51 protein-coding genes and 1 tRNA gene (2 of these 52 cut by a window edge) are annotated in these 57,671 nt (G+C 42.7%); 29 read left to right on the top strand and 23 right to left on the bottom strand.

Translation table 11 applies throughout. From position 1 onward, the window contains the following. The 6 genes from hemG to dbpA form a co-directional block, all read right to left on the bottom strand. Positions 1–408, bottom strand: partial view of a menaquinone-dependent protoporphyrinogen IX dehydrogenase gene (gene hemG, locus V6259_RS10955; RefSeq protein WP_341584539.1) — the 5' portion only. Its footprint begins 135 nt before the window's first position; only the first 408 of its 543 coding nucleotides appear in the window; it begins with the start codon at positions 406–408; its stop codon lies beyond the left edge, outside the window. 140 nt (positions 409–548) lie between these two features. Next, positions 549–1,850, bottom strand: a complete 1,302-nt coding sequence (guaD, locus tag V6259_RS10950) for a guanine deaminase (protein WP_341584538.1) — start codon at positions 1,848–1,850, stop codon at positions 549–551. Between the two features lie 10 nt (positions 1,851–1,860). Further along, positions 1,861–4,257, bottom strand: coding sequence for a xanthine dehydrogenase molybdopterin binding subunit (gene xdhB / locus V6259_RS10945; protein WP_341584537.1), 2,397 nt, complete (start codon positions 4,255–4,257; stop codon positions 1,861–1,863). Further along, positions 4,250–5,692 (bottom strand): xanthine dehydrogenase small subunit, encoded by a 1,443-nt coding sequence (gene xdhA / locus V6259_RS10940; protein WP_341584536.1) that lies wholly within the window; start codon positions 5,690–5,692, stop codon positions 4,250–4,252. Before xdhA ends, xdhB begins: the two co-directional genes overlap by 8 nt. A gap of 422 nt (positions 5,693–6,114) precedes the next feature. Beyond that, on the bottom strand, positions 6,115–6,483 hold the full coding sequence (locus tag V6259_RS10935) for a hypothetical protein (protein ID WP_341584535.1): 369 nt from the start codon (positions 6,481–6,483) through the stop codon (positions 6,115–6,117). 65 nt (positions 6,484–6,548) lie between these two features. Then, positions 6,549–7,931, bottom strand: coding sequence for an ATP-dependent RNA helicase DbpA (gene dbpA / locus V6259_RS10930; protein ID WP_341584534.1), 1,383 nt, complete (start codon positions 7,929–7,931; stop codon positions 6,549–6,551). 191 nt (positions 7,932–8,122) lie between these two features. On the opposite strand from dbpA, the gene V6259_RS10925 reads away from it, so the two are divergent. After that, a complete protein-coding gene (locus V6259_RS10925; protein ID WP_341584533.1) occupies positions 8,123–10,498 on the top strand; it encodes a bifunctional diguanylate cyclase/phosphodiesterase in 2,376 nt (791 codons plus the stop codon). Between the two features lie 24 nt (positions 10,499–10,522). Here the strand turns inward: V6259_RS10925 and V6259_RS10920 are convergent, their stop codons facing one another. From V6259_RS10920 to V6259_RS10895, 6 genes are all read right to left on the bottom strand, one after another. After that, positions 10,523–11,458, bottom strand: a complete 936-nt coding sequence (locus V6259_RS10920) for a LysR family transcriptional regulator (protein WP_133010498.1) — start codon at positions 11,456–11,458, stop codon at positions 10,523–10,525. Positions 11,459–11,495: 37 nt separating this feature from the next. Beyond that, a complete protein-coding gene (locus V6259_RS10915) occupies positions 11,496–12,506 on the bottom strand; it encodes an ABC transporter ATP-binding protein (RefSeq protein WP_341584532.1) in 1,011 nt (336 codons plus the stop codon). Beyond that, positions 12,507–13,508, bottom strand: coding sequence for an ABC transporter ATP-binding protein (locus V6259_RS10910; protein ID WP_341584531.1), 1,002 nt, complete (start codon positions 13,506–13,508; stop codon positions 12,507–12,509). Position 13,509: 1 nt separating this feature from the next. Further along, complete coding sequence (locus V6259_RS10905; RefSeq protein WP_133010501.1) at positions 13,510–14,448, bottom strand: ABC transporter permease; 939 nt, start codon at positions 14,446–14,448, stop codon at positions 13,510–13,512. After that, complete coding sequence (locus tag V6259_RS10900) at positions 14,445–15,425, bottom strand: ABC transporter permease (RefSeq protein ID WP_341584530.1); 981 nt, start codon at positions 15,423–15,425, stop codon at positions 14,445–14,447. The genes V6259_RS10905 and V6259_RS10900 overlap by 4 nt, the downstream gene beginning before the upstream one ends. Positions 15,426–15,518: 93 nt before the next feature. Continuing rightward, positions 15,519–16,982: an ABC transporter substrate-binding protein gene (locus V6259_RS10895; RefSeq protein ID WP_338068558.1), complete on the bottom strand. Its 1,464-nt coding sequence runs from the start codon at positions 16,980–16,982 to the stop codon at positions 15,519–15,521. A gap of 369 nt (positions 16,983–17,351) precedes the next feature. Between V6259_RS10895 and V6259_RS10890 the strand changes: the two genes are divergently transcribed. From V6259_RS10890 to V6259_RS10865, 6 genes are all read left to right on the top strand, one after another. Then, complete coding sequence (locus V6259_RS10890; RefSeq protein ID WP_341584529.1) at positions 17,352–17,939, top strand: acyl carrier protein phosphodiesterase; 588 nt, start codon at positions 17,352–17,354, stop codon at positions 17,937–17,939. 270 nt (positions 17,940–18,209) lie between these two features. After that, a complete protein-coding gene (gene ylqF / locus V6259_RS10885) occupies positions 18,210–19,205 on the top strand; it encodes a ribosome biogenesis GTPase YlqF (RefSeq protein WP_133010504.1) in 996 nt (331 codons plus the stop codon). Positions 19,206–19,216: 11 nt separating this feature from the next. Then, a complete protein-coding gene (locus tag V6259_RS10880) occupies positions 19,217–19,597 on the top strand; it encodes a YacL family protein (RefSeq protein ID WP_133010505.1) in 381 nt (126 codons plus the stop codon). Positions 19,598–19,665: 68 nt separating this feature from the next. Next, positions 19,666–20,268 carry a hypothetical protein gene (locus V6259_RS10875; RefSeq protein ID WP_133010506.1) on the top strand — a complete coding sequence of 201 codons (603 nt, stop codon included), beginning with the start codon at positions 19,666–19,668 and terminating at the stop codon, positions 20,266–20,268. Between the two features lie 172 nt (positions 20,269–20,440). Next, positions 20,441–22,798: a fatty acid cis/trans isomerase gene (locus V6259_RS10870; protein ID WP_341584528.1), complete on the top strand. Its 2,358-nt coding sequence runs from the start codon at positions 20,441–20,443 to the stop codon at positions 22,796–22,798. 127 nt (positions 22,799–22,925) lie between these two features. After that, positions 22,926–23,924: an LLM class flavin-dependent oxidoreductase gene (locus tag V6259_RS10865; protein WP_341584527.1), complete on the top strand. Its 999-nt coding sequence runs from the start codon at positions 22,926–22,928 to the stop codon at positions 23,922–23,924. 134 nt (positions 23,925–24,058) lie between these two features. Here V6259_RS10865 and V6259_RS10860 read toward each other — a convergent pair whose 3' ends face one another. Further along, the gene (locus V6259_RS10860; RefSeq protein ID WP_341584526.1) at positions 24,059–24,985 is read right to left on the bottom strand and encodes an LpxL/LpxP family acyltransferase; all 927 of its coding nucleotides are present in this window, start codon (positions 24,983–24,985) and stop codon (positions 24,059–24,061) included. Continuing rightward, a complete protein-coding gene (locus V6259_RS10855; RefSeq protein ID WP_133010510.1) occupies positions 24,978–25,688 on the bottom strand; it encodes a 3-deoxy-D-manno-octulosonic acid kinase in 711 nt (236 codons plus the stop codon). The genes V6259_RS10860 and V6259_RS10855 overlap by 8 nt, the downstream gene beginning before the upstream one ends. Before the next feature lie 107 nt (positions 25,689–25,795). Between V6259_RS10855 and V6259_RS10850 the strand changes: the two genes are divergently transcribed. Beyond that, on the top strand, positions 25,796–26,824 hold the full coding sequence (locus tag V6259_RS10850; RefSeq protein ID WP_341584525.1) for a glycosyltransferase family 9 protein: 1,029 nt from the start codon (positions 25,796–25,798) through the stop codon (positions 26,822–26,824). Positions 26,825–26,834: 10 nt separating this feature from the next. On the opposite strand, the gene V6259_RS10845 is transcribed toward V6259_RS10850, so the two are convergent. Next, positions 26,835–27,791 carry a methylenetetrahydrofolate reductase gene (locus V6259_RS10845; protein WP_341584524.1) on the bottom strand — a complete coding sequence of 319 codons (957 nt, stop codon included), beginning with the start codon at positions 27,789–27,791 and terminating at the stop codon, positions 26,835–26,837. A 179-nt stretch (positions 27,792–27,970) separates the two neighbouring features. Here V6259_RS10845 and V6259_RS10840 point away from each other — a divergent pair, with 179 nt between their 5' ends. From V6259_RS10840 to ppnP, 4 genes are all read left to right on the top strand, one after another. Further along, positions 27,971–28,510 (top strand): DUF1285 domain-containing protein, encoded by a 540-nt coding sequence (locus tag V6259_RS10840; RefSeq protein ID WP_341584523.1) that lies wholly within the window; start codon positions 27,971–27,973, stop codon positions 28,508–28,510. Between the two features lie 97 nt (positions 28,511–28,607). After that, complete coding sequence (locus V6259_RS10835; RefSeq protein ID WP_341584522.1) at positions 28,608–29,951, top strand: DEAD/DEAH box helicase; 1,344 nt, start codon at positions 28,608–28,610, stop codon at positions 29,949–29,951. 100 nt (positions 29,952–30,051) lie between these two features. Further along, on the top strand, positions 30,052–30,960 hold the full coding sequence (gene gcvA / locus V6259_RS10830) for a transcriptional regulator GcvA (RefSeq protein WP_341584571.1): 909 nt from the start codon (positions 30,052–30,054) through the stop codon (positions 30,958–30,960). Positions 30,961–31,042: 82 nt separating this feature from the next. Beyond that, the gene (ppnP, locus tag V6259_RS10825; protein WP_133010516.1) at positions 31,043–31,333 is read left to right on the top strand and encodes a pyrimidine/purine nucleoside phosphorylase; all 291 of its coding nucleotides are present in this window, start codon (positions 31,043–31,045) and stop codon (positions 31,331–31,333) included. A gap of 80 nt (positions 31,334–31,413) precedes the next feature. Here ppnP and V6259_RS10820 read toward each other — a convergent pair whose 3' ends face one another. Together V6259_RS10820 and gloB are read right to left on the bottom strand one after the other, a co-directional pair. Further along, positions 31,414–33,051, bottom strand: coding sequence for a LysM peptidoglycan-binding domain-containing protein (locus V6259_RS10820; RefSeq protein WP_341584521.1), 1,638 nt, complete (start codon positions 33,049–33,051; stop codon positions 31,414–31,416). A 55-nt stretch (positions 33,052–33,106) separates the two neighbouring features. Then, positions 33,107–33,880 carry a hydroxyacylglutathione hydrolase gene (gene gloB / locus V6259_RS10815; protein ID WP_341584520.1) on the bottom strand — a complete coding sequence of 258 codons (774 nt, stop codon included), beginning with the start codon at positions 33,878–33,880 and terminating at the stop codon, positions 33,107–33,109. Positions 33,881–33,976: 96 nt separating this feature from the next. Here gloB and V6259_RS10810 point away from each other — a divergent pair, with 96 nt between their 5' ends. The 3 genes from V6259_RS10810 to dnaQ are packed head-to-tail and all read left to right on the top strand — an operon-like array spanning position 33,977 to position 35,867. Further along, entirely contained in the window at positions 33,977–34,714 is a 738-nt protein-coding gene (locus V6259_RS10810) for a class I SAM-dependent methyltransferase (RefSeq protein WP_341584519.1), read from the top strand. Further along, the gene (gene rnhA / locus V6259_RS10805; protein ID WP_207923178.1) at positions 34,714–35,157 is read left to right on the top strand and encodes a ribonuclease HI; all 444 of its coding nucleotides are present in this window, start codon (positions 34,714–34,716) and stop codon (positions 35,155–35,157) included. The genes V6259_RS10810 and rnhA overlap by 1 nt, the downstream gene beginning before the upstream one ends. Continuing rightward, positions 35,154–35,867, top strand: coding sequence for a DNA polymerase III subunit epsilon (gene dnaQ / locus V6259_RS10800; protein ID WP_133010520.1), 714 nt, complete (start codon positions 35,154–35,156; stop codon positions 35,865–35,867). Before rnhA ends, dnaQ begins: the two co-directional genes overlap by 4 nt. Before the next feature lie 107 nt (positions 35,868–35,974). On the opposite strand, the gene nhaB is transcribed toward dnaQ, so the two are convergent. Further along, complete coding sequence (gene nhaB / locus V6259_RS10795) at positions 35,975–37,474, bottom strand: sodium/proton antiporter NhaB (protein ID WP_133010521.1); 1,500 nt, start codon at positions 37,472–37,474, stop codon at positions 35,975–35,977. Between the two features lie 175 nt (positions 37,475–37,649). Here nhaB and sohB point away from each other — a divergent pair, with 175 nt between their 5' ends. Continuing rightward, positions 37,650–38,684, top strand: coding sequence for a protease SohB (gene sohB, locus V6259_RS10790; RefSeq protein WP_133010522.1), 1,035 nt, complete (start codon positions 37,650–37,652; stop codon positions 38,682–38,684). Between the two features lie 147 nt (positions 38,685–38,831). On the opposite strand, the gene V6259_RS10785 is transcribed toward sohB, so the two are convergent. The 3 genes from V6259_RS10785 to folX are packed head-to-tail and all read right to left on the bottom strand — an operon-like array spanning position 38,832 to position 43,430. Next, positions 38,832–39,647: a CsiV family protein gene (locus tag V6259_RS10785; protein ID WP_341584518.1), complete on the bottom strand. Its 816-nt coding sequence runs from the start codon at positions 39,645–39,647 to the stop codon at positions 38,832–38,834. After that, entirely contained in the window at positions 39,644–43,054 is a 3,411-nt protein-coding gene (gene mfd, locus V6259_RS10780) for a transcription-repair coupling factor (protein ID WP_341584517.1), read from the bottom strand. Before mfd ends, V6259_RS10785 begins: the two co-directional genes overlap by 4 nt. A 7-nt stretch (positions 43,055–43,061) precedes the next feature. After that, positions 43,062–43,430 carry a dihydroneopterin triphosphate 2'-epimerase gene (gene folX, locus V6259_RS10775; RefSeq protein ID WP_341584516.1) on the bottom strand — a complete coding sequence of 123 codons (369 nt, stop codon included), beginning with the start codon at positions 43,428–43,430 and terminating at the stop codon, positions 43,062–43,064. Between the two features lie 450 nt (positions 43,431–43,880). Here folX and V6259_RS10770 point away from each other — a divergent pair, with 450 nt between their 5' ends. The 8 genes from V6259_RS10770 to sthA all read left to right on the top strand — a co-directional run bounded on the left by V6259_RS10770 (position 43,881) and on the right by sthA (position 51,734). Further along, positions 43,881–45,218, top strand: coding sequence for a Na(+)-translocating NADH-quinone reductase subunit A (locus V6259_RS10770; protein WP_341584570.1), 1,338 nt, complete (start codon positions 43,881–43,883; stop codon positions 45,216–45,218). Between the two features lie 3 nt (positions 45,219–45,221). Beyond that, complete coding sequence (locus V6259_RS10765; RefSeq protein WP_133010527.1) at positions 45,222–46,418, top strand: NADH:ubiquinone reductase (Na(+)-transporting) subunit B; 1,197 nt, start codon at positions 45,222–45,224, stop codon at positions 46,416–46,418. Continuing rightward, positions 46,411–47,211, top strand: a complete 801-nt coding sequence (locus tag V6259_RS10760) for a Na(+)-translocating NADH-quinone reductase subunit C (protein ID WP_133010528.1) — start codon at positions 46,411–46,413, stop codon at positions 47,209–47,211. Before V6259_RS10765 ends, V6259_RS10760 begins: the two co-directional genes overlap by 8 nt. Beyond that, a complete protein-coding gene (locus V6259_RS10755) occupies positions 47,211–47,873 on the top strand; it encodes an NADH:ubiquinone reductase (Na(+)-transporting) subunit D (protein ID WP_133010529.1) in 663 nt (220 codons plus the stop codon). Before V6259_RS10760 ends, V6259_RS10755 begins: the two co-directional genes overlap by 1 nt. Next, on the top strand, positions 47,874–48,482 hold the full coding sequence (gene nqrE / locus V6259_RS10750; protein WP_133010530.1) for an NADH:ubiquinone reductase (Na(+)-transporting) subunit E: 609 nt from the start codon (positions 47,874–47,876) through the stop codon (positions 48,480–48,482). A gap of 40 nt (positions 48,483–48,522) precedes the next feature. Further along, positions 48,523–49,749, top strand: a complete 1,227-nt coding sequence (gene nqrF / locus V6259_RS10745) for an NADH:ubiquinone reductase (Na(+)-transporting) subunit F (protein ID WP_133010531.1) — start codon at positions 48,523–48,525, stop codon at positions 49,747–49,749. A gap of 334 nt (positions 49,750–50,083) precedes the next feature. Next, positions 50,084–50,317 carry a (Na+)-NQR maturation NqrM gene (gene nqrM / locus V6259_RS10740; protein WP_133010532.1) on the top strand — a complete coding sequence of 78 codons (234 nt, stop codon included), beginning with the start codon at positions 50,084–50,086 and terminating at the stop codon, positions 50,315–50,317. Between the two features lie 22 nt (positions 50,318–50,339). Further along, positions 50,340–51,734, top strand: coding sequence for a Si-specific NAD(P)(+) transhydrogenase (gene sthA, locus V6259_RS10735; protein ID WP_133010533.1), 1,395 nt, complete (start codon positions 50,340–50,342; stop codon positions 51,732–51,734). 94 nt (positions 51,735–51,828) lie between these two features. Here sthA and V6259_RS10730 read toward each other — a convergent pair whose 3' ends face one another. Together V6259_RS10730 and V6259_RS10725 are read right to left on the bottom strand one after the other, a co-directional pair. Beyond that, the gene (locus tag V6259_RS10730) at positions 51,829–52,380 is read right to left on the bottom strand and encodes a hypoxanthine-guanine phosphoribosyltransferase (RefSeq protein WP_341584515.1); all 552 of its coding nucleotides are present in this window, start codon (positions 52,378–52,380) and stop codon (positions 51,829–51,831) included. A gap of 37 nt (positions 52,381–52,417) precedes the next feature. Beyond that, positions 52,418–53,260: a YihY family inner membrane protein gene (locus tag V6259_RS10725; protein WP_341584514.1), complete on the bottom strand. Its 843-nt coding sequence runs from the start codon at positions 53,258–53,260 to the stop codon at positions 52,418–52,420. Between the two features lie 338 nt (positions 53,261–53,598). On the opposite strand from V6259_RS10725, the gene V6259_RS10720 reads away from it, so the two are divergent. The 5 genes from V6259_RS10720 to lon form a co-directional block, all read left to right on the top strand. Continuing rightward, positions 53,599–53,675: transfer RNA gene (locus V6259_RS10720), tRNA-Arg, on the top strand. Between the two features lie 108 nt (positions 53,676–53,783). Further along, positions 53,784–55,112 (top strand): trigger factor, encoded by a 1,329-nt coding sequence (tig, locus tag V6259_RS10715; protein ID WP_133010536.1) that lies wholly within the window; start codon positions 53,784–53,786, stop codon positions 55,110–55,112. A 73-nt stretch (positions 55,113–55,185) separates the two neighbouring features. Further along, positions 55,186–55,818, top strand: coding sequence for an ATP-dependent Clp endopeptidase proteolytic subunit ClpP (clpP, locus tag V6259_RS10710; RefSeq protein ID WP_133010537.1), 633 nt, complete (start codon positions 55,186–55,188; stop codon positions 55,816–55,818). 16 nt (positions 55,819–55,834) lie between these two features. After that, the gene (clpX, locus tag V6259_RS10705; RefSeq protein WP_341584513.1) at positions 55,835–57,115 is read left to right on the top strand and encodes an ATP-dependent protease ATP-binding subunit ClpX; all 1,281 of its coding nucleotides are present in this window, start codon (positions 55,835–55,837) and stop codon (positions 57,113–57,115) included. Between the two features lie 201 nt (positions 57,116–57,316). Beyond that, on the top strand, positions 57,317–57,671 hold the 5' end (the start) of the coding sequence (lon, locus tag V6259_RS10700; RefSeq protein ID WP_207923179.1) for an endopeptidase La. 2,033 nt of this gene lie beyond the right edge of the window; the window shows 355 of its 2,388 coding nt (coding positions 1–355); it begins with the start codon at positions 57,317–57,319; its stop codon lies beyond the right edge, outside the window.

Here is a 57,671-nt window from a genome sequence, read left to right as displayed (position 1 = left end):
TTGTTGATAATCTACTTTTCCAGCAAAAACACCTTTTAGTTTAGGCTGCCAGTTGGACTCTGTCAGTAGTTTTTGCAGGTAAGGATTGCTGTCTGAGGTATTCTTTTCAGCTTTTCGAGCCACTAAGTTGACGCTAAAAAAAGCGCAAGGCTTACTGTTTAGCAGGGTTTTATACTGGCGAATAAACTGGCTGACATTTTTTCTGTGTTTGCCATAACGAATACTGGCACCGATGACTATTTTGTCGAACTCAGTCAGCGAGATAGTGTCGGTGTTATTGGCTGCCATTGCGTCAATAGAAAGGAGGGTGACACTGTGTTGCTGAGTCTCGATTTGATGGGCGATGCGCTGACAAATTTTGTGGGTATGTCCATCGATACTGGAATACAAAATAAGCGTATTAGTCATAAAGCACTCATTAATAATGCAAAGTTGGTGAGAGTCAGTATGTCAGAAAAAGCGACTTCAGCTAAGCGGTATTTTATCAAAAAGCGCACTCATCAAGAGTGCGCTTGGCGATTTATAAGCATCAGGTCAGCAGTGGTAGATTAGCGCTGGTGGACGCATTGTCCCGCTGAATACGTTGCTTTAATCGCTCGATCGTCCCCTAAGGTCATGAAGACAAATAAACTTTCTTCAATGCCTTTTGATAGGGCAAGGCGAGAGGAGAGAAGAGGCGTGGCTTTTTTATCTAGGATAACAAAGTCCGCTTCGGTGCCGACCGCTAAGTTGCCAATTTTGTCATCTAAACGCAAGGCTTTTGCGCCACCTAACGTCGCCAGATACAGGGATTTTATCGGGCTAAGGTTTTCGTTTTGTAACTGAATGACCTTGTAGGCTTCGTTTAGCGTTTGCAGCATAGAAAAGCTAGTGCCGCCGCCAACATCGGTACCCATACCCACGTTAATTTTGTGTTCTTCGGCTTTGCTTAATTTGAATAATCCGCTGCCGATAAAGAGGTTAGACGTTGGGCAAAACGCAATGGCTGAGCCGGTTTCATGCAGACGATGGTATTCGCTGTCGCACAGGTGAATACCATGGGCAAACACTGAGCGTTCGCTCAATAGTTTGTGTTGGTCATACACATCGAGATAGTTTTTACTGGCGGGGAACAAGTCTTGTACCCAAGCGCATTCGTCTTTGTTTTCGGACAAATGAGTGTGCATGTAGACATCGTCGTATTCGTTGAGCAGTTTACCAGCCAGTTTAAGTTGTTCGTCTGAACTGGTCGGTGCGAAACGAGGGGTGATGGCATAATGCAAACGACCTTTATTGTGCCAAGTATCGATCAGTTCTTTGCTTTCTTGGTAGCTGGTTTCTGGTGTGTCGGTTAAAAAGTCGGGTGCATTGCGATCCATCATGACTTTACCGCAAATCATGCGTAGGTTATGGACTTCGCTGGCTTCAAAAAACGCTTCCACAGAGACTTTATGAACCGTACCAAACACCAAGGCGGTGGTGGTGCCGTTACGCAATAATTCTTGTAAGAAACGATCGGCAACGTCGCGAGCATGAGTTTTGTCGTGGAACTTGCCTTCTTCTGGGAAAGTATAGGTGTTTAACCAAGTCAGCAATTGTTCCCCGTAAGAGCCGATCATGTCGGTTTGCGGATAATGAATGTGCGTATCGATAAACCCAGGGGTGATCACGCCATCAGGGTGGTGCTCCACAAGAGTGTCCGTTGATAGGCTAGGCAATAGATCTTTGGCGTGACCAATGGCACTGATCTTGTCACCATCGACAATCAGTAAGCCATCTGCAAAATACTCATAGGCGTTTTCTACACCAACGTCTTTAGGGTCGGCAATACAATGTACGATGGCGGCGCGCCACGCTTTTCGTTGACTCATTAGATCTCTCTTACGGGTTGTTCGTTTGTTTTCGGTTCGATTGTTTTTGAACGGATTGCTTTCGAATGGATTCAATGCCCATCAGCACACGTTCTGGTGTGGCTGGCGCGTCAATGTCTGGGTGGAAGCGATATTCGCCCACCGACGCGACAGCGTCTTTGATCGCACACCAAGCGGCAATGCCGAGCATAAATGGCGGCTCACCAACGGCTTTTGAATGATAAACCGTGTCTTCTGGGTTTTTACGGCTTTCTACTAATGTGACGCGTAAATCATTCGGCATGTCCGTGATAGCGGGGATTTTATAGCTCGCCGGGCCGTTTGTCATGAGGCGACCCTGTTCATTCCACACGAGTTCCTCACTGGTTAACCAGCCCATGCCTTGTACAAAGCCGCCTTCGATTTGACCAATGTCGATGGCTGGGTTCAGTGTCGCTCCCACATCGTGAAGAATGTCGGTACGAGTGAAGTGATATTCGCCGGTTAAACTATCGACGATGACTTCACAGCAAGCTAGCCCATAGGCGAAGTAATAAAACGGTCGGCCACTGGCTGTAGTACGGTCATAATGGATTTTTGGGGTTTTATAAAAGCCGGTGCTCGACAGGGAAACTTGGTTCAAATACGCCAAATTAATCAAAGATTCAAAGGAGAGATAGGTGTCTCGCACTTTGATTTGACCATTGTTGAATTCAATGTCTTCTGACGAGACATGATAATGACTGATCAGAAAATCGATCAAACGTTGCTTGATTATCAAGGCCGCATTTTGCGCCGCTTTGCCGTTTAGATCGGTGCCGGAAGACGCCGCAGTCGGCGAGGTATTAGGCACTTTTTCTGTGTTGGTTGCAGAGACTTGGATTTTGTCCGTTTCCACTTGGAACACTTGGGCAACGATTTGTTGAACCTTGGTGTTTAAACCTTGCCCCATTTCGGTACCACCATGGTTCAAGTGAATCGTGCCGTCGGTATAAATGTGGATCAAAGCACCGGCTTGGTTCAGAAACGAGTTGGTAAACGAGATGCCAAATTTCACGGGAGTAAAAGCCAAGCCTTTTTTCAGAATCGGGCTGGTGGCGTTAAAGGTTTTAATCGCTTCGCGGCGAGCATAATAGTCGCTGGTAGCGAGCAGCTCTTCGGTGATCTCTGGCAGAATATTGTGCTCTACCGTTTGATGGTAAGGGGTGACATTGCGCTCGTCGATGCCGTAATAGTTTGCGCGGCGAATGTCTAATGGGTCCTTGCCTAATTGGCGAGCAATGGCGTCGAACATGTCTTCGGTTGGCACCATGCCTTGTGGGCCGCCAAAGCCACGATAAGCGGTGTTTGACGCTGTGTTGGTTTTGCAGCGATAACCCGTAATGGTGGCATGTTCGAAGAAATAGGCGTTATCCGCGTGAAACATGGCGCGATCCACAATAGAGCCTGATAAATCAGGTGAGTAACCGCAGTTTCCAGCGAGTTCCATATTGAGTGCCGACACGCGGCCGTCGTCGTCGTAACCGACATCATAACGCACGTAAAACGGATGGCGTTTACCGGTAATCGACATGTCTTCTGCGCGCGGTAGGCGCATCTTGGTGGGGCGTCCGGTGAGGTGAGCAAACACCGCACACAAGCAGGCGATTGGTGCCGCTTGGGTTTCTTTGCCACCAAAGCCACCGCCCATGCGGCGCATGTCGACCAGGACTTTATTCATGCTAATACCCAGTACGCTGGCGACCAGCTTTTGTACTTCGGTGGGGTTTTGCGTGCTCGAGTAGACAATCATGCCACCGTCTTCAGAGGGCATTACTGAGGCGACTTGGGTTTCAAGGTAAAAGTGTTCTTGGCCGCCAATATAGAGTTCGTTTTGCAAGCGGTGAGGCGCTTTTTCCAGTGCGCTGGCACTATCACCGATGACAAGTTGGTGGCTGTCTTGCACAAAGTGTTGTTTCTCAAGCGCTTCTTTGACGTCTAGAATCGGCGTCAGCGGTTGGTATTCGACCTTAATCGCTTTAGCGGCTTGCAGGGCGGCTTCATGGCTGGTGGCGGCCACTGCGACAATGGGTTGACCGTAATATTCGACGATGCCATCGGCAAGTAATGGGTCGCCTTTTAATACCGGACCAACGTCCAATTCACCAGGCACATCTTGCGCGGTGATGATAGACACGACACCAGGCATAGTCAGGCTAACACTGGTGTCTATGTTAAGAATCTTGGCATGGGCGTAGGTGCTGGTGTGCACATAGACATGGAGTTGGTTCGGAAACTCAAGTTTGTCATCTATATAGAGCGCTTCACCGCTGACGTGCTTGTCACCGCTTTCGTGTTTGATGCCTCGTCCAACGCCCGTTTTAAGGTTGGCTTTGAAGGCGCTTTCTAGCTCTGTTTGGCTGAGTTCTGGAGCGGAATGATTAGACATGGGCCGTTACTCGCGTGATCAGATAATCGGGATTCGAGGTGGTTTCGATGAAGTATTTGCGCAATAAATTTTGCGCCACCAGCTGGCGGTATTCCTTCGAGGCTCGAAAGTCGCTTAGTGGAGTGAAATCAAGGGCAAGGGCGTCACAAGCGGCTTCTATCGTGGCTTGAGTCCATGCTTGACCGACTAGAGCTTGCTCACAATGGCTGGCGCGTTTTGGTATCGCCGCCATGCCGCCAAACGCAAGGCGCGCACTGATAACCTGACCTGCTTGAATCTCAATATTCATTGCGGCGCAGACGGCAGAAATATCGTCATCGAGGCGCTTCGAAACCTTATAAGCCTTAAAAGTAGCAAGGTTCGGCGTTGGCACGAGGATTTTTTCGATAAACTCGCTCGACTGACGAACGGTTTTTTTGTAATCCAAAAAGTAATCTTCCAGAGGAATTAGGCGTGTCTTATCACCTTGTCTTAGTTGTACTTTAGCGTCCAGTGAAATCAATAGCGGTGGCGAATCACCAATCGGAGAGGCATTGGCAATGTTGCCTCCAAGGGTGCCTTGGTTACGAATTTGCAGTGAGGCAAAACGATGTAATAGGTCGCCAAAGTCTGGGTAGTGTTTGGATAATATAGAATAACAATCTGTTAGTGGGGCTGCCGCGCCAATCTCAATCATGCCGTCTGTTTCTGTGATCTGTTTCATCTCGCTGACATTGCCAAGATAAATCAGCTTATCGAGAGTGCGATGAAATTGTGTCACTTCTAAGGCGAGATCGGTGCCGCCGGCTAACAAATGGGCATCTGGGTGTTGCAGGTAACGTTCTGCCAACTCTTGAGTGGAGGTCGGCAAATAGACATGACGGTTTTTGCCAGTCAGTTGTGTGTTGCTAAGCGGTTTGATGGCTTTTAAACGGGCAATGGTTTGCGCGGCTTTAGCATCGAAATGGTCGCTTTGTTGGTTTTCACAGCTTTGTTTGGCTGCTTCATAAATAGGGCGATAGCCAGTGCAACGGCATAAATTTCCGGCCAAGGCTTCGCTGGTTTGAGCTTGGTCGTATTGCTCGGTGTTTTTTTGCAACGCAAACAGAGACATCACAAAACCAGGGGTACAAAAACCACATTGAGAGCCATGACAATCGGCCATCGCTTGTTGGGTGCTGTGTAGGTTTTGTTGGTGCTTTAGGTCTTCAACGGTAATTAATTGTTTACCATGCAAAGCAGACACAAATGTCAGGCAGGCGTTCACACTGCGGTAGCGTAAGTCGCCGTCGATGTCTTCTGCCAACACCACGCTGCAGGCGCCACAGTCACCAGAGGCACAACCTTCTTTGGTGCCTGTCTTGTTTCGCTCATTGCGCAGGTAATTTAATACTGTCAAATTTGGATCTAGGTTGTCTTCTTGGCGAAGCTCTTGATTCAGTAAAAATTGAATCACTCTGTCTCTCCCGAAAGCGGTCTGCTCTTTGTCATGCTGATGACTGGTTTGATTTGCTCATTAAACTCGTATTTACGTGTTTTTTTAAGTTCTTTTTTTCTGCGATAACGGTGTAAAACGGGTTTAGTCAGCTGTATTTTTAACGTGATAAATTAACAAATTAACACAGCGAATTTAAAACATTGACCGATCGGTTATATTTTGTCAAACCTTTAACAATTTTTATTTTATGCACTAAAACAGAGAGGTTTATGTCTATTTTGGTGCGGCCTAACACTAGCGTCCATTTGACGAGAAGAGTGCTTTAGGTAGCCTGACTGGTACGGGTTAGATCGTTAACTAATTGTGGTGTCTTTGTTTCTGTGTTTTGAGGGAAATAAGGTGATGAAGTGTCCGTTGCCATTGCTTTTGTAACGGAGAACCTATGGTGTTTTTTGGGAGAAGCGAGAGTAAATAAGAGCAGCAAGAGTCACTAGTAATACACCGATTCCGTCTGCAACGAAATCTGCCCATTCCCCATGTCGATTTACGCTGGGTTGAATAAGTTCAATAGCGCCACCCCATAGAAAAATAAACAGCGCCATGATGAAGAAGCGTTTTCGAGGGCCGAAAACGCATAATAATGACCATCCAGAAAACCCCAGTACATGATGAAGTTTGTCCGATCCTGCTACCGCTGGAAGCTGCTCCATTGGTGTTAAGGTCACTATACTGATTAACAACCAGCCAGCAACAAAACCAATAAGTTGTGTTGTTGGCGATTGCCAGAATGGCTGGTTATTAACGAGCATTGTTGTTATTTATCACTTCTATTTTATAGCATCTATTTACTCAGTTTAGAGACTGAGTGTGGTGCTTAGTTCAAGATGCGAACACGAATGTTGCGACCTTTGATTTTTTTGTTTTCTAGCTCTTTTACAACGCGTTTGGCTTCTTTGCCTTCCACGGAGACATAGGCTTGAAAATCAAAGATATCAATTTTACCCACTTGAGATTTATCCAGACCAATACCAGCGGTTAGTACCCCTAAAATATCACCAGGGCGCAGTTTGCTCTTACGGCCAGCATCAAACGCGATGGTGGCTTTATTAGGGACTAAGCGATAGATAGGATCAAGAGGCTCTAATTCCACATAGTTAGCTTGAATACCAAAGCGTGTTTCTATGTCGCGGATCTTGTAGTCGTCTTTAGAGGTCACAAGGTTAACTGCGATACCAGAGGCGCCAGCACGACCGGTTCGACCAATTCGGTGAGTATGAACGTCTGTGTCGCGGGTCGTGTCGTAGTTGACAACGAGATCCACTTCTTTCACGTCGATACCGCGAGCAGCGACGTCAGTAGCAACCAAAACACAACTACTTTGATTACTAAAACGGACTAATACTTGATCACGTTGTTTCTGTTCTAAATCACCATGAATCGCTTGAGCGGCCACTTTGTGTTCGCCTAGCCAATCTGCCACTTTTTGACATTCAATTTTAGTGTTACAGAAAACAATGACTTGGCGTGGATCAAAGTGTTGTAAAGCAGCTAATAACGTCTCACATTTTACTGCGTTTTCACTACGAATGAAGAATTGCTCAATATTAGGTTTTAAATCTTCTTGTTCTTCGACTTTAACGGCAATCGGGTTATTTTGAAATTCCGCACTGATGGCTTCAATCGTGTCGCCGTAAGTGGCAGAGAACAATAATGTTTGACGATCATTGGGTGTGAGTTCAACCACTTCGCGAATGCTATCAACAAAGCCCATGTCCAACATACGGTCGGCTTCATCTAAAACTAGCGTGCTCAGTGCGTTTAATTTTAATGTGCCTTTGCGCAAATGTTCCATTAAACGCCCCGGTGTACCCACAACGATGTGAGCCCCGTGTTCTAAGGAGCCTATTTGTGGGCCAAATGGCATACCACCACATAGACTAAGCACTTTAATGTTTTCTAAGTAGCGCGCAACTTTACGAATTTCTTTGGAAACTTGGTCTGCTAATTCACGTGTTGGGCACATGACTAAAGCTTGTACACCAAAGTAGCGTGGATTAATTTTAAGCAAAAGACCGATGGCAAACGCTAATGTTTTTCCGCTCCCTGTCTGAGCTTGAGCTAGAATGTCTTTACCATTAATAATGGTAGGAAGACTTTGCTCCTGTATAGGTGTAAAAGCCGTAAATCCCATGTCCGTAAGGAGTGCGATTAATTTAGGCGGCAGAACAATGTCTGAAGAGAGAGAAAACTGGGTCACAAAAGGCCTGTCTATAGTAGAATAAATAGGGGGTAAGGATAACAGAAAAGGACTTTTGTTGTTGGTTTTTACAAATAATAAGGTGTGTCGATGCGTCATTTTGAGTAAAGTTATAAGTAATATAAAAAGACGCTGCTTTACAGGGAACGAGCTTTTTGAATGAACGTGGAAATTACCGAGCTGGGTGGCTAATGACTCAAATAAAACGTTATGTAAAAAACGCGTATCTTATCGTATTTAGTATCGTTTTCTTCTGTGGTGTGGTGACGAGTCTTGCTCTTTATCACGAAGAAAAGCAGCATCTTATGCTGGATGAAAATATTGCTACTGAGCAATTTATTACACGTTTAAAAGATGCGTTAGCGCAATACGGACGTGAAGTAGCGGGCGTTGCGATTATGATCCAGTCTATGGATGAGCCGCTTACCAATCCTATTTTTCAACGAGCTAGTCGACAGCTTGAGGCAACAGAAAAAAATAATACCTTACGAGTGTATTTCGCGAAATATGTGCCACATTCTCAGCGTGATACTTATGTTACCCAGCAACAAGGTTTGGCGGGATTGTCAGCGTTCCAGATTACGCCATCTGAAATAAGAAAAGAATATCTACCGTTAACTTACGGCTATCCATTTTTTACTAATCCTGGTTTTGATCTACTGTCAGACACTTACTCTAATCGCGATGTTATTCAACAAATTAGAAGCTACCAAGGTTTTGAAATGTCTGAATTGCCCACATTTTCATCTGAGGGTGTTAAACAAAAAACGAGGTCATTTGCATTAAGGCGTTCTATTTATATACCACTGGATAACATAAAAAATCGAGTGACGGATGAGTTTGGTTTTTATGGCATTGTAGGCATTATCTTTGAAGTAAATGGTTTGGTGAGACAGCTTAATGTGCCGGGTATAAGAGGCGTCGCTTATCGGATAGCGGATATTACGGAGGGTAGTCAGCCCCCAGTATGGTTTGCAGACTCAAGAACTGATATCAATATCAATGCAGAGCATATAAGTCATTGGGAAAAAGGACATTTTAATACAACCGATATCTATTATGGTGGCCGAAATTGGCGAGTAGATACTCGCAATAGCTCAGACCTTTTAGGGTTGATTGATTGGACGCTAATATTAGGGGCGCTTATTCTTTTCACTTTACTGGCTCTGTTATTAAGTTGGTATGTGCGCTTGCTATCGAATGCTTATAATCAGACATTGCTTTTAGCCAATGAGAAAATTGAAATCGATGGATTAACGGGCTTGTACAGTCGCTATAAAATTCAGAAAGAGCTCGATGAGCTGATTAAAACCTGTGAGTTGAACGCGAACAAGTTAGTGGTTTTTTTCTTAGACCTTGATCACTTTAAAGCAATCAATGACGCTTTCGGTCATGAGACTGGGGATAAGCTTTTAGTAAAAGTAGCGCAACGTTTAAAATCTGTTTTACCCGACAAGGCTATTATTGGTCGATTAGGGGGGGATGAGTTTTTAGTATTAATGGTACTAGACGATAAAAAAGCATGCGTATTTCTAGAGCGTCTATGTAGGGAAGTCATCCTACAAATTAGCCAAAGTTATTTTGTCGAAGGTGGAACCTTGAACATAGGTTGTTCAATTGGTGCTGCACTTTATCCAGATTATGGGCAGGATGCTGAAACACTCATTAAAAACGCCGATATGGCGATGTATGAAGCAAAATCCGCTGGACGGGCAACTTACTATTTTTATGATGGTGCTATGGGGGCGCGAATTTCCCGAAATATGCGCATTGAAACGCGACTTCGTTATGCGCTTCAAAATAGTTTACTTGAATTGCATTTCCAACCTAAAGTGGATTTAAACACAAAAGAATGTGTTGGTATGGAAGCTTTATTGCGCTGGGAAGATAGCGAGTTAGGTACTGTCTCGCCGATGGAATTTATTCCCATCGCAGAGCAGTCTGGCATTATTCTGATGTTGGGTGAATGGGTGTTTGAGCAGACGTTTAAGCATTTAGTTATTTGGAAGGAACAAGGCGTTCAAGTTCCTCCTATTGCGATCAATTGTTCTGCTGCACAGCTAAAACGTCCTAATTTCTTATCTCATCTGCTTTCATTGTTGGATAAGTATCAGATTGATCCTAGTTTATTAGAAATTGAGGTTACTGAATCTATTCTAATTGAGGATGCCAAAGGCTGCGCTGAGTTGCTACGACAAGTCAGTAAATTGGGCATTAAACTTGCGATTGATGATTTTGGTACTGGCTATTCGAGTTTGAGTTATTTAAAAGATTTACCCTTTCATTATGTTAAAATTGATCAGGTATTTATTCGTGATTTTATGGAAGATAGTGATCACGATGCCCTCACTAGAGCGATCATCAATTTAAGTCACGAGCTTAACCTTAAAGTAATTGCAGAAGGGATTACTCGAGTGGATCAAATGGAGCGTCTAAGAGAATACGGGTGTGATATAGGCCAAGGGTATTTATTTAGTAAAGCACTAGGTGCCAATTCTATGGCCAGTGACCCTATGATAGTCGCGCTCAACGAGAAACAAGGCGATAGCGATAGCTTTGGTGGCTAGGCTAAAAACCGTGCGTTTTTAGGGTTAAAGAGTATTATTGCGCGCCATTCTTTCTTTTAAACTTTCCCAAAGCTGATTAAGGTTTGGGTTGAGGTTTAAGCGTGAACGATAAAGGCGTATTTCCAGCGGAATATGCCAATTCTCTTCTCCTGCTAATGCAATTTTTCCATAGCTTAATGTATCTTTCATCAACCTCTTTGGTACCCAACCTATACCATAACCTTCTTTAACCATCGCTTTAACACTGATCGAATGGTAATTCTCGTTCAGTGTTTGTAATTGTGGAACTTCACGTTGGCGTTGCAGGTGGTGACTGATGATTGGTTGTAAAAAAGAATTCTCATAATAGCCAATATACGGCAACGGCTTGCGTTTCATGCCAGGTAAACTGTATTTCGGCTCGCCATTTTCATCGGTAACACTGCAAGGAATTAGCGTTTCTTCGCCGATGACCAAATAATCATACTGCTCTTCATCTAAAGCCCGAATAAAGTTAATAGCAGGGTGCCAATAGCAAAGCATTAAGTCACATTGTTGATTGACTAAAGCATTAACAAAATCGATACCTAACCAAGAGCTCGATTTCATATTGACGTCCATTTCCATGCCGATGCTTTCGCAGAAGGGCGCAATGGCATCTTTATAAAAGCTTAGGAACAGGGTTTGTGTCGCAATAAAGCGAATTTGAGATTCTTCTTGTTTGCGTATCTCTTGGCAACGCTCTTTGGTGTCTCTAAGTTGGCGTGTAATTAGCTCTGCGCTTTGTAAAAATACTTCGCCTGCTGGGGTAAGAGACAGTGGCAGGGTATTTCGGTCAATTAAGGTAACACGCATTTCTTCTTCAAGCAGTTTGATACGACGGCTGAAGGTTGGTTGGGTGACATTTTGTTCATCCGCTGCACGTGAAAAGTGTCGCGTTTTTGCGAGCGCAATAAAGTCATCAAGCCATCTTACTTCCATGTGACCTCCGTACAGTGAATGCCTATCGATAGATGGATCATAAGCGGCCCTCATCCACAGCGTGGCACGCCACCGAACTGTTATCTGTCTGACGGATCATGTTAGGAGACTCTGTGTAGCAGCGTTGATTTGCATAAGGGCAACGGGCTTGAAACACACAACCAATTGGATTGTCCATTTGTGTTGGCACTTCTCCAATTAGACGAATAGGTTGTGTTGTATTGTTATCTAGACGAGGAATGGCCGACAACAACGCTTTAGTGTAGGGGTGTTTAGGGGCGCTAAATAAAACTCGAGTACTGGCGAGTTCGCAGATTCTTCCTAAATACATGACAGCGACGCGAGTGGCAAAGTGCTCCACGACGGCCAGATCATGTGTAATGAATAAATACGTTAGATTTCGCTCTTCTTGTTTGTCCATCATCAAGTTGAGTACTTGCGCTTGAACGGAGACATCCAGTGCAGAGAGAGGTTCATCGGCAATGATGAAATCAGGTTCAACGGATAACGCTCGTGCGATGCTGATGCGCTGACGCTGGCCACCGGAAAATTCATGGGGATAGTCATCAATGCTCGAAGCTGAAATACCAACAGATTCTAATAGTGTTTGTATTTGCTCATCGACCTGTGCGGTAGAGAGTTGGGGGTTATGGAATGAAATTGGCTCATATAATGTTTGGTAAACCGTCATGCGTGGATTAAGTGATGCATAAGGGTTTTGAAAAATCATTTGCATGCGACGGCGGAACAGCATGCGTTGACGATCATTGAGATGATCAATGCGTTGGTCCTGATAATGAACTTCGCCAGATGTAGCGGGAGTTAGTCCCATGATGACACGAGCGAGTGTCGATTTTCCACAACCAGTTTCTCCCACAACACACAAGGTTTCACCCTTATTTATGGTTAGGTTTATGCCGTTAAGTGCATGCACGCTGTCTTTTTTGCGCTTTAGCTTGCCACTGTCTATTCGCCATTGACTAAGCCAGCTTTCGTTGGTGGAAAAAGATTTTTCAAGCTGACTTATTTGAATTAAAGGCGTGGACATTTACAGTGACTCCTCGTCCGTATTTTGTTCAAATTCGGTAATCATATTTTCTACCATGAAACAAGCCACGCTGGAGACTCCGCTTTGGATAAAGTCAGGTTGCTGTTGACGGCATTTATCGGTTGCGTATGGACAGCGAGGGTGGAATGCGCAACCAGTAGGGCGCTCATTTAATGACGGCATATTACCTTGGATTTGATTAAGGCGTTGGCCCGGTAGCGCCATTTGAGGTAAGGCATTCAACAAGCCTTGAGTGTAAGGGTGTTGTGGATCATTGATAACCTCAAGAGTGGGGCCTTCTTCCACTACGCGGCCTGCGTACATAACAATAGTGCGTTCTGCGACTCGAGAAACAACGCCAAGGTCATGGCTAATTAATAGCAATGCCATGCTGTTATCACGGCAGATATCCAATAACAACTGAATGATTTCAGCTTGAATCGTCACATCTAAGGCGGTGGTTGGTTCATCCGCAATGATAATGTCTGGGTTTAATAGTAAAACGATAGCAATAATGACGCGTTGTCGCATACCACCGGACAATTCATGAGGATACTGATTAAAGCGTTTTTCGGGAGAGGCGATTTGTACGCCGTGGAGCTTTTCGATAGCAATGTTCCGAGCGTCTTTAAAAGAGATTCGGGTATGGCTGCGAATGGCCTCAACGAGTTGCGCTCCGATGGTTAGCACTGGGTTAAGAGTCATCATCGGGTCTTGAAAAATCATCGCGATACGCTTGCCCCGAACTTCTTGAAGTAGACGCGGGGTCATGGTGGTAATTTCTTTGTTCTGTAATTTAATCGAGCCTGATTTTATATAGCCGGGTTTGTCGATTAAATTAACAATGGAGAAGCCTAATATGGATTTTCCTGCTCCAGATTCACCAACGATAGCAATACGTTCGCCACGATTAAGGGTAAAGCTTACATCAATCAGTGCAGCCAAATCTTGGCCTTTGATATGAAAGTTCACGTGCAAATTGTTGACGCTTAGCAAATTCATATCAGTCTCTGTACGTTTTTGGATTAAGGTGGTCGCGCAGCCAATCACCGAGCATGTTCATCACTAAAATTAAAATGATGAGCGTCAAACTTGGGATAATGCAAATCCACCATGACCCAGAGAACATGTAGTTAAATCCCACAGAGATAAGAGCACCTAATGATGGATCACTGGCTGGCATACCAAGGCCTAAAAAGGATAAAGCGGCTTCGGCAACGATAGCGTTAGAAATTTGAACGGTGAAAATAACTAAAACGGGAGTGAGGGTGTTGGGCAAAATGTGTTTAAACATAATTCGTTTTGGACTAATGCCCATGATACGCGCGGCATCCACATATTCTTTTTGTTTTTCCGCTAAAACAGAGGCTCGAATGGTGCGCGCAAATAATGGCCACTCAGCCAGACCAATGACTAAAATAAGCATGATCATGGCGAGTTGTTGGTACATATCCATACCAAAAAGCGCCTGAAATACTGCTAAGAAAACAATGGCGACCATCATGGTGGAAAATGACAGCTGGATATCTGCACAACGCATGAGGAAGTTATCAATGCGACCGCCAAGATAACCGGATATTAAGCCAATACAGATACCTAGGGTTATTTGAATCAAAACAGCACAAATGCCAATGGTAAGAGATAATCTCGTGCCATATAGCACCACAGATAACATATCTCTGCCTTGGTCGTCTGTCCCGAGTAAAAACCGTTCATCTCCACTGATCCAGCTGGGCGCTATCTCAGCATTTGTTAAATCCATGAAATTAGGGCTGTTGATATTATAAGGCGCAAGTAACGGTGCAAAAATGGCAACCAAACAATAAAAAACCAAAATAGCCAATGACAAGGTGGCGAGTTTGTCGCCCAGAAACCCTGCCCATATATGGCTCCAACGGCTTTCTTGTAATGGCGGGATGATGTCTTTCTTTAAATGCCTCATAAGCCGTGATTCGCTAGTTTTACGGTAGGATTGACGAGCCCATATATCAGATCAACAACGGTGTTGGTGGTAACAAATATGCCACCAACCACGATCAAGTATGCTGATATCAATGGTGTATCAACCCGGCTGACAGCATCCATAAACAGAAATCCCATGCCAGGCCATTGAAAGATAGTCTCTGTCAAAATGGTATAAGCAATTAAGGTCCCCGCTTGAATCCCTCCCACTGTGATGACAGGGAGCATGGTGTTTTTCAAGGCATGGATAAAATAAATACGACGCGAAGATAAGCCTTTAGACCAAGCGAAACGAATGTAATCGGATTGCAATACTTCGATCATTTCGGCACGGATCAAACGCACGAAAATTGGCATGAGTGCAAAAGCTAGGGTGATACTGGGCAGCATTAAGTGTCGTAATCCATCTTTTGTAAATAATCCGCTGTCCCATATACCAAGGACGTTGGTGGTTTCACCCCGGCCAAAGCTTGGGGCAATATGCAGCTTTACCGAGAATATATAAACTAAAAATATGGCAATGATAAAAATAGGGATAGAAAGTCCCATGGTGCTAAAAGCAACTACGATTTTAGACACAATATTTCTGGGTTTGATGGCGGCGAGGATACCACAAGGTGTTGCGATGAATATAACAATAATAATGGCGCAAAAGGCCAGTTCCATCGTTGCTGGAAGCTTTTTAAAGATAACATCCAGTACCGGTGCCTTGTAGTAATAAGATGTGCCTAAATCACCGTGTACCGCCTTTTTAGCAAAGCGCCAATATTGGACAAGGAAGCTGTCGTTTAGACCCAGTTGTTGCCTTAATTGCGCACGCTCGATTGGTGACACAGTCATACTAACTCGCTGTTGAACTGGATCACCTAATTTATTTTGAATCGCAAAACTAATGATACTGATGACAATCATTACAAAAAAAGCTTGAGCAATACGACGAAGAAGAAAAACAAACATTAGCTTTTTTCAGTCCTGTGAAGGGTGGCGTCACAATGACGTGTTAGGTAATAATGCACCATGGTTGATTGCTGGCCGTTTGCTTTAACTAGGCTATTTTTCATCTACGACAAGATCTCCAAAATAGGGGTAGTTTTGGTCATTAACAATGCTTTTAATGTGAACATTGTCTTTGGCTGCCCATATATCGTCTTGCCAATATAGAGGGACGACAGCAGAGTCCTTATAAATTTTCATTTCCACTTTTTGCATTATTTTCGCACGCTTTTCCGGGTTCATTTCTTGATTGGCTAATGCAATGTCTTTGTTAATACTGGGTGCGCAGTATTCGCTGGCATTATAAGCACCTAAGCCTGACTTCGCATCGGGGCAAGCAATAATAAACTCAAATAAATTATTAGAGTCTTCAGTATCAGACTGCCACCCCAGCATCATTATATCGGCAGACCTCTCATCGAATTGTTGGAAGTATTGCGCTTTTGGCAATGTTTTTAGATCAACCGTGATGTGAATTCGATTAAGCATAGCGGCAATGGCTTGGGCGACTTTACCATCTTGCATGTAGCGGTTATTGGGCGCCATCATACTGACACGAAAGCCTTTTTCATATCCTGCCTCTTTCATTAATCTGAGAGCTTCAGGTAAATTATATTCAGGTTTTATGCTATCTACATGGCCAAGGAACTTGGCGGCACTGAGTTGTCCTGCTGGAACCGCATAGCCTTTGAGGATTTTTTTGACGATCAGAGATTGGTTTATTGCTAAATTAATGGCTTTACGGACTCTAACGTCGCGGAACTCTTTGCGTCGCTTTTCATTCATATGCAATAAGAGAATACTTGCCGTTGGTAATGCAATAACTTGTATGCCTTTAACATTTTCAGTTCGCGCAATGTCAATAGGGGAGACGGGCGAGATAAAATCCACATCACCGGAAAGCAGTGCGGCTAAACGTGTGGAGTCTGCTTTTATCGGCGTTAGGATTATTTTATCGACATTGCCTTTTGATTTTGTGTCCCAATAATCTTTATTACGAACAAAAACCACGCGTACGCCGAGTTCGCGTTCTTTTACGATGAAGGGGCCTGTGCCAGACGCATGTTGAGACGCGAATGTTTTGCCAAATTTAATGATGTCATCTCTACCTTGGTAAAAAACTTTATCCATTGGAAAGACATAGGTCATTATATTTAGCAGTAACGGATTGGTGCTGCTTGAATGAACATCTATTGTGTATTTGTCGATGATATCCACAGAAGCAATCGTATCGAACATAGCGCGAAAATCTGTAGATCGTTTTAATCTTTGAATTGTGTAGACAACGTCTTTGGCCGTAAACGGGTTGCCGGTGTGGAAACGAACGTTTTTTCGTAAATAAAAGCGGGTTGTTGTAGGGTTGATGCTTTTCCAATGAGTGGCTAAACGAGGCTCTATTTGACCATCCTGTTTCCAGCGTACCAATGGATCAAATACCATATGGGAAAACTGCAAGGTGCCCACAGAAAGTTGTTCATGAGGGTCAAGAGAAACAGGGTCTGCATCAAGCGCCATTCTCATGGTAATGGCTGAGGCTGTTTGGCAGGTAAACAGGGTTATTATTAAAAGCAGAAAGGCTCTTATGTTTTTGGTCCTGTTATAGAATTTTATGAAGGTCTGCGCGTTGGTGAACATGCTTTTGTCTCGGTTACTACAAACAAGAATACGAATGAAGAAAATCATAGGGCTCTATTTCAACATTAAAGCCTGTACCTGGGTCAAACCCTGAAATTGCATTAGATTAGACTTTCTACATAGGTCCCGTTGTTAACACTAGAGGATTTAATCAATGACTATAATTACAAAATATCGAGTAAAAATATAGTAGGCATCTTGATAGGGCGATTTTAAGTAAGAAGTAATCTTCTTTATATAATTTTAAGGCAGTGAATGAATTATTTTGCACATCTTCATATCGCTTATGAGACCAAGACCTCTTGGGCTGGTAATTTATTGGGAGATTTCCCCGTAACTGTGAGTGAACTTCCTCCCGATTTACATCGAGGTTGGCAACTGCACCAAAAAGTAGACGTAATGGTTGATGAACATGAGGCAAGCGTTGCTTATCGTTCGGTTGAACGTCGTGGTCGGCGACGCTTTGCTGGGATTGTGCAGGACATTGTCATGGATTATTGGTTGATTCAGTACTGGTCACGCTTTTCTTTAATGAGCTTGGATGATTTTTGCCAAGCAGCGGTCGCTGGATTGGCTAAAGACGCAAATCGATGCCCTAATCGGTTGCGTGAAATGATTCATTCTTTGCAACAAGATAATTGGTTGTCGGAGCTAGGGACTGAGCAAGGGGTAAGCAACGCGATTCACTCTATTATGCGCCGCTGGCGTCATGGCGCCTATTTACAGCCTTTTTTAGATGAACTGCCGGAAGTGATACAGCAGGGTGAGGCGGTGTTTTTGGCTTTATATCCTGAGCTTTTAGAATATGTTGGAAAGGAAACAAAAAAAGCCGAGACTCGTTAAAGTCTCAGCCAATGGGCCGAAGCCCAATCGAGAGATCATCCTTAAGACATTTAACCGTACCCAGGGTGGTATGGCTAAATATTGAGGATGAGATGATTGTATCGTGAGGATAAATTAGCGTTTTGACTCACATCACGAAAATGATCAACAACGATGTTTTTTACGAATATATTTGCTTTGTCACTTAGTGGTATTTTATGAATGTTTGTAGGTAAGTTGTGGTAGAATTCGCAACCGAAAAATACATGGCGATTAGAGAGGTAATTAGGGGTGAGCGTTCAGTGGTATCCAGGACACATGAACAAGGCGCGTCGAGAAATCGAAGAAGTCATGACGCAAGTCGATATTGTTATCGAAGTGTTGGATGCGCGCATTCCAGACTCTAGTCAAAACCCAATGTTGAATACATTGCGTGGTGATGTACCGGTCTTGCGCTTGTTGAATAAGAAAGACTTAGCAGACTCCGAGCGAGTATCGCTGTGGCTAGATCATTGGCGTGGTAATGAAACGGTAATGGCGCATCCTTTCTCGACACAAGACAAAGCCGATGTAGCTAAAATCAGCCAATGGGTTAGTCAGATGGTGCCTCATAGAGGCACAGCAGAAAAACCGATTCGTGCGATGATTGCGGGTATTCCGAATGTCGGGAAATCCAGTTTAATGAACGCCTTGTTAGGTCGACGAGTGGCGAAAGTGGGCGATGAGCCTGCTGTTACCAAATCTCAGCAAAAACTTAAAGTGACCAATGGCTTTCAATTGTTAGATACCCCTGGGATTTTATGGCCTAAAATTGAAAATCCTGATGCCAGTTATCGTTTAGCGGTGACGGGAGCGGTGAGAGCCACGGCGATTAATTACGAAGATGTTGCGGTAGTGGGTTTGAAGTTCTTTATTTCAGATTATGCGGATTCATTAAAAACACGCTATAAACTAAAAGAATTGTCTGTAGATCCTGTTGAAGTGCTAAAAGTGATTGGTTCGAAGCGTGGCGCATTGCGTGCTGGTGGAAAAATCGATATGCACAAAGCCGCTGAGGTTTTTTTACATGATGTTCGTACTGGTGCAATTGGCCCTTATGTCATGGAAACGCCAGCTATGATTGCTCATGAAGAGCTGTTGGTGGAAGAGGCTAAAGCGAAAAAAGAAGCGGATAGACAAGCAAGGTTGACCGCGGCCATTCCGCAGCGCCAACAAGAGAAAAATAGAAAGTACCGTGACGAGCAGGCAAAACAAGCACATGCTAAGTCTAATAATGAGAATAATTGAGGTTCAAAGTCATGGATTATGAAATTGCCTTTGATCAGGAAGAAGGCCAATACCGTATTAATGCCGATTATGAATTTGCCGCTATTGCTGATTGGGTAACGCAGTTTGTTGTCGATAAAGAAAACATTCAGCGAGTATTATTAGCCGCACGCTTGGCTGAGTATGAAAAAGAAACGACTAAGTTTCAGCATGGCCCATTTGACGTTGTCATCAGTGAAGAAGGCGTAATGGTCTCTCGTCAAGTTGATATGAGTTCTGCTGAAGATGAAATAAAAGCGATGTTTGATTCGCAAGATAGTTTCTATCGACCTTCTACTGATGGTGTTCAAGCTGAGTGTGGTTTGGAAGATTTGGTGGATATGGTTGAAAACTGGCACGATGTGCTTCAGTAGTTGTTCCTTATGCTGGCTGGGTTTACACTAGCATCAGATTTATTTTTTTACGTTTTTAGGGAGCCGATATGCTCATCGAATTGGAAAAAGCCCGTAATCGAAACAATGTAGTTCGCATTTTTCGTGAAGAATTGGACGGCCCAGATAGTTGGACTGATGGCTTTGTTGTAGATGCCAATGAAGAAATGGTTTTACTCCAGTTAGTTGATGACAGTGTGCGACTAAATGGCTACCAAGTTTTATTTTTGGAAGACATTAGTGACTTTGTTCATCCGGCTCCTTTTAATGATTTTCAAAAGCGCGTTCTTGAACTTCGAGAAGAAAAAGTGGTTGACCCAGAAGTTGACCTTGAAGATCTTGCTGTATTACTGACGGATATCAGTGAAGAATATGGCTTAGTGACATTACACCGAGAAGAGATAGAAGAAGACAGTTGTGAGATTGGTCGAATCGTTCGTGCTGATGCGGTGACGTATGAGCTTGAAGAAATTGGATCAGATGCTCGCTGGTTTGATGGCACTTATGAATACGATTTATATGACATCACACGCATTGAGTTTGGTGGCGCCTATGAAGAATCATTATTATTAGCTAATGATGATATGGGCGATGATGCTTATGAATTGGATGATGAATACGAAGAAGACGGCTTGCTCGTCGAAGAGGAATAATCTCCTTATTTTTCAAACTAGTATTTAAAGCGCCCTCTAAGTGGGCGCTTTTTTATGTCTTGAGTTATTTGATTCACAAAATATGTTCAAATTTCAGTCGTAAAGAAATAGTAAGTACTCCCTCTATTGCGTTATCTTATTAGCCTATAAAACCCCCATCTAGGAAATTGTTATGCGAAGAGCGTTGATTGTTATTCTTTCAATACTGTTTATTACTGGTTGTGCTGTCTTTGCTTCTAATAGTTTGAACCAGAAGTATGGTGTTGAAAAAACAGTTAATCGTGAAGCTGACACGTCAAAGGAAGACGCTGAATTTTATAATGATAAAGTTCGACCGATTTTAGACAATCGATGCGTTTCTTGTCATGCCTGTTACGATGCGCCTTGTCAGCTTAAGCTGACTGGCTCTGAAGGCATTAATCGAGGAGGCTCTAAAGCGCTTGTTTATGATGGAACGCGCTTATTAGCCGCAGAGCCAACACGTCTATATATTGATGCGCATACTCCAGAAGAGTGGCGCAAGAAGGGGTTTTACCCAGCGCTTAATGAGCGAGGTCAAAGCCCAGTCGCTAATCTAGATGGTAGTTTACTATATCGAGCTATTGCTCTGCGGGAAAAACAAGGGAGTTTTAATAAACCGGTATTGTCGGAAGATTATGATTTTTCTTTGTCTAGGAATCAACAGTGCCCAAGCATTGAAGAATACGCTTCATTTGAGCAAAAATACCCGAAATGGGGAATGCCCTACGGATTGCCAGCGTTAAGTTCAGCCGAATTTAATGTGTTGACTCAATGGTTGGCGAAGGGGGGTAAAATGCCGAAAGAAAAACCTTTGTCAGCTAACATGCAAAAACTTGTGGCTTTGTGGGAAGTGCGTTTAAACGAAAAAAATCCTAACGATCTAAAGGGGCGTTTGGTGTCTCGCTATATTTATGAGCATTTGTTTCTGTACAGCTTGTATCTTGGTGAAGGCAATGATCAGCGCTTTAGGTTGGTTCGTTCTAAAACACCACCAGGTCAACCTATTGATCGTATTGCAACACGTCGACCTTATGATTCACCGGGCGTTAAGCGTGTGTATTATCGGTTGTGGCAAGATCCTGAAGTAGTTGTTCAAAAAAATCACATACCTTTCCAGTTGGATGAATCTGTCTACAAACGTTGGTATTCGTATTTTTATGCTGCGGACTATAAGGTAACAAAAGACCCAGGTTACGACCCTGAAGTGGCAAGTAATCCTTTTCGAACTTTTCAGCAAATTCCAACAAATGCACGCTATCGCTTCTTGCTAGATCATGCCCAAAATACCATTATGTCTTTTATTAAAGGGCCTGTGTGCCGAGGGCAAGTTGCCGTTAACGTGATCAATGAGGATTTTTGGGTTTATTTTGTTAACCCTTCGGTTGAATACAACGAAAAAACGGCTCGCTTTCTTGAGACTCAAGTTCAGCATTTAGACTTACCTGCTAGCAGCTCAAGTAATGCGTTACCACTGAGTTCATGGGTGCGTTTTTCGGAGCAGCAAAAAGCGTACCTTTCTGCTAAAGCCAACTTAATTAAAAAGGAAGTGGATAAGAAACATCCTCTTGATGTAAGCCTAATTTGGGATGGTGATGGGCACAATGAAAATGCCGCGTTAACGATTTTCAGACACTTTGATAATGCATCTGTAGTAAAGGGGTTAGTAGGGCAAAAACCTAAAACATCATGGGTAATTGACTATCCATTGCTTGAGCGTATTCACTATTTATTAGTGGCGGGTTTTGATGTTTATGGCAATGTAGGGCATCAGTTAGATACCCGTCTTTATATGGACTTTTTGCGAATGGAAGGCGAATTAAACTTCCTTTTGTTGTTGCCAAAAGCAGACAGAGAGAAAGTACGCCAGTATTGGTATCGCGATGCTAATCAAAGTATTAAAGATTATATCTTTAGCGACTTTATCAAAGTGGACGTACAGACTCAGGTTCACTATAAAACAAAAAATTATCAATCTGAGCTCTATGATCTGCTGTATAAGCATTTGGCTAAAGTGTTAGATCATAGTAGAGATTTAGATCAAAGTCGTTTGACGCATAAGGAAATTTCGACATTAAAGCATTTAGAAACATTGAAAGGCGGTGGTCTTCGCTATTTGCCTGATACGGCTATTGTGTTGGTGACCCAAGGTGGCGAGCCAAAAGAAGTCATAAGTATTATCCATAATAAGGCGCATTCGAATATATCCAGTTTGTTTGATGAGGCGGCGGCTCGTTTACCAAATGAAGACAGCGTGACGCTAGTTAAGGGTGTATTGGGGGACTATCCAAATGCCTTAATAGAAGTGGATGAAAACCAGTTGAAAGCATTTTCTGACGATGTAGCAAATATGGCAACAGAGGAAGATTATTCGGATTTAATGGGGCGTTTTGGTGTTCGCCGGACCAATCCACGTTTTTGGACGGTCAGTGACGGTATTGCTAGATTAAATAAAGAGGCACGACCAAGAGCGAGCGGGATATTGGATTATAATCGTCTGGAAAATCGCTAAAACATAGGCTAGCGTATAGTTATATCGAGATATTTCGAATTTGTGCATTTACTGCAAACTCTAAACCTTGTCTATTCAATAGATTGCCCCAAATAACGGGGTATATTCTATCGAATGGACGATTTTTATGATCCCACTTTCTATTCTTGACCTTTCGCCTATCGTGCAAGGCAAAACTGTTTCTGATTCCTTTGCTCAAAGTACATTAATGGCTCAACAAGCTGAGGCCAGAGCGTATAAGCGTTTCTGGCTTGCTGAACATCATGGTATGTCTAATGTGGCGAGCTCGTCGCCTGCCGTATTGTTATCTCATATTGGAGCGGCAACTACGTCGATTCGTTTGGGTTCTGGCGGTGTGATGCTGCCAAATCACTCGCCACTGATTATCGCTGAGCAGTTTGGTACTTTGGCTGAGTTGTACCCAAACCGCATTGATTTAGGATTAGGGCGAGCACCTGGTACGGATATGCAAACCGCGAGAGCCTTGCGTCGTAATATGAATGCGGCGGTAGATCAATATCCTGATGATGTGAGAGAATTGCAGCACTTCTTAGGTAAACCTGAAGAGAATCAAAAGGTAATTGCTGTGCCGGGTCGAAATACCCATGTACCAATTTGGATGCTTGGATCCAGTCTTTATAGTGCACAAGTCGCAGCGGAGTTTGGTTTGCCTTATTCTTTCGCTTCTCATTTTGCACCCGATCAGTTAATTCAAGCATTGACCGTATATCGCAGAAATTACCGTCCAAGTGATGCTAATCCTGTTGCGCATACTATGGCAGGTGTGATGGCTGTGGTGGCTGATACCGATGAAGAGGCGGCGTACTTGTTTACCTCTGTTCAACAGCAGTTTATTAATCTGCGTCGTGGCAATAATGTTCCCTTTGCTAAGCCTGTCGAATCGATGGATGCGCTCTGGTCTGTGAGTGAGAAGCATATGATCAATCATACTTTGCAGTATGCGTTTGTTGGTTCGAAAGAGTCCGTTAAATTTAAGATGAAAAGCTTTGTTGAAAAAACAGGAATCGATGAGTTGATAGTCTCTTTTCCAATTTATGATGCAGAAAAACGCTTAAAATCGTTAGCGCTGATGGCTGAAGTCAGAGATGAGCTTGGTGCTGCTTAAATAAAGAAGAAACCACCTTGTATTAATGAGTTAGCAAGGTGGTTTCTTCTTGTGTTAATTAACGCCGTATTAGTTGATGTCGTATTAATTGATGTCGTAGTTAAGGCGCCAACCTATCTTGTTGAACGCGTTATTTATCGTTCATAAGGAGAAGGGTCTCCTTTTACTGGTTGCGTTTTGAAGCGACGATGAGACCAAAGGTACTGTTCTTTTTTGGTCGAAATAGCCTCTTCCATTAGTTGGTTGATAATCGTCGCATTGGTCACATCATTATCGGTAGGGTAGTTTTCAACTTCGACAAATCGGTAGTTATAGCCGTTTTCAGTGCGACCATAATCAAATAGTAATACCGGTGCGTTGGTCATTTTAGCGATCCGACCGATGTGAGAAATGGTGGCGCATTGTCGGCCAAAAAATGGGGCAAATACAGAGTTTTTACGTCCATAATCCTGATCAACAGCATACCAGACCGCTTTATTATTTTTCAGCGACTTTAGAACTTCTCTCATGTCGGAGCGTTCTATCATTTTGCTATAAACTTTTTTCCGTTGTTTTTCCATGACCCAATTAAACACGGCATTGTTTTGGCGTTTGTAAATAGGATGAACGTCCAAATCGAGCGTTACCAAGCTGCCGCAAAGGTCTAGCGGTGAAAAATGTCCGCTAATTAGGATGCAACCGCGACCTTTCTCAAGCGTGCGATCGATGACTTCTTTTGTATTGAATTCGACCCTAGAAGCCAGTTTCTTGGGAGATTGAAACCATGAGGTGAATGTTTCAAATAAGCCTTTTCCCGTACTGATGAAGTGTTGCTTTGTTAATTCTACTCGTTCTTCTTTGCTCATTTCTGGGTAACAAATTTCAAAATTTACATCGCAGATATGGCGTCGTCTTGGTGTGGCTTTATACAGTAGTAAGCCAAGGTATTTGCCTAGAAACTGTTGGGTATTCCAAGGCAAAAAGCTGAGTAAATAAATAATGCCCATCGCCAGCCAAGTGAGCCAGTATTTTGGGGCAAGTAGTTGTTTTAGTGTGAAATCCTTCGAGCTCTTCTTAGCCACGATATCCCTCCAGTAAGTCACGCCACTGAGCATCAGAGACTGTAAAATTAGTGTGTTTTTTGGCTTCTTTAGTAAGTGAACGCTTTAAACGGTCAATATTGCCTTGTGTCCATTTTTTGTCGACACTTCGTTGGTCGCATTTGTCAAAATCGATAATCCAGACTTTTCTGCTTCTGTCGATCATGATGTTATGGCAGTTAAGGTCAGTATGATTAATGCCGTGCTTATGGAATGCACGAATCGTCGTGCCAATACTTCTCCAATCTACAGAATCGCTGTTACCCGCTTGTAATATATCGAATAAGTCGGTGGCGTGTTCGATAGTTTGAGTAAGTAAATAAGCGCTATAGAAGCCCAGCTCTTTTTTGTAGATGCCGGCAATAGGCTGCGGCACAGGTAAGCCTAGCTCTGTCATTGTTTCAAGTAGACTTAGTTCTTTCCATGGACGAGTGCTTTCTTGGTTAGTAAATAAAAACGACTCTTTATTGAATTTTGAAACTAATCCGCCGCGCCGATAACGACGCATGACGAAGTTGCCAAACTCGCTTTTAATAAACCAAACCGCACCGCGGCCTTGGCCAGTTCCAACTAAAGCCTTCTTTTTTTGCCAATAGTCTGCCGAGAACCAGTTAGGTTCGATGGGGAGTGATGCTTTGCTAGAAAATAGCGTTGTGTTGACATCAATACGATGTGTGTCCGGCATGTTGCTCGCTTAATCATTGTGTGTTTATTGCGTCAGATAAATTTAGACACATTCAAAGCAGGCTATTCTATAATAATCGCCAATTTTAAACAGCACTTGAGGGTAAGATGATACAAGAAAGCATTCAGCAGATTGCCATAGTGCGATTATCAGCGTTGGGCGACGTTTGTCATGCGATGTCTGTGGTGACCGCAATACAAACACGCTATCCCAATGCAAAAATCACATGGATTACCGGTCCAGCCGAAGCACAACTGGTTCGTTTAATGCCGAATGTTGATGTACGTGTTTACCATAAGAGCTCTGGGTTCAAAGGTATGTTTGCGCTTGGTAAGTCGCTGAAGCACACCCAATTTGATGTGCTATTGCATATGCAATGGTCGTTAAGGGCGAGTATGTTAACTCGTGTTCTTAATGCTAAAAAACGCATAGGCTTTGCGAAATCCCATTCTCGGGAAAAGCAGCATTGGTTTGTGAATCAATTGGCGCCAGAACCAACCGGAAAGCATGTGCTAGATGCATTAATGTCACTGGCCATCGCCATTGATGTACCGGATCAGCCACCTTCGTGGAGTTTGTCTATTCCAAACAGTGACATAGTACTTCCAGATCGTTTTGTCGTTGTTAATCCTTGTGGTTCAAAAGTGACTAAAGATTGGACGTTAGAAGGTTATCGTACATTGATTCAATCCTTGATCTCTCAAGGGCTTTCAGTGGTGGTGACCGGTGGGCCGAGTGAACGTGAAATTGCGGTTTGTAATGCGGTTAGCGATGGCTTTGATGTCCTCAATTTGGTTGGTAAGACCAGTATTGCGTCATTGCTGGATGTTATCCAAAAAGCGGCGTTAATTATTAGTCCTGATACTGGACCTGCCCATATGGCGACAATCGTCAAAACGCCTGTTATTGCCTTGTTTGCTTTGTCTAATCCAAAGCGAACTGGCCCTTACAATGACCAAGAAAATATTGTCAGTGTATATCAGAAGTTGGTGGAAAAAGAAGCGGGGAAACCTTTAGAAGCACTAGCTTGGGCAACAACGGTACACCGTAAGGATGCGATGGCGCAGTTACCACAAGAAGAGGTGATGGCGAAAGTAAATAAGGTTATCCGCCAACTTGATTTGATTGTTGATTAAGCACTCTTTTTTATAAAAGAGCTTGTTCGGCCAAGCTTAAATCAAGCGTCGCTTTTAGTAATCTATAAAGGTGAATAGAAGCATCGATCTCTTCTTTTCGGTTAGTCAGGCTTTCAATATTTAAGCCCAACGGAACACCAGCAGGTAGCGCCGTTTCGATGATTAATTCCAATGCGCTACGGCAAATTTTAATAGACTCATCCAGTGGTGTGGCTGATCCAAGAATCCGGTTTTTTGTGGCAATCGGAACTGAAATTCCTAGCCACTCCATAAACTCAAGCGTTTTTGCGCTGCCACAAGGTGTGAACGTAAGAATGACTCGTTTTGGGGTAATACCTTGAAGCTTGCATGTTTGCGCATATTGACTAATTAGATCAGCGGTCGCTTGTGGGTTGTAAACGGCTTGAGATATGAAAAACTCACAACCTGCTTCGGATTTATTGATTAGGCGAAGGTGTTCGTCTTTTTTCTTGGCGTGGCGCTCGGCAATCGTAACGCCACCCAGATTAAAGTCGAGAGGCGTCTCTTCTAATGTTTTATAGGCTTGTGCTAAGGGTAATTTGATATTGCCCTCAGAAGAAGGTGAGCCGACTAGCACGATGTCTTTGATATCAAAATCGTTCCATGCTTCTTGCAGCCATTGAGTAAACTCTTCAGTAGTGCGTGATGACACTGATTTGTAAGTAATAACCGGTTTGTTGGACGCGTCTTTTAAGCGTTTCGACCAAGCGCGAGGGTCGTGAGTCTCCATAAAAGGAAAAGGACGTGGCTTGTCTATACGACTGCTTTCATCTTGGATGTCGTACACAATTAAACCGTCAACTTCTATGTTATCTAAGCGTTGTAACAGCTTTTGGCTAATTTGATCAAGTTGTTCACCCTCAATGGATGCGCGTGGTGGTGTCGTACCTATGAAGTATACGCCGCGACTAGGGTCGGTAAACTTAGTTGCTAATTCCGATTTCATGATGCCACTCTAATAGTTGATGAGACGGTCGTCTTTGACGAGGCGTTTCGTTATTCTTTATGTTATACGTATCCTAACAGTGAATAGGTTTCAAGATCATCTGTTTAGTCATGAATAAAACTGAAGATGAAGTGAGCTAGTTTGATCCACTCGTTGTTCAGGAGAAATGAGGATTTCATATGCTTGATTTAAAAGCGCTAGAAAGTGGTAAAAAGTCTGGTTTGCCGCCTGTTCATAAATGGACCCCCGATTTTTGTGGTGATATGGATATGGTGGTGAAGGCGAATGGGGATTGGATACACGATGGCGATAAGATAAAACGAGCCAACATGGTGACGATGTTTTCGCACATTCTATGGTTTGAGAACGCTGAATACTTTTTAGTAACGCCGGTAGAAAAGGTTCGTATACAAGTGGAAGATGCGCCATTTTTGGTAACTAAATGGCGCAAAATTGAGACGGAAAGCGGTCCGGCGATTGAATTTACGACGTTAACAGAAGATGTGAAAATTCTTGGCGTGGATTGTGACTTATGGATGGCTGGTAAATCTCACTCAGAGCGACCTTATATCTCGATGCGTTATGGAATGAAGGCGATGATCCATCGAAATGTATTTTATCAACTTGTCGAAGACTTAGTTCCAGTGTCGACACCTGAAGGAAAAGGCATGGGGCTGATAAGTGCTTCAAAAGCGTACTTATTAATCGCAGATGAGTAGAGAATCCTCGTGTGTGCACTCACTAGGCTGAGGTATAATGAGGCTATTCATCATGGCTTATTGGCTGTGTACTTGTTTTTAGAAAGGGGTAGGTTACTTGTTATTCACAGAATTTGGTTTTGATAATCGTATTTTAGCGTCCATCGGTCATATGGGGTTTGAGGAGGCGACGGAAATTCAGTCGCGTGCTATTCCTGAAGCTATGGCTGGACGTGACTTATTGGCGTCGTCTAAAACAGGTTCAGGGAAAACATTAGCGTATCTTTTACCTGCTTTACATCGTGTTTATAAAACACGTGCTTTGTCTAAGAGAGATACACGTGTCTTAGTATTAGTACCCACTCGAGAATTGGCTAAACAAGTTTATAGTCAGTTGCGTTTGTTGCTGGCGACTAGCCATTACACTTCTACCTTGATTCAGGGCGGAGAAAACTTCAACGACCAGCATAAGCAGTTACAGAAAAACCCACACTTTATTGTTGCTACACCAGGTCGTCTTGTCGATCATTTAAAACAGCGCAATGTATTCTTAGATGGGTTGGAATTGTTGATTTTAGACGAAGCCGATCGCATGCTAGATTTGGGTTTTGCTGAAGCGGTGCGTGCTATTAATACTGCTGCCAGTCACCGATTAAGACAAACCTTGTTTTTTTCTGCTACATTGGACAATACCGATGTTAGTGAGATTGCCAATGAGTTACTGAAAGATCCTTCTCGCGTGGCAATTGGTCAGGGATACGATGAGCATAAAGACATCGATCAGCATGTGTATTTGTGTGATCACTTAGACCATAAACAAGACATCTTAAAGCATTTGTTATTAGGGCAAACGATTAAGCAAGCGATTGTTTTTACAGCGACAAAAAATGATACTGCCCGCTTAGCAGAAATGATTGAAGGGTGGGGATTATCAACCCAAGCATTAAATGGCAACCTCTCTCAAGCGGCGCGCAATAAAGTGATGGATAGCTTTGCAAAAGGACAATTTGACGTGCTCGTGAGTACTGATATTGCCTCTAGAGGCTTGGATATCGCGAGCGTCAGTCATGTCTTTAACTTTGATTTACCGAAACAAGCGGAAGAATTTGTTCACCGTACAGGGCGTACTGGTCGAGCAGGGTTTAAAGGGGATGCTTATTCGTTGGTGGGTCCTAAAGATTGGCTTAACTTTAAAGCCATTGAAGTTTTTCTTCAGCGCAAATTTGAAAGTGATGTTATTGAAGGAATGGAACCAAAATTCAAAGGCTTAGCGCCTGCGAAAGAAGCCCATAAACTTAAGAAAGCACCAGCGGCCGATAAATCACGTAAAACAGTGAAAAAGACGTCTAGAAAGGGTGCCAGTAAAGATCGCTTTCATGATAATAAACAAGACGGCTTTGATGCCTTTAAATTGCCTGCTAAGCGCTTTATAACCCCTGTTGATCATGGTGATGAAGAATAGACAGAGTATCTGTTGTTTAATGTCAGGACTGTATTGAGAGTGTTTTTTGGATTTTATTATTTGACAGATTAGCCTAAAGCGCGTTATTGATTAGTCTTTTCTGTCGGTTGGAGATAAGCCTATTAATCGTTTACCGCCATTAAACTCATTGAAGTGTTTTGAGTCAGCTGCACGTCATGGCAGTTTTAACAAAGCCGCTCAAGAGCTATCTGTTACGCCTTCTGCGATTAGCCATCAAATTAAAGGCTTGGAAGGGTTTCTAGGGATAGAGTTATTTCGAAGGACTAAGCGGAAGGTTATTTTAACGGAAGCCGGTGAATCTTATTTAAAACCCATTAAGCGTATTTTTGAGCAGCTTGAGAGTGCGACGGTGGATCTGAAGAGTAAGCAAAAAATAGGCTCTCTTAAATTAGCGGTGGCCCCAGCTTTCTTAACGCGTTGGTTGATGCCAAGAATGGAGCGTTTCCAAGCTCGTTACCCAGATATTCAAATAGAAATAAGTGCATCTACGGGGTTAATTGATTTTTCGGCTGGTGACATTGATATGGCCGTATATTTTGGTAACGGTGATTGGAGTGATGTTGAAGCTTATTATTTATCGCCAGCGAAACTTTTCCCTGTTTGTAATCCTAAATTAATTCGGCCTGATCAGCCTATTAATGAACCTGAAGATATGCGCTTTTATCCGTTATTGCATGTTACCAAGCGTAAGGATGAATGGCATGATTGGCTATTACAAAACAGTTTAGACCCTAAAGTGTTTCGTCGTGGTTTGATGTTTTCTAGTGGCTCTTTAACGGCGGGTGCGGCGGCTCAAGGTTTGGGTATTGCGTTGGCTAATGTGGACTTAGTGATGCCTGAAATTGAAGCGGGCACACTGAAAGTTATATTTGATCAGCACTTGGTTAGTACTCGCTCTTTCTATTTAGTATACGAAAAACGCAGTACAGTGACCCCTGCTATGTCGGCATTTAAAGAGTGGATTATTGAAGAAATGGTTGGAGATTAGTATAGTCTCTTTGTGAGTATCAAGCGCAAGCAAAGAATGCTTGGGTGAAATGATTTTTTAAATTAAAGGCTTATGTTTATTTATGAGTACCGAACTAAAAGTTAATAGTTATTTTAATGATAGTGTTAAATCCATCGCGTTAGAAAATCAAGAAGGTGTTTCTACTGTTGGTGTTATGTCAGTCGGAGAATATGAGTTTGGTACGAGTCAAAGAGAGTATATGAGTGTGGTTTCTGGTCGGTTAACGGTTAAGTTACCTAATGAAGAGTCTTGGAAAACATATGAAAAAGGTGAGTCCTTCATTGTTGAAGCTAATTTGTCTTTTTCTGTGAAAGTAGAAGAAATTACCGCTTATTTATGTCGTTATGAATAATCTTAGCGTTTAGACTTTTCTTTAAAAAAGGCTGATTAATTATCAGCCTTTTTTATTGGGTTTATGTCTAGTTCGGCTGTTTAGCCGCCAACCACGTTAACCAGTAATGTTACCTTGTCTCCGGGTTGTACGTATTTTTTACCGCCAACAATAGGGTTCCATTTGCGAATGTCATTTAATGCAACTCTAAATTTATTGGCGACCATCGCTAATGAATCTCCAGGTCGAATGGTATAAACCACTTTTTTCATTACGCTTCTGTTACTACTATTTTCTTTAGGCTCTAACCATACAACCAGCTTTTTCCCCGCGTGTAGAGGATCAGCTAATCCCATATTATTCCAGCGGGCCAGCGTTTTTGAATCCGTGTCGTATTTTTTTGCGATCAACCATAAGCTATCGCCAGCGCTTACTGTGTAGTTAATCTTAATTCGATTACGACCCGGAGCGCGAGACTGCTTTGCAAGTAAGCGTTGATGGGAGCTTAGGGTGTAGCTTTCTATCTTGTTTCCAGCCACCGGAATCATCAGTTCTTGACCTACTCGAATCATGGTAGAAGACATTTTATTGACGTCTTCTAGAACGGAGGCAGTGGTGTTGTGATTTTTGGCAACGAGCAATAAATTATCACCTGGTTTAACCGAGTATCGAACCCAAGTGACGCGTTCATTACTTGGAATTTCGGCCAGTTTTTTGCGGAACAAAGCGGCTTTTTTAACAGGGATAAGCAATCTGTGTGGCCCATCTGGTGCGGTAGCCCATTGATTGAATCCTGGGTTCAGAAGGTACACTTCATCGATGCTAATGTCTGCCATGTCAGCCGCTTGAGCAAGATCCAGTTGACCGCCGATGTTTACACTTTCAAAATACGGCTTATTGGCAATAAAATGTGTTTTGTAGTGGTATTTAGCTGGGTCTTTGATGATTTTGGCCAGTGCAAGTAATTTAGGGACGTAAGCGCGTGTTTCATTAGGTAGGTCGAGAGACCAAAAGTCAGTAGGCTTACCTGCGCGTTTATTTTTTCGAATGGCTCTTAATACCGTACCTTCACCAGAGTTATAGGCAGCGAGTGCTTGCAACCAGTTGCCATCAAATAATTTATTTAAGCGAGTTAAGTAAGCAATGGCTGCTTGTGTAGAGCTAACGATATCTCGACGCCCATCGTACCACCAGTTTTGGTCTAGCCCGTACATTTGACCTGTAGATGGAATAAATTGCCAAGGTCCAGAAGCTCGTCCATGACTGTAACCAAAAGGATCAAAACCGCTTTCAACAATAGGCAGTAATGCAATTTCTGTCGGAATTCCTGCTTTTTCTAGCTGAGAAACAATGTAGTACAAGTAACGTTCGCCACGTATTGATACCCGGTTAAGGTAATCTAGATGTGAGCTGTACCAGCGCACTTGAGAAGAAAGGCGAGGCTTTTCTATATTTAAATTGAGTTTGAATCCATGGCGCATTCTAACCCATAAGTCCTTTGGCGGCTGTGGGCTTTTTGAGGCGACAGGGGAAGTACTGTTGTCTGAAGAGGTATCATCTTCATCAGGCAAAACAGGAGAGACTGTATCAATGAAGCCCGTCTGTTGAGTATCCGCTTCAACGGTATCAGAATCAGTTTCTAGTCCTGTTTTACTGTTATCGTTTTCGACATTGGATGCTGTTTGACAGCCGCTTAGAACTAGGCTTATCAACAAAACCCAAAGAAAATGCTTGATCATGGAACTCACAAAAATAATTTTAAGTGGGGATATTCTAAAGGTGTGGCCGTATAGGTCAACTAAAAGAATCCTTTGCTCTTCTTACTTGGCTAAAAGCTGAGACAGAATCATTGGCAATATTTTCACCTAGTTGAGTCGCTGCTTGTGCTACAACCCTTGGTATATGGGTTCTTAGGAAGGGATTCGTTGCTTTCTCCAGTGCTAGTAAGCTGGGCAGTGTAACCTCATTATTTTTTCTCATCTGACTGCATTCTTGTTGTGCTTTGGTCAGCTCTTTGTTGTTGCTATCGAGGTGTAGGGCAAAACGATAATTGGCGAGTGTGTATTCGTGCGTGCAGTAAACAAGCGTGTTGTCCGGTAATTTTGCAAGCTTATTCATGGCATTTAGCATTTGCTCAGGAGTGCCTTCCATGATTCGTCCGCAGCCGCCTCTAAATAAAGTATCACCACATAATAGGGCTGGTGCTGCTTGATCGCTCACATAGCAAAGGTGGTCTAGTGTATGGCCGGGTGTTTCTAATACTGAAAATTCCGTTGAAAAAACACGTACAGAGTCGCCTTCTTTTAATGGGTGTGTAACAAGTGGGACAAGGTGTTGTGGGCCATAAACCGGGCAGTGGTATTGGTCTTTAAGCTCCTGTACTCCGCCAGTATGATCACTATGATGATGAGTGATTATAATGCCTTCTAAGTTAGCACTCTGTTGATTGCCGTATTCTATTACTACCTTTGCATCACCTGGATCTACCGCCCAAAAGCGTGAACTATCTTTCTCTTTGATTATCCAGATATAATTGTCGCTGAAAGCGTGAAGTGGAATAAATGTCATAGTGCACCTATATTTTGCGTTATTAGCGAGTGTCTTTCTGTGATGTATCAATGTTAAGCGCGACGCGCTCACGCCGTTTAAGTAGAGAGTTATTGTATGTTGGATGATCAATCAAGACAATTGTTCCAAGCGTGGTTTCAAACTGAACTTGGTAAGAGTCTGAGTGAGTTAGAGTGTTCCGAAATTGCACTTGAGATAGACAATGCTGTAGGTTATTACCTAGTAATCCAATCACCGCTTAAAGACATTCAGTTAGATCAGCATCGTTTGCGAGAGAGTATTCTTATTGTGCCCGAGCTTGAATTGGGAGCACCTAAGAATATAGTGGTCGCTAAGGCGAACGAGTTGCCGCTTGAGTCGGATGGGGTGGATGTTCATGTGTTGCATCACACCTTAGACCTTTCTTCTATGCCTCACGATGTGATTAGAGAAGCGGCACGAACCCTATTGCCCAGTGGTAAATTGATCGTCATTGGTTTTAACCCGTTAAGCTTATGGGGAATTCGTCGGTTGTTTTCTAAGCGAGTTAAGGCGCCTTGGTGTGGCCGTTTTATTGGTCATAAGCGCTTAGAAGATTGGCTGAAAGTCGCAGGCTTAACGCTAGAAAAGAAACGTTTTGTGCAATATGAGCCACCAATACATTGTGCGAAATGGCGTCAACGATGCGGTTGGATTGGTCGCTTATTAAATTCAGGTAAGATGCCATTTGGTGGTATTTACATCATGACAGCCACAAAACAAACACGTCGCTATATACCGATAAAACCCAGTTGGAAAAGCGCTCGAGTACGAGTGCCTCCTTTTACTAAGCCAGCAGCTAAAGAGATAAAGTAGTGAAAGATGTAATTATGTATACAGACGGTGCTTGTAAGGGCAATCCAGGAATTGGTGGTTGGGGGGCTTGGTTGACCTTCGGGCAGCATGAAAAGCATTTATGTGGTGGCGAGCATGATACAACCAATAATCGCATGGAGTTGATGGGCGCTATTGAAGGTCTTAAAGCATTAAAAGAAAAATGCACAGTAACCTTGTACACCGATTCCTCATATGTCCAAAAAGGCATCACTGAGTGGTTGGCAGGTTGGAAGCGTAAAGGCTGGATGACGGCATCACGACAGCCGGTCAAAAATAAAGATTTATGGCAAGCTTTAGATGAGCAATGTCAATTCCATGATGTGACTTGGAAATGGGTGAAAGGTCATGCGGGGATCGAAGGGAATGAGATTGCAGATCAGTTGGCCAATCAAGGTATTGACGAGTTGAGGGCGGCGCAGTGAGACAAGTTATTCTGGATACCGAAACCACCGGTATTGACCCGAAACAAGGTCACCGCATCATCGAAATTGGTTGTATTGAAATGGTCGGGCGCAAGTTCACCAAGCGCCATTTTCATGTGTATATCAATCCAGATCGAGAAGTTGAAGAAGAGGCGTTTCGTGTTCACGGTATTAGTAACGAATACCTAGCAGATAAGCCTAGATTTAATGATGTTGCACAGGAATTTTTCGATTTTATCAAAGGTTCTGAACTGATCATCCACAATGCACCATTTGATATTGGGTTCATTGATCATGAGTTTGGGCGTATCGGTGGCTATCCTAAAGTGGCCGAAGTTTGCAAGGTTTTTGATAGCTTGGTTTATGCTCGTAAAAAGCATCCGGGTCAGAAGAATAACCTAAATGCGCTGTCTAAACGCTACGGGATAGATACATCACATCGTGAGTTGCATGGGGCTCTTTTAGACTCTGAGATTCTTGGCGATGTGTATCTGCTGATGACAGGTGGGCAAACAAGCTTGGGGTTGAATAGCGGCTCTGATCAGTCATCAGGCAACGATGAGTTCAGCGGTGAAATCAATCGTTTAAGCGCAGATCGTCCACGATTAAAGATACTTAGAGCCAGTGATGACGAATTAAAAATGCATGAAGAGCGTTTGGATTTAATTGATAAAAAATCAGGGCAATCACTGTGGCGGATTAAGCACTAGTTATTTGATTGTTGCTTACTAAGCGCCGCTTACTATCCGTGTGTCATTAGAAACAAAAATGCCCTCATGAAAATGAGGGCATTTTTTATGCACTAAATATACTTTTGTTATAAAAAGTTAAGTACGCAAATACCGCCAACGAGGCTTAATACGATAGTGTAAGGGAGCGCCATCCATACCATTTTCCCATAAGACAGGCGTAATAGTGGGGCAATAGCAGAGGTCAGCAAGAATAAAAAGGCGGCTTGGCCGTTCGGTGTCGCAACGCTAGGCAAGTTAGTGCCGGTATTAATGGCAACGGCTAGGGCGTTGAAATGCTCACGTGAAATGCTTCCAGCATCAAGAGCGGCTTTTACTTCGCTAATATAGACGGTTGCTACAAATACGTTATCGCTTATCGCCGATAGAATGCCATTAGCAATAAAGAACATAATGGGCTGCGAATGCTTAGGCATGTGCAAGACTAAGTCGATAAAAGGTTGAAATAAATGCTGTGTATGAATCACTGAAACAACGGTAAAGAAGACAACAAGCAAAGCGGTAAAAGGCAAGGCTTCTTCAAAAGCGTGGCCTATTCTGTGTTCTTCCGTTATGCCGTTGAATGCGGTTAGAAGAACAATCACCATTAAGCCAACTAAGCCTACTTCAGCAATGTGAAAGGCCAGTGAAAGCACTAGTATTATGGCAACAACACCTTGGATGATGAGCTGAGCCTTGTGCTTAGAGGTGCTTTTCTTGGAATCTTCTTCTTCGAAGTTCTTTAAGATGTTACGAACGTTTTCAGGCAATGTAGCGCCATAGCCAAACCAAGACATTTTTTCTAGAACGATGACGGTTAATAAGCCACAGATAAGAACGGGAATGGAAATAGGTGCGACTCGAACAAAGAACTCAATGAAATCCCAGCCAGCGACTTTGGCAATCAGTAGGTTTTGTGGTTCGCCGACTAGCGTCGCCACCCCGCCCAGAGCGGTACCAACCGCGCCATGCATTAATAAGCTGCGTAGAAAAGCTCGAAATTGGGCAAGATCTTTTTGATTGACCGGTAAAATATGATCATCGCTGCTGCTGTCGTATTTTCCGCTGGCCTGATCAGAAGCCACTTTGTGATAAACCGAATAAAAACCAACGCTGACACTAATCAAAACGGCGGTAACGGTAAGGGCATCCAGAAAGGCCGAAAGGATGGCAGCGGCTAAACTGAAAACAAGAGAAATTGCGACTTTTGAGCGTATCTTTATCAAGAGTTTATTGAAGATGAAAAGCAGCATATCTTTCATAAAGTAGATGCCGGCGACCATAAACATCAGCAATAAAATAACATCGATATTATGAACCACTTCTTTGTAAACACCTTCTGAACCCGTGAGCCCAAGTAATACCGCTTCAATGGCGATCAGTCCGCCTGGTTGGAGTGGGTAGCATTTTAAGGCCATTGCTAGGGTGAAGATGAACTCGACGATCAGAATCCAGCCGGTAATAAATGGACCGGCCGTTAAAAGTAGAATAGGGTTGATAATTAAAAATGCAATCACCGCTTGCTTGTACCAAAGAGGTGAACCTCCGAGGAAATTACTGCTAAGCGCTTGTGAAAGGGAGGTTTTCATTTATGACTCCTTTAAGTAAGGTATTTGCTCATTTCGTACACAATACAGACTAATGGTAAAGATAATAAGGGATAAGCTCTTGGGTATCCATACTCTTAATCGTCTAGCGGACATTGCTATTTATTTTATTTGCCCCAATATCATCAATAACTTATCACTATAGAGGAAGAGAATCTTGGAATTTTTGACAGATTATGCAGGCTTTGTACTAAAGCTTGTCAGTGTTGCCATTGTGATTGGCGTGCTTTTGGCCATGATTGCGAGCGGGAAAAATAAATCTCGTACCGGAAACCTCTCAGTGATTAAGCTGAACGAAGGTTACGACGAAATGAAAGCGCAACTTGACCATCAGCTGTTGGATAAAAAAGCGCTGAAAGAAAAAGCCAAAGCGAAAAAGAAACAACTTAAGTTAGAGAAAAAAGCCCAGAAACATGGAGATCAGCAAGACGTGGGTAAAAAACGTCTTTTTGTGCTGGATTTTGATGGCGACATGAAAGCTTCTGCTGTCTCTACTATACGAGAAGAAATTACGGCGGTATTAAGCGTGGCACGACCTGAAGATGAGGTGGTTGTTCGTTTAGAAAGTGGTGGTGGCGTTGTTCATGGTTACGGGTTGGCAGCCTCTCAACTTCAACGAGTAAAAGAGGCCAATATTCCTCTTACCGTCTGTGTTGATAAAGTCGCCGCCAGTGGTGGTTATATGATGGCGTGTGTAGCAGATAAAATCATAGCGGCTCCGTTTGCTATCCTTGGTTCTATTGGTGTTGTGGCACAAATTCCGAATTTACACCGCTTATTAGATAAAAGCTTAATTGATGTTGAGCTTCACACTGCTGGTCGGTACAAGCGTACATTAACTATGCTCGGTGAAAATACAGACGAAGGCCGAGAAAAGTTCAAGCAAGATCTAGAAGACACGCATGTGCTGTTCAAAGATTTTGTTTCTGGTCAGCGACCTAGCTTAGATATTGATGCCATTGCGACTGGCGATACTTGGTACGGGTCAGAAGCGGTTGAGAATAAATTGATTGATGTTGTAATGACCAGTGATTCGTATCTTGTTTCACATTATGCGTCATCCGAAGTGATCCAGGTGACTTTCAAGCAGCCTAAAGGGATGGCTGAGCGTTTTGGGTTGTCTTTGTTTTCTGCCTTCGAACAAAAAGCCGTTGCTTGGGTAAGCAAGGCGATTCAATCTCGCGGTTACTAATGTCAACTTAGTTGTTGGTGAAAAGTTGCTGGTGAAAAATTGTTAGTAAAAGAGTTGTTAGTTTAGGCATGAAAAAAGCCGAGTAAAGTGATCTTTACTCGGCTTTTTTAGTTATTTAGCGCTGATTAATTATTAGGTTTACTGGTTTTATTGCTGAGAGCTAGTAGCTTGCGGCTCTATATTATTGTTTGGTGTGAGTTCGTCTGCTTGGTCAGGGATAATTTGAGCATCGCCATAGGTAGGTGTGAGTTTTTCAAGCGCTACTTGTTGGATGGCGTCTTCTAGGTCGATGGGCTCAAAGTATATCAATGTACCTATGATAGGGTGATCAATGTAGTTAAGTTTTTTGCTGGCTGTTTTGTTTTTTTGCTCTATGTTCAGGACAAACGTTGGCTTAATAGCAGTTTGCTCATCTTGAACTTGCTCGTTCTGTTGCTGGCTTTCTAATGAGTTCGCTGTACTAGTGTCGTTCTGTAAGGAAGGAAGCGCTTTAAACAAATAATGTTTGTATTGAATATTAGACTCCAGATAACGACCATATTTGATGGCAATTTGACCTGTGAGTTCAGGATAACCGTTGATTAGCTTAGAGCTGTGAAATGTCTCATTTAAGGAGTCGCCTCGATGTTTAAAAATCAGAGTCCATTTTTTATTTACTAAAACTTGAGCATGTGGGGCAATTTTCGCTTTGAAACTATCAAAAGGAACAGATAGTTGGGCGATGTTTGCGGCGGATGACGTGCTGTCGCCCACGGCGGGTTCTGCGTACCTTGGTAAGGAGGTGCTGGACAGTATTTGCTGGTAATCTACTTGTTCGCTAGTGTCTTTATCTGGCCAAACAAAAGTGAGTAGGTACGCTTCATAGGCGCGTGCAGTACTTGGGTCATAGTTTTGATTGTCTGCTGCAAATAGCTGTGAGCTAAAAGCCATGACCGTTAATAATAGTAAGTGATGAGTTTTCAATGTAGTTGTTCCAATGTTTTGTAAGTTTGTTGAAAACGCTCTTCTGCGCTGCTCATATTGGCAATGTATTTTAGTGTGTCCGATCCTACTAGTTTATATTGATCTGGTTTGGTTTGTATTAAACGAATCAATTTCATAGGGTCAACGGGCGTTTTGCTGCTAAAGAATATTTTACCTTCTTTTTGGTTTGCTTCAATTTTTGTAATGCCAAGTTTTTCAGCTTTCAGCTTAATATCTGTTTGTCTGAATAGATTTTTTGTTGGCTCTGGCAATAGTCCAAAGCGGTCAATCATCTCAACTTGTAGATCTTTAAGGTCTTCCTCTGTGGTTGCGCTGGCAATGCGTTTGTACAGAATAAGTCTAGAGTGAACATCACCTAAGTAGCTTTCAGGGATAAGGGCTGGAATGCGTAGGTTGATATCGGTTAGGGCGGGTGAGGTTATATCGACATCCGGTGATTCACCATTTTTTAGCGATTGAACCGCGCGATCCAGCATTTCCATAAACAGAGAGAAGCCGATGTGTTCAATATGACCACTTTGCCCATCACCTAATAATTCCCCGGTGCCGCGAATTTCTAAATCGTGGGTGGCAAGTGTAAATCCGGCCCCTAATTTATCTGCTAGCGTGATGGCTTCTAATCGTTTTTCGGCATCTTTGGTGAGTTTTCTGTCTTGTGGTGTTAATAGGTAGGCGTAGGCTTGATGATGAGAGCGACCAACACGACCACGAAGCTGGTGTAGTTGAGCTAAGCCAAACTTATCTGCTCTTTCGATAATGATGGTATTGGCGTTTGGTATATCAATACCTGTTTCTATAATCGTTGAACAAACAAGAACATTAGCGCGCTTATGATAGAAATCTGACATCACTTGTTCGAGTTCACGCTCGCGCATCTGCCCATGACCGACAATAACTCGCGCTTCTGGAATAAGCTCTGCTAGCTCTTCGGCGGTTTTTTCGATGGTTTGCACTTCATTATGAAGGTAGTAAATCTGCCCTCCACGATGCAGCTCACGTAAAATTGCTTCTTTTATTTGGTAATCATCTTTCTGTTTAATGAAAGTTTTAACAGAAAGGCGTTTTGCTGGTGGCGTCGCAATGATGGATAAATCGCGAATGCCTGACAGGGACATATTGAGCGTGCGAGGAATAGGGGTGGCTGTGAGTGTGAGAATATCAATTTCTGCACGCAGGGATTTAAATTGATCTTTTTGTTTAACACCAAAGCGGTGTTCTTCATCAATAATTACCAAGCCTAAATCAGCGAATTTGATGTCGCCTTGAATCAGTTTGTGAGTGCCAATGACAATATCTGCAGTACCATTCTCTAAGCGGGAAATGGCTTCGTTGGACTGCTTCCCTGAGCGGAAACGAGACAGTAATTCGATTTCTACCGGCCAGTCAGCGAATCTATCACAGAAGTTTTCATAGTGCTGTTGAGCTAGCAAGGTGGTGGGTACTAACACTGCGACCTGTTTGCCGCCTTCGACCGCTAAAAATGCAGCGCGCATAGCAACTTCTGTTTTGCCGAACCCAACATCACCACAGACTAGGCGATCCATGGGTTTCTTATTCGACATGTCTTGAATAACAGCGTCAATAGCGAGCTGCTGATCTGGCGTTTCTTCAAAAGGAAAGCCTGCTGAGAACAGCTCATATTGGTCATCTGGCTTGTTAAAAGCATGGCCGACTCGGGCTTCTCGCTTTGCGTAAATTTCTAATAGCTCGGCAGCGGTGTCACGGGCTTTTTCCGCGGCTTTTTGCTTTGCAACACTCCATTTGTCTGTGCCCAATTTGTGTAGTGGCGCACTGTCTTCATCTGCACCTGTGTAGCGTGAGATTAATTGTAGTGACGAAACTGGTACATATAATTTTGCTTCGTTGGCATAGCCTAATGTGAGTAGTTCCGTTTCTTGTCCGTCTATTTGTAAGTTGGTGAGTCCTAAATAACGTCCCACGCCGTGATCTATGTGTACCACGGGGGCGTTAAGTCTCAGTTCTGTTAGGTTGCGAATAATGGCGTCTTCATTGACATCACCATTTTTCCTACGGCGTTTTTGTGATACTCGTTCACCAAGAATTTCACTCTCTGCAATAAGCGCAATATCATTTTTGATTTGAAAGCCGCGGCTGATATTCCCTTCAGTGATACAGAGCTGACTTTTAGACGCTAGGAAGTGATGCCAGTCTTCGCTGTATCCTGGTGCGATTTTATATTTTTTGAGTAATTCTAGTAGTGCTTCTCTTCGTCCGGCAGTCTCGGCAACAATGAGTACGCGTGCGGATGTGTTGTTAATAAAATGGTCTAGTTTTCCTAAGGGGGTTGGAGATTTAGACTCTATTTTAACGTCATTAAGAGGTTGATAATTTGGGTTGTCGCCCTGATTGGAAAAGATAACGTTTGGATAATTGTTAAAGTGGCTAAATAGTTCTTCTTCTCTTAGGCAAACTTCCTCAGGCTTGAGTATTGGGCGCTCAATGTCGTAATTAAGTGATTCGTGTCTGCTTTTATAGTCGAGTTGAATGCTTGCCACTTGCTCGTTCAGAGTGTCCATTCTAATGATCAAGGTTTGAGAATCTAAGTAATCAAAAAAGGTGCTGGTCTGATCAAAGAAGAGGGGTAAGTAGTATTCAATACCGGAAGGAATAATGCCACTGGAAATATCTTGGTAGATTGGACTAGATAGTGGGTCGGTATCGAATCGTTCTCGAAAAGCTTGACGGAATTTTTGGATGCCTTGTGCGCTGGTTGGAAATTCCTTGGCAGGCAGCATGTTAATTTCTTTGACTTTGTCAGTGCTGCGTTGTGTTTCGGTGTCAAAAAAACGAATCGTCTCGATTTCGTTGTCAAACCAATCGATGCGAATAGGGTTGCTAGCGCCCATTGGAAAAACATCCATTAGTGCGCCGCGTATTGAATATTCACCATGCTCATGGACATTGTCTACATTTAAGTAACCCGCTTCTGTCAGTTTTTTGCTGAGCTTTTCTAAGGGAAGATTTTGCCCTTCTTTGACATGAAATCGTTGTGCAATAAGGTGCTGTTTTGGGCACAAACGAATTAAGCATGAGGCGACTGTGGTTAATACAATAGGCGTGCTGCATTCGGACAGTTGCGCCAATGTCTCTAAGCGCTGGGAAATAATATCTTGATGTGGTGAGAAGGCATCGTATGGCAATGTTTCCCAATCACTAAAGCGTAAAACCGTTTGTTTGTTATCGCTGAGAAAAGACAATTCGTCTTCTAGTTCGTTAAGCTCAGAAATAGTATTGGTGATACAAACGATAGGTCGTTTAAATTGATTGGCGATCGACAGTAGTTGCAGTGCTTTTCTACTACCGTCTAATCCTTCTATGAGGTTTTTATATCCAGGTTTAAGGGTAAGGGATAGGGCATCTAGCATGATGTTTTTAAAAATCTCGTTGGGTAGATAGTGTAAGGGAAACGGAGTCGGCAAAGCGTAAAGCGTGAGGTTTACAGATGGTCACCTTGGCGCCTTTTACATTGTTAGGCTTGAGGCATAATGAGAGCACATCTGAAGTGAGTTTTTCTAGCAGCAAAAAACGATTGTTCTCAACGTGCGCTATTATTTCTTTGCAAATAGTACGGTAATTAACGGCTTTGCCTATGTCATCACTTTGGCTTGCTTCAGTGGCAGGATAGTCAATCCAGACGTTAATCACGACATCTTGTTTATTTTCTTTCTCTGAGTCATTAAAGCCGATGTAGGTTCTTAAACGAAGATTTTCTATGTGTATCTGCGCATTTAGCTGCTGCATTGTTACGTTTCCTAAGAAGAGCTGCTTTTAATAAATGAAGAATATTGTGTCGCTTTAAAGAAAGGATGGCAACTAAGAGGTGGCATATCTGTTTGCTGGTTAAGTAATTAAGCAACCAAATGGGTAAGTTTGCTTTGAATTAAAGCAATCCACCCGTATAAAAAAAGGATATTGTAAGAAAAAAACCACATCTAATGCCTGTTTTTTGTTCAGAAGATAGGCTGAATGTGTAAAAAACCACTCAAATGAGCAAAGGTTATAGGCTAAAGGCACAGTTGAATAGTAGTCAAGCCAGCTAATGACCACTATAATACATCGGTTTTTTGGTGAAGTAGATTTACGTTCAATAATGTCTTAATTAGTCGTTATTGGCTCATAAATGTTTTCCCGGAGGGGGTTATGAGCAAACGTACAACGCTTTTGTGTTCAATTAATTGTTGGGCAGAACATATGTATAAAATTACAAAAGGCCTTGATCTCCCGATCAGTGGAGCTCCCAATCAAGTGATTGAAGATGCTGTAGCAGTTAAATCTGTTGCGGTCATCGGTCCGGATTACCATGGTATGAAACCTACCATGCTGGTTGCGGAAGGGGATAAGGTCAAAAAAGGGCAGGTCATCTTTACAGATAAGAAGACCGAAGGTGTGAAATACACAGCACCAGCTGCAGGCGTCGTTTCTGCGATCAATCGCGGTGAGCGACGAGTACTACAGTCTGTTGTTATTGATCTTCAGGGTGATGACGAAGAAGTTTTTGCGTCTTACTCTGGGTCAGAACTAAAAGATCTTGATCGTAATAAGGTCGTTGAAAATCTAGTCGAGTCTGGGTTGTGGACATCACTACGTACTCGACCATATTCAAAGGTTCCTGACGTTGCATCAGCGCCTCATTCGATTTTTGTGACAGCAATGGATACGAATCCTCTTGCTGCCTCTGCAGAAGTTGTTTTAGCGGATCAAGCGGAAGCGTTTGCTGATGGTCTTACCGTTCTTAGTCGTTTAACAGATGGCAAAGTGTTCTTATGTAAGGCTCCAGGCGCGAAGATCCCAACGACTTCTGATGTTGTTGTTGAAGAGTTTGGCGGTGTACATCCTGCTGGTTTAGCGGGCACGCATATCCACTTTCTAGATTCAGTAAGTGACAAAAAAACAGTTTGGTCTATTAATTACCAAGACGTTGTTGCCGTAGGCAAACTTTTTGTTACTGGTAAATTAAGTGTTGAACGTGTTGTGTCTATTGCTGGACCACAGGTTAAAAAACCTCGTCTAGTTCGCACTCAAGTTGGCGCTAGTCTCGCTAGTTTGTTGGCTAATGAATTGGCAGATGGCGATAATCGAGTTATTTCGGGTTCTGTATTATCTGGACGCAATGCGTTTGGGCCTTTTGCCTTCCTTGGTCGTTACCATAATCAAGTGACGGTTATTCTTGAAGGTCGTGAACGCGAAATGATGCATTATCTGCGTGCTGGTTCAGAGAAGCATTCTGTATTGAATGTTTTCCTATCTAAACTAACAGGTAAGACATCCTTTGCTATGACGTCTACTACTAATGGTAGTGATCGTACTATGCTGCCGCTAGGTAATTTCGAGCGATTAATGCCAATGGATATTTTGCCAACGCAATTACTACGTGCATTGGTTGTGAATGATACTGAGCAAGCGCAGAAATTAGGCGTGCTAGAGTTGGATGAAGAGGATTTATCTCTTTGTACTTATAGTTGTTCTGGTAAATTCGAATATGGCCCGATCCTTCGGGATTGCCTAACTCTAATAGAGAAAGAGGGTTAATTCATGGGGCTTAGAAAAGTACTCGACAAAATGGAACCATCGTTCCATACCGGCGGAAAATATGAAAAATGGTATGCGCTTTACGAAGCGGTTGATACGATTTTTTACCGTCCAAGTTCTGTAACAAAAAATGGTTCGCATGTTCGTGATGCTGTTGATATGAAACGCATCATGATATTGGTTTGGTTATGCACCTTCCCTGCAATGTTTTTTGGTATGTACAACATTGGCTTGCAAGCTAACACTGCATTGCAAGTAATGAATGTAGATGCTGGAGACACTTGGCGACAAGCAATTGTCGGCATGTTAGCAGGCCACAATCCAGCAAGTATCTGGGACAACATGATTTATGGCGCGATGTACTTCCTGCCTGTTTATCTTGTTACCTTTGTGGTTGGTGGTTTTTGGGAGGTGTTGTTTGCTTCCGTGCGTAAGCATGAAATAAACGAAGGCTTCTTTGTTACTTCCATCCTTTTTGCCTTAACGTTACCGCCTACCGTTCCTTTGTGGCAGGTTGCTCTTGGTATTAGCTTCGGTGTTGTACTTGGTAAAGAAGTGTTTGGTGGTACTGGTAAAAACTTCCTAAACCCTGCTTTGGCAGGTCGTGCCTTCTTGTTCTTTGCTTACCCAGCGTCTATGTCTGGTGATTCTGTTTGGACTGCAGTTGATGGATTTTCTGGTGCAACAGCGCTAAGTCAAATTGCAGCGGATGGTTTTTCTAGCTTAACGACGACTTGGTCTGATGCCTTCTTCGGCTTTATGCAAGGTTCGATGGGTGAAACGTCAACGCTAGCCATCTTTATAGGTGGTGCGGTATTGATGGTGATGAGAATTGCTGCATGGCGAATTGTTGCTGGTGTGATGATTGGCATGATCGGAACCGCTTTATTGTTTAACTATATCGGATCTGATACTAATCCAATGTTTGCAACACCGTGGTACTGGCATATGGTACTAGGTGGGTTTGCCTTTGGTATGCTGTTCATGGCGACAGATCCGGTATCTGCTTCTATGACAGAGCGCGGCAAATGGTTCTATGGTGCACTAATTGGGGTCATGGTTGTGCTTGTTCGTGTTGCTAACCCAGCGTATCCAGAAGGTATGATGTTGGCGATCTTGTTTGCGAATTTGTTTGCACCATTTATTGATCACTTTATTGTTCAAGCAAACATCAAGCGGAGGATTGCACGCAATGGCTAGCGGTAACGAAAGTATCAAAAAAACTGTATTAGTTGCGTTGGCTCTATGTTTGGTTTGTTCTATCTTTGTCGCGGCAGCGGCGGTGGGCCTTAAGCCGATTCAAAAAGCCAATAAAGACTTAGACCGTAAGCAAAATATTCTGGCCGCGGCTGGGATGTTAGAGCCAGGAAAATCTGTTAATGAAATTTTCAAAAACGTGGAAACACGTATTGTTGATTTGAAAACAGGTAGTTTTGCGACGCCAGCAGAAATCAAAGCGGCAGGAATTAATCCAGCCACTTATGATCAAAAAGCAGCGTCAAAAAATCCTGAGCTGTCTATTGCGTTACCAGCAGACAAAGACCCAGCGAGTATTAAGCGTCGTGCTAAATACGCCGCGGTTTATATTGTTAAGTCTGGTGATAATATTGATCGTATCGTACTACCTGTTCATGGTTACGGCCTATGGTCAACTATGTATGGTTTTATTGCGCTTAAAAATGACTTCACGACGGTTGTTGGTTTTGGTTTCTATGACCAAGGTGAAACACCTGGACTTGGTGGCGAAGTAGATAATCCAAACTGGAAAGCGCTATGGAAGGGTAAAAAAGTTTACAACGACAAAGGCCAAGCGGTTATCCATTTGGTAAAAGGCGGTGTGAGCAAATCTGATCCTGATGCTGATCATAAAGTTGATGGTTTATCAGGAGCGACGCTAACAAGCCGAGGCGTAACTCATCTTGTTCAATACTGGTTGGGCGATGATGGTTTTGGACCTTTCTTAGCGAAACTTCGTAGTGAGGGAGATAAATAATGTCTGAAGTGAAAAAGGTCTTATTTGGGCCAATTCTCGCTAATAACCCGATTGCATTACAAATCCTTGGTATTTGTTCTGCACTAGCGGTTACTAGTAGCATGAGTGTTAGTTTGGTTATGGCCATCGCACTGACGTTAGTTACTGCATTTTCTAACTTCTTTATTGCGATTATTCGTAACTACATTCCAAACAGTATTCGTATCATTGTACAGATGATCATTATTGCTTCTTTGGTTATTGTTGTAGATCAAGTGCTAAGAGCGTTTGCTTTTGAAATCAGCAAACAGCTTTCCGTTTTCGTTGGTTTGATTATTACAAACTGTATCGTAATGGGCCGTGCCGAAGCTTATGCCATGAAAAATGGCCCTGTAATGAGCTTCTTGGATGGTATTGGTAACGGTCTTGGTTACAGCGCAATGTTGATGGTTGTTGCTTTCTTCCGTGAACTATTGGGTGCTGGTAAGCTTTTTGGACATGTCATTTTCCAAACAGTACAAAATGGTGGCTGGTATCAACCTAATGGTTTGATGTTGCTTCCACCAAGTGCCTTTTTTGTTATTGGTCTTATTATTTGGGCGCTACGCTCTTATAAAAAAGAGCAAGTGGAAGAGCCTGATTTCAAAATTGCTGCCAATTCACGTGTACAGGAGGCGCTATAAATGGAACATTTAATTAGTCTGTTTGTTAAGGCTGTTTTCGTTGAAAACATGGCGTTAGCCTTCTTCTTGGGTATGTGTACTTTGTTGGCTTTGTCCAAAAAAGTAGAAACAGCTATTGGTTTGGGTGTGGCGGTTATCGTGGTTCTTGCTATTACGGTTCCACTTAACAACTTGTTGTACCAAAATTTATTAAAAGATGGTGCTCTACAATGGGCCGGTCTGCCAAATGTTGACTTAAGTTTCTTAGGTCTGTTGAGCTATATCGGTGTTATTGCCGCTGTGGTTCAAATTTTGGAAATGGCATTGGATAAGTATGTTCCTGCGTTATACAACGCGTTAGGGGTGTTCTTGCCGTTGATTACAGTAAATTGTGCCATCATGGGTGCTTCTTTGTTCATGGTTGAGCGTGATTACAACTTTAGTGAAAGTGTTGTCTATGGCGTTGGTGCTGGTATTGGTTGGGCGTTGGCTATTGCTGCTCTGGCTGGTATCCGTGAGAAACTTAAATACTCGGATGTCCCTGCGGGTCTTCGTGGTTTAGGTATTACCTTCATTACTGTTGGCTTGATGAGCTTAGGCTTTATGTCATTTTCGGGTGTGCAGCTTTAATTTGCATAATATAGACAACCAAGAATAAGGTTTAATTAACATGGTCAACTTAGAAATTATTCTAGGTGTGGTGATGTTCACAGCTATCGTATTGGGTCTTGTGGCAATTATTCTTGCTGCTCGTGCTCAATTGGTGAGCTCTGGTGACGTAACAATCCGCATCAATGGTGAAAGGGAAGTAACAACGGCTGCTGGCGGTAAGTTACTTCAGACTTTGGCTGGCAATGGTATATTTCTATCGTCCGCTTGTGGCGGCGGTGGTACTTGTGCGCAGTGTAAATGTAAAGTGACAAGTGGTGGTGGTTCTATGCTATCTACTGAACAAGCTCACTTTACACGCCGTGAAGAGAAAGAGGGTTTTCGTCTTTCTTGTCAGGTTGCTGTTAAGCAGGATATGGATGTTGAAGTACCCGAAGAAGTCTTCGGCGTTAAAGCGTGGGATTGTACTGTTGAGTCAAACCCAAATGTTGCGACCTTCATTAAAGAGTTAACGTTAAAATTGCCAGAAGGCGAAAACGTTGATTTTCGTGCTGGCGGTTATGTTCAGCTTGAAGCGCCAGCTCACACGGTGAATTACAAAGATTTCGACATCGATGAAGAATATCGTGGCGATTGGGATAAATTCAATCTTTGGAAGTTTGTTTCTAAAGTAGATGAGACGGTTATCCGAGCTTATTCTATGGCAAACTACCCTGAAGAAAGAGGTGTGGTTAAGTTTAATATTCGTATTGCTTCGCCGCCTCCTGGTAAAGATGATTTACCACCAGGCCAAATGTCCTCTTACGTTTTTAGTCTGAAACCAGGCGATAAAATCAAAGTATATGGACCATTTGGTGAATTCTTTGCGAAAGACACAGACGCTGAAATGGTATTTGTTGGTGGTGGTGCTGGTATGGCACCTATGCGATCACATATCTTTGATCAGCTTAAACGTCTGCATTCTACTCGTAAGATTACTTTCTGGTACGGTGCTCGTAGTGTGCGTGAAGCATTCTATGTTGAAGAGTACGATAAGCTTCAAGAAGAGAATGAAAACTTTGAATGGCACTTAGCTTTGTCTGATCCGCAACCAGAAGATAACTGGGATGGTAAGACTGGTTTCATTCATAATGTTCTTTATGAAAGCTATCTTAAAGATCACCCGGCGCCAGAAGATTGTGAGTTCTACATGTGTGGGCCTCCAATGATGAACGCGTCTGTTATTAAAATGCTAGAAGACTTAGGTGTTGAGAAAGATAATATCTTGCTTGATGACTTTGGTGGTTAGCGTTTGATATTTAGGGCCCACCTACTTAGGTGGGTCTTATTTTGTTTGTGTATTGCTTAATTGACGTATTGAAGCAGGTCAAAAAAACGTATTTGCCTTTGTTATCTTCGTGATTTTTTACCAGTGCATAAACAAAATAAAGATAATGTCTCTGTTTTAGCTAGTCTCATTCATTTTTTCTTTTTTGCTTCTGAATTGATGTTTTGCTGACTCACTCCCTGCATGATTACTTGCTAAGATTGAAAGATATTCTAGAAATGCTTTTTAGAGCATTTTAAAACGATTTTAAGTTTACGATAGTGGCTAAGCTGCTCTCGTGTTTGGAGGTAAGATTATGTTGACTATTGTTTTGGCATTTGCACTTATGCTTTTGCTGGTCGCTGCAATGGCGATTGGTGTCATTATGGGAAGAAAGCCGATTGCTGGTTCTTGTGGTGGTATGAGTGCCCTAGGTATGGAAGTTGCTTGTGATATCTGCGGTGGCGATAAAGGCAAGTGTGAGAAAGAAACAGAGCAAGCCGCTTCCAAAAGCGTATCAAGCGAAACGTTTTACGACGCGTCTAAGTAAATGAATTTTTAAAGGGGATACTATGACGGCAAGACATTATGATGTGGTGGTGCTAGGTACCGGCCCTGCTGGTGAAGGTGCTGCTATGAATGCGGCTAAAGCAGGAAAAAGAGTAGCCGTTGTTGAGGCTAGTCCGCAAGTCGGAGGGAGTTGTACGCACCTAGGGACAATCCCATCAAAGGCCTTGCGTCATGCTGTAAAAGAAATCATCGCTTTCAATACAAACCCAATGTTTCGTGACATTGGAGAGCCTCGCTGGTTTTCTTTTCCAAAAGTGCTTGATAGGGCGAATAAAGTCATTGACCAGCAAGTGATGGGTCGAACTGAATATTATGTGCGTAACCGGGTGGATATTTACTTCGGGCGTGGCAAATTCAAAGACGCAAACACGATTGAAGTGAATACTTACGAGAATGGTCCTGAGTTATTAACTGCAGATAAGGTGGTGATTGCGACAGGTTCGCGTCCTTATCGTCCTGCAAATATTGATTTTACCCATCCACGTATTTATTGCTCAGATACCATTTTAAGCTTAAGTCATACGCCTCGCTCATTGATTATTTATGGCGCGGGTGTCATTGGGTGTGAGTATGCATCTATCTTCTGTGGCCTTGGTGTCCGGGTTGAGCTAATTAACCCTGGTAAGAAGCTATTAAGTTTCCTAGATGATGAGATTACTGACGCGCTCAGTTATCACCTAAGAGATAATGGCGTGCTAATTCGTCACAATGAAACGTTTGAGTCGGTAGAGACGACAGATCGTGGTGTAGTGATGAACTTGGCTTCAGGTAAAAAATTACGTGCCGATGCGTTATTGTTCTGTAATGGACGCTCCGGTAATACGGATTCGTTGGGGCTGGACAGTATTGGCTTAGCAGCAAACGGCCGTGGTCAATTGGCGGTTAATGATACTTACCAAACGCAAGTAGAGAATGTCTATGCAGCGGGTGATGTTATTGGTTGGCCAAGTTTGGCGAGTGCAGCCTACGATCAAGGTCGTGCGGTAGCCGCTAATATGTTTGGTATTCAAGGTGGTCACTTTATCAGTGAAGTGCCAACAGGTATTTATACCATTCCAGAAATCAGTTCTATCGGTAAAACGGAAGCGGAATTGACGGCGGAAAAAGTTCCTTATGAAGTGGGTCGTGCTTTCTTTAAAAACACTGCACGAGCACAGATTACCGGTGAGGCGGTGGGTATGTTGAAAATACTCTTCCATCGTGAAAGTTTGGAAATCTTAGGGATTCACTGTTTTGGTGACCAAGCGTCCGAGATTGTTCATATTGGGCAGGCGATTATGAAGCAGCCAGGTGAGCAGAACTCATTGAAGTACTTCTTGAACACAACGTTTAACTATCCAACGATGGCAGAAGCGTATCGTGTTGCGGCTCTAAACGGCTTTAACCGCGTGTTCTAGTGTTTGTTCAGAGCTAAAAAAAGGCATTCGTTTTAACTAGCGAATGCCTTTTTTATTGGCGTGAAGTGCTTTCAAAGTGTTTCTAGATTTGAGGCTAGCTGCCTTTTATAGCGTGAATGGCTTTTAAGTTTCTGAAAGCCCCTTTGTAATCCATGCCGAAACCAAATAAGAAGCGATCTTCAACATCTAGCCCAATGTAATCTGGTGTTATGTTTACTTTTCGATCGTGAAGCTTGTTAACCACGGTAGCAGTAAATACATTTTTAGCGCCTTGAGTTTCGAACCACTCAATAATCGCTTGTAATGTGTGCCCTTGATCAAATATGTCATCAACAATCAAAATATCTCTATTGGTGATGTCTGTTTGTGGGTAGCTCATCCATTTAAGGTTAGTGCCTTCCGTTTCCATTCCATATCTTGATGCGTGGACGTAATCCAGTTCGAGTGGGAAGGGGAGTCGTTCTATTAATGCGGCAGTTGGGATAAGTCCACCGTTCATAACGCAAATCACGAGTGGTAGTTTATCTTTCAGGTCCATGGTTATTTGTTTTGCCATTTTATCTAAAGCCGCATCTATCTGATTGGCGTCAATAAGGCAGTCGGACTCTTCTAATATTGTATTTAGATCGTTAACTTTGTTGATCATAACTGGCTCTGCTTGAAAATATTCGCGTAATTTTAACCTAATCTTGACCAGATGCTAAGTTTTTAATTTTATGGATGCTTGCGCATAAACAAGTCGTTGCAAGAATGATTACCCATAATGACTGAAGCCAGATTAAAAAAATAGGTAGAGCGGCAAAGGCGCCGTAGACCACCTGATATGAGCTGAAAAAGTGAGCGAAGCGACTAAATATAGTATTTAGAATCAGCAAGGCTAATGCTCCTAAAAACGAGGCAATGGAGGCCAGCTTAAGAGATACTTCGGTATTGGGGGTGAGAAAGTTAAGCGTCAGTAGTATTAGAAAATACATAAAAATACGCCCCAAGCTCAGTAAATAACTAATCCAGGTGTTAGGTTCAACGTCTCTAATTTGAAACGATAACATGGTACCTGAGAGGCTTAATGATGCAGCTAGTAAAATGGGGCCTAAAGTAAGAATCGCCCAATAAGTAAGTAGTCGCTCACGTAATCTTCTCTTATTTTTTATCTTCCAAATAGATTGAACGCTGTTTTCAAAGGAGTTTAGTAGTAATAAAGCCGTAATCACCAAGGCGACAAGACCAGCAGCGGGAAGGTTTTTTGCCTGTTTTGAGAATTGTAATAGATAAGGAAAAATAGCGTCACTCGTTCCGGACGTTAGATGTGCTTCGATGAAGTCAAAAAACTGTGTTTGCATGTGTTGCAGTGCTGGAGTAAAGCCTAATATTCCGATAATAATGGTAATAATTGGAACAGCAGCAAGCAGGCTGGACAGCGTTAGTTGTGCGGCTTTTTGTGGTAAATGGCTTCGTTTGAAGTGTTCTAGCGTTTCGAGCCAGTAAAGTTTTACGTTTTGAAGTGATAAATTGAAGCGGTCTTGCATTGGTTCGCTCTGTTAATTTACAAAGGTCAATAATAGCATAATTGGATTAAATTAAATTGAGGTCAGTAGTAGTTTTTGCACATTGCACAATAACGGTGCAATGCGCCCTATTATGGTGTCTTGTCGTTGTTTTTTGTGCTTTTTGTGTTAATATCTCTCTCGTTCCTTTTGTGATATTTGTTCTGACGAATATTCAAAGCAAATGTTTTGTCTATTCTCGGTTCTTTGGTGACGAAAAGTCATTTTTAGCCCAGTTTACTGGGCTTTTTTATGTCTATTAGTTGACGATTGATAATCCATCCCTATAATAGCCCACCACACGAATTGTAATGAGTAATGTGCCTGTAGCTCAGTTGGATAGAGCACCCGCCTTCTAAGCGGACGGTCATGGGTTCGAATCCCTTCAGGCGCACCATTTCAATCCATTACTTTGCACGTTTAAATTAGGTTTTGTTGGCAGCTATTGAGTTGCGTTATACGCAGCAGGGTCAACAAATAAAGCAAGTTCCCGAGAGGAAGTTTTATGCAAGTTTCTGTAGAGACAACGTCTCCAATCGAGCGCGTTCTTACTATCACTGTTCCAGCTGCTCGTATTGAAGAAAAAGTAAATTCTGAAGTAGCATCTACTGCTAAGAAAGCTCAAATTGATGGCTTTCGTAAAGGAAAAGTACCAGTTAGCGTTATTAAAAAACGTTACGGCCAAGGTATTCGTATGGAAGCTGTTGAGCAAATCATGCGTGATACTTATATGGAAGCGCTTCAGCAAGAGTCTTTGCAGCCAGCGGGCATGCCTTCTATAGAACCTAAAAACTTCGCTGAAGGCGAAGATCTAGAATTTACAGCTAAAGTAGAAGTTTATCCTGAAATTACTTTAGCTGATCCGTCTGCTATCACAGTAAGTCGTGTTACTTCAGATGTAACCGATGCTGATGTTGACACTATGCTTGAAACACTTCGCAAGCAAAACGCGGATTGGGCGCCTGTTGAGCGTGAAGCAGCTGATGGCGATCAAGTGACTATCGATTTTGTTGGTTACCTTGGTGATGAAGCATTTGAAGGTGGCGCAGCAGAAGGTCACAAACTAGTGTTGGGCTCTAACACTATGATTCCTGGTTTTGAAACTGGTATCTTAGGCGCTAAAGTTGCTGAAGAGCGTACTATCTCTGTTACTTTCCCAGACGATTACCAAGCAGAAAATTTGAAAGGCAAAGAAGCAACTTTCAAAATCACTGTTGCAGAAGTAGCTGAGCAGATTGTTCCTGAATTAAACGATGCTTTTGTTGAAAAATTCGGTCTAGAAGAAGCGACAGTTGAAGCACTTCGTGCTGAAGTTCGTAAGAATATGGATCGTGAGCTAAATCAAGCGGTTAAAGCAAAATTGAAAAACTCATTGTTTGATGGTTTATTATCAATTAATAATGAAGTTCAAGTGCCTTCTGGTTTGGTTGATCAAGAAGTTGATGCGCTGCGTAAACAAGCAGGTCAGCAATTTGGCGGTCAAGATTTTGATGTTTCCCAATTGCCTGCAGAATTGTTCCAAGAAGAAGCGACAAAACGCGCTAAACTTGGTTTATTGATTTCTGAAGTAATCAAACAAAATGATCTTAAATTGGATGATGATCGAGTTCGTGCCTTCCTAGAAGACATGGCTCAATCTTACCAAGAGCCACAACAGGTTATTGATTACTACTTGAAGAACAAAGAGCAGTTATCACAAGTGCAATCTGCTGTACTTGAAGAGCAAGTTGTTGATAAACTGTTAGAAACAGCTCAAATTACAGATGTAACTTTGGGTTATGAAGACGCTATCAAGCCAGAAGCCCAAGCTGAAAAAGAAGGGCAAGAAGCATAAGATTCTTCTTATCTTTTAAGTAAGGCCGACATAGCATTAGCTATGTCGGCTTTTTTGTTTTAAGGAATGTGATATGAATTTGACTAACCCAACGACAGGCCCAGTTGCCATTACAAGTAACGGTCTTGTCCCAATGGTAATTGAACAAACAGCTCGTGGAGAACGATCTTTTGACATCTACTCACGACTATTAAAAGAGCGTGTTATCTTTTTGGTCGGCCAGGTAGAAGATCACATGGCTAACTTGGTTGTGGCTCAGTTGTTGTTTCTTGAATCTGAAAATCCAGACAAAGATATACATCTTTACATTAACTCGCCAGGCGGTTCGGTGACGGCGGGTATGTCTATTTATGATACGATGCAATTTATCAAACCAGATGTAAGTACCATGTGTATTGGTCAAGCGGCCAGTATGGGTGCGCTTCTTCTAACCGCTGGTGCAGAAGGCAAGCGTTATTGTTTGCCGAATTCTCGAGTGATGATTCACCAGCCATTAGGTGGTTATCAAGGGCAAGCTTCTGATATTGAAATTCACACGCGTGAAATTTTAAGTATTAAGCAAAAATTGAATGAAATAATTTCATTCCATACTGGTAAGCCTATCGAGCAAGTTGCTATTGATACAGATCGAGATAACTTTATGAACCCTGAAACGGCGAAAGAGTACGGTCTGATCGATGAAATTTTACAAAAACGTTTAGTTTAAAAAAAGGGTGGAATGAATGTCGGATGATAAGTTTAGCCACGAAGACCACTCTGATCGGCTGCTATATTGTTCTTTCTGTGGAAAGAGCCAAGATGAAGTTAAAAAGCTGATCGCAGGGCCTTCTGTCTATATCTGTAATGAGTGTGTTGATTTGTGTAATAACATCATCACTCAAGAATTATTGCAGGGTGATGCGATTGGTGAGTCTAGCGATGAGCTTCCTACGCCAGCGAAACTAAGTGCTGCATTAGATGAATACGTTATTGGTCAAGACCGAGCGAAGCGTGTTTTGGCGGTTGCTGTGTATAACCATTACAAGCGTTTACGCCACCAAGGTAAGACAGACAATAATATTGAATTAGGAAAAAGCAACATTCTCCTGATTGGTCCTACTGGTAGTGGTAAAACTTTGTTGGCTCAAACATTAGCGCGTGTGCTTGATGTGCCTTTTACTATTGCGGATGCAACCACGCTAACAGAAGCGGGTTACGTTGGTGAAGATGTAGAAAACATTATTCAGAAGCTACTTCAAAATTGCGATTACGATGTTGAAAAAGCTCAGCGTGGTATCGTTTATATTGATGAAATCGATAAGATTTCTCGTAAATCTGATAACCCTTCTATTACACGTGACGTGTCTGGCGAAGGCGTTCAGCAAGCCTTGCTGAAGTTGATCGAAGGTACGGTTGCGTCCGTTCCGCCTCAGGGTGGTCGTAAGCATCCTCAGCAAGAGTTCTTGCAAGTTGATACGTCTAGTATTTTGTTCATTTGTGGTGGCGCATTTGCCGGACTTGAGCGTGTTATTAGTGACCGTACTGAAAAAAGCAGTATTGGTTTCTCGGCGAAAGTGAAAAGTAAGGAAGAGGGTAAATCCTTCTCTGAAGCCGTTCATAAGGTTGAGACAGAAGATCTTGTTAAATTTGGCTTGATTCCTGAGTTTGTTGGTCGTTTGCCGGTTGTTGCGACTTTGTCAGAACTTGATGAAGAAGCATTAGTGACAATATTAAGTCAGCCTAAAAATGCACTGACAAAACAATATCAGCATCTTTTTGAGTTAGAAGGTGTTGAGCTTGAATTTACGCCAGAATCTTTAAAAGAAGCGGCGGCTCTTGCTCTTGATCGAAAAACAGGTGCTCGTGGCTTACGTAGTATTTTGGAGTCTGCATTATTAGATTGCATGTATGAATTGCCTACTCGCAGTGATGTGACTAAGGTCGTGATGGATGCTTCTTCTATGAAAGGTGATACGGCTCCACTAATGGTGCTTGAGAAAGAAGAATTAACGAAAAACGCTTAATTTTTCCATCTTTCTACTAAAACCGAGTATGAATGTTCGCATTCATACTCGGTTTTTTTTTAGTGTGAGATTTGAAAACAGCATGTACACTGAATTCAACACGCTGATACGGTTGTTTTTTTTATTATTGTCCTTATCTCTTTCCTAATCAAAGAATAAACTGAAAGTGCGCGGTATCTTGCGCCCAGATTGGAAATAAATATGTCAAAATTCTCAATGATGCCCATGCTGCCGTTACGTGATGTGGTTATTTACCCTCACATGGTGTTGCCGCTATTTGTTGGTCGTGCAAAGTCTATTGCAGCGCTAGAGGCGGCAATGGAGAGTGATAAATATGTGTTTTTAGTAGCTCAACAAGACGCTTCTAAGGATGATCCTCAGCTTGAAGATCTTTATTCGATCGGTACTACTGCCAAAGTTATGCAGTTGTTACGTCTTCCCGATGGCACCGTTAAGGTTCTTGTGGAAGGTGGTAGTCGTGCTCGTCTTGATGCGATTGAAGAAGGTGATGATTACGCCTCTGGTCGAATTACGGAGCTTGAGCCAGAAGCGGAGA

The organism is Marinomonas sp. TI.3.20, assembly GCF_038155025.1.
In the GTDB taxonomy this organism is placed as follows: Bacteria; Pseudomonadota; Gammaproteobacteria; order Pseudomonadales; family Marinomonadaceae; genus Marinomonas; species Marinomonas flavescens.
The sequence above is the reverse complement of the archived record's forward strand: the minus strand, read 5'-3'. Positions and strand labels throughout refer to the sequence as shown.

Bases quoted from the DNA above. Each gene is read 5' to 3' on its own strand.
- V6259_RS10920 (WP_133010498.1), bottom strand. From the start codon at position 11,458: ATGGAAGTAAGATGGCTTGATGACTTTATTGCGCTCGCAAAAACGCGA.
- V6259_RS10840 (WP_341584523.1), top strand. From the start codon at position 27,971: ATGCTTGATTTAAAAGCGCTAGAAAGTGGTAAAAAGTCTGGTTTGCCG.
- V6259_RS10910 (WP_341584531.1), bottom strand. From the start codon at position 13,508: ATGAATTTGCTAAGCGTCAACAATTTGCACGTGAACTTTCATATCAAA.
- V6259_RS10845 (WP_341584524.1), bottom strand. From the start codon at position 27,791: ATGAAATCGGAATTAGCAACTAAGTTTACCGACCCTAGTCGCGGCGTA.
- folX (WP_341584516.1), bottom strand. From the start codon at position 43,430: ATGCAGCAGCTAAATGCGCAGATACACATAGAAAATCTTCGTTTAAGA.
- V6259_RS10925 (WP_341584533.1), top strand. From the start codon at position 8,123: ATGACTCAAATAAAACGTTATGTAAAAAACGCGTATCTTATCGTATTT.
- V6259_RS10725 (WP_341584514.1), bottom strand. From the start codon at position 53,260: ATGCAAGACCGCTTCAATTTATCACTTCAAAACGTAAAACTTTACTGG.
- V6259_RS10870 (WP_341584528.1), top strand. From the start codon at position 20,441: ATGCGAAGAGCGTTGATTGTTATTCTTTCAATACTGTTTATTACTGGT.
- V6259_RS10880 (WP_133010505.1), top strand. From the start codon at position 19,217: ATGGATTATGAAATTGCCTTTGATCAGGAAGAAGGCCAATACCGTATT.
- sthA (WP_133010533.1), top strand. From the start codon at position 50,340: ATGACGGCAAGACATTATGATGTGGTGGTGCTAGGTACCGGCCCTGCT.
- V6259_RS10915 (WP_341584532.1), bottom strand. From the start codon at position 12,506: ATGTCCACGCCTTTAATTCAAATAAGTCAGCTTGAAAAATCTTTTTCC.
- nqrF (WP_133010531.1), top strand. From the start codon at position 48,523: ATGGTCAACTTAGAAATTATTCTAGGTGTGGTGATGTTCACAGCTATC.
- guaD (WP_341584538.1), bottom strand. From the start codon at position 1,850: ATGAGTCAACGAAAAGCGTGGCGCGCCGCCATCGTACATTGTATTGCC.
- V6259_RS10895 (WP_338068558.1), bottom strand. From the start codon at position 16,982: ATGAGAATGGCGCTTGATGCAGACCCTGTTTCTCTTGACCCTCATGAA.
- V6259_RS10820 (WP_341584521.1), bottom strand. From the start codon at position 33,051: ATGATCAAGCATTTTCTTTGGGTTTTGTTGATAAGCCTAGTTCTAAGC.
- ppnP (WP_133010516.1), top strand. From the start codon at position 31,043: ATGAGTACCGAACTAAAAGTTAATAGTTATTTTAATGATAGTGTTAAA.
- V6259_RS10730 (WP_341584515.1), bottom strand. From the start codon at position 52,380: ATGATCAACAAAGTTAACGATCTAAATACAATATTAGAAGAGTCCGAC.
- V6259_RS10875 (WP_133010506.1), top strand. From the start codon at position 19,666: ATGCTCATCGAATTGGAAAAAGCCCGTAATCGAAACAATGTAGTTCGC.
- gloB (WP_341584520.1), bottom strand. From the start codon at position 33,880: ATGACATTTATTCCACTTCACGCTTTCAGCGACAATTATATCTGGATA.
- V6259_RS10905 (WP_133010501.1), bottom strand. From the start codon at position 14,448: ATGAGGCATTTAAAGAAAGACATCATCCCGCCATTACAAGAAAGCCGT.
- V6259_RS10890 (WP_341584529.1), top strand. From the start codon at position 17,352: ATGAATTATTTTGCACATCTTCATATCGCTTATGAGACCAAGACCTCT.
- tig (WP_133010536.1), top strand. From the start codon at position 53,784: ATGCAAGTTTCTGTAGAGACAACGTCTCCAATCGAGCGCGTTCTTACT.
- V6259_RS10850 (WP_341584525.1), top strand. From the start codon at position 25,796: ATGATACAAGAAAGCATTCAGCAGATTGCCATAGTGCGATTATCAGCG.
- nhaB (WP_133010521.1), bottom strand. From the start codon at position 37,474: ATGAAAACCTCCCTTTCACAAGCGCTTAGCAGTAATTTCCTCGGAGGT.
- nqrM (WP_133010532.1), top strand. From the start codon at position 50,084: ATGTTGACTATTGTTTTGGCATTTGCACTTATGCTTTTGCTGGTCGCT.
- V6259_RS10865 (WP_341584527.1), top strand. From the start codon at position 22,926: ATGATCCCACTTTCTATTCTTGACCTTTCGCCTATCGTGCAAGGCAAA.
- V6259_RS10855 (WP_133010510.1), bottom strand. From the start codon at position 25,688: ATGCCGGACACACATCGTATTGATGTCAACACAACGCTATTTTCTAGC.
- clpP (WP_133010537.1), top strand. From the start codon at position 55,186: ATGAATTTGACTAACCCAACGACAGGCCCAGTTGCCATTACAAGTAAC.
- V6259_RS10810 (WP_341584519.1), top strand. From the start codon at position 33,977: ATGTTGGATGATCAATCAAGACAATTGTTCCAAGCGTGGTTTCAAACT.
- mfd (WP_341584517.1), bottom strand. From the start codon at position 43,054: ATGCTAGATGCCCTATCCCTTACCCTTAAACCTGGATATAAAAACCTC.
- xdhB (WP_341584537.1), bottom strand. From the start codon at position 4,257: ATGTCTAATCATTCCGCTCCAGAACTCAGCCAAACAGAGCTAGAAAGC.
- V6259_RS10760 (WP_133010528.1), top strand. From the start codon at position 46,411: ATGGCTAGCGGTAACGAAAGTATCAAAAAAACTGTATTAGTTGCGTTG.
- V6259_RS10935 (WP_341584535.1), bottom strand. From the start codon at position 6,483: ATGCTCGTTAATAACCAGCCATTCTGGCAATCGCCAACAACACAACTT.
- V6259_RS10770 (WP_341584570.1), top strand. From the start codon at position 43,881: ATGTATAAAATTACAAAAGGCCTTGATCTCCCGATCAGTGGAGCTCCC.
- V6259_RS10755 (WP_133010529.1), top strand. From the start codon at position 47,211: ATGTCTGAAGTGAAAAAGGTCTTATTTGGGCCAATTCTCGCTAATAAC.
- clpX (WP_341584513.1), top strand. From the start codon at position 55,835: ATGTCGGATGATAAGTTTAGCCACGAAGACCACTCTGATCGGCTGCTA.
- V6259_RS10900 (WP_341584530.1), bottom strand. From the start codon at position 15,425: ATGTTTGTTTTTCTTCTTCGTCGTATTGCTCAAGCTTTTTTTGTAATG.
- nqrE (WP_133010530.1), top strand. From the start codon at position 47,874: ATGGAACATTTAATTAGTCTGTTTGTTAAGGCTGTTTTCGTTGAAAAC.
- V6259_RS10765 (WP_133010527.1), top strand. From the start codon at position 45,222: ATGGGGCTTAGAAAAGTACTCGACAAAATGGAACCATCGTTCCATACC.